This window comes from Peribacillus sp. FSL K6-1552 (assembly GCF_038005205.1).
In the GTDB taxonomy this organism is placed as follows: domain Bacteria; phylum Bacillota; class Bacilli; order Bacillales; family DSM-1321; genus Peribacillus; species Peribacillus butanolivorans.
Genome location: NZ_JBBOST010000001.1, coordinates 288,358 through 346,028, shown reverse-complemented (window position 1 = coordinate 346,028; position 57,671 = coordinate 288,358). Strand labels below are relative to the sequence as shown.

Annotated in this window: 45 protein-coding genes, 12 tRNA genes, 3 rRNA genes and 1 pseudogene; 7 read left to right on the top strand and 54 right to left on the bottom strand. The window is 39.7% G+C overall.

Annotation, left to right across the window (positions count from 1 at the left end):
* Positions 1–1,017: 1,017 nt before the first annotated feature.
* The 5 genes from NST21_RS01745 to NST21_RS01725 form a co-directional block, all read right to left on the bottom strand.
* Positions 1,018–1,269, bottom strand: a complete 252-nt coding sequence (locus NST21_RS01745) for a hypothetical protein (RefSeq protein ID WP_340887417.1) — start codon at positions 1,267–1,269, stop codon at positions 1,018–1,020.
* Positions 1,270–1,931: 662 nt separating this feature from the next.
* Complete coding sequence (locus NST21_RS01740; RefSeq protein WP_340887415.1) at positions 1,932–2,642, bottom strand: hypothetical protein; 711 nt, start codon at positions 2,640–2,642, stop codon at positions 1,932–1,934.
* Positions 2,643–3,132: 490 nt separating this feature from the next.
* Positions 3,133–7,275 carry a S8 family serine peptidase gene (locus NST21_RS01735; protein ID WP_340887414.1) on the bottom strand — a complete coding sequence of 1,381 codons (4,143 nt, stop codon included), beginning with the start codon at positions 7,273–7,275 and terminating at the stop codon, positions 3,133–3,135.
* Positions 7,276–7,547: 272 nt separating this feature from the next.
* Positions 7,548–8,189 carry a response regulator gene (locus NST21_RS01730; protein ID WP_252432470.1) on the bottom strand — a complete coding sequence of 214 codons (642 nt, stop codon included), beginning with the start codon at positions 8,187–8,189 and terminating at the stop codon, positions 7,548–7,550.
* Positions 8,164–10,023: a GAF domain-containing sensor histidine kinase gene (locus tag NST21_RS01725; protein ID WP_340887412.1), complete on the bottom strand. Its 1,860-nt coding sequence runs from the start codon at positions 10,021–10,023 to the stop codon at positions 8,164–8,166. Before NST21_RS01725 ends, NST21_RS01730 begins: the two co-directional genes overlap by 26 nt.
* Before the next feature lie 615 nt (positions 10,024–10,638).
* Here NST21_RS01725 and NST21_RS01720 point away from each other — a divergent pair.
* Positions 10,639–10,770: a hypothetical protein gene (locus NST21_RS01720; protein WP_321175402.1), complete on the top strand. Its 132-nt coding sequence runs from the start codon at positions 10,639–10,641 to the stop codon at positions 10,768–10,770.
* Between the two features lie 317 nt (positions 10,771–11,087).
* On the opposite strand, the gene gnd is transcribed toward NST21_RS01720, so the two are convergent.
* The 9 genes and pseudogenes from gnd to groES all read right to left on the bottom strand — a co-directional run bounded on the left by gnd (position 11,088) and on the right by groES (position 22,875).
* On the bottom strand, positions 11,088–12,491 hold the full coding sequence (gnd, locus tag NST21_RS01715; protein WP_340887410.1) for a decarboxylating NADP(+)-dependent phosphogluconate dehydrogenase: 1,404 nt from the start codon (positions 12,489–12,491) through the stop codon (positions 11,088–11,090).
* 78 nt (positions 12,492–12,569) lie between these two features.
* Entirely contained in the window at positions 12,570–13,916 is a 1,347-nt protein-coding gene (locus NST21_RS01710) for a GntP family permease (RefSeq protein WP_340887409.1), read from the bottom strand.
* Between the two features lie 18 nt (positions 13,917–13,934).
* A complete protein-coding gene (gene gntK / locus NST21_RS01705; RefSeq protein ID WP_340887408.1) occupies positions 13,935–15,479 on the bottom strand; it encodes a gluconokinase in 1,545 nt (514 codons plus the stop codon).
* Entirely contained in the window at positions 15,472–16,203 is a 732-nt protein-coding gene (locus NST21_RS01700; protein ID WP_340887407.1) for a GntR family transcriptional regulator, read from the bottom strand. The genes gntK and NST21_RS01700 overlap by 8 nt, the downstream gene beginning before the upstream one ends.
* A gap of 197 nt (positions 16,204–16,400) precedes the next feature.
* Positions 16,401–16,520: pseudogene (locus NST21_RS01695) on the bottom strand (IS6 family transposase); the annotation flags it as partial.
* 119 nt (positions 16,521–16,639) lie between these two features.
* Positions 16,640–17,407 (bottom strand): ABC transporter ATP-binding protein, encoded by a 768-nt coding sequence (locus NST21_RS01690; protein WP_340887406.1) that lies wholly within the window; start codon positions 17,405–17,407, stop codon positions 16,640–16,642.
* 169 nt (positions 17,408–17,576) lie between these two features.
* A complete protein-coding gene (locus tag NST21_RS01685; RefSeq protein WP_340887404.1) occupies positions 17,577–19,928 on the bottom strand; it encodes an ABC transporter permease in 2,352 nt (783 codons plus the stop codon).
* A gap of 965 nt (positions 19,929–20,893) precedes the next feature.
* Positions 20,894–22,531, bottom strand: a complete 1,638-nt coding sequence (gene groL, locus NST21_RS01680; RefSeq protein WP_053348953.1) for a chaperonin GroEL — start codon at positions 22,529–22,531, stop codon at positions 20,894–20,896.
* Positions 22,532–22,590: 59 nt separating this feature from the next.
* Positions 22,591–22,875, bottom strand: coding sequence for a co-chaperone GroES (groES, locus tag NST21_RS01675; protein ID WP_053348954.1), 285 nt, complete (start codon positions 22,873–22,875; stop codon positions 22,591–22,593).
* Between the two features lie 336 nt (positions 22,876–23,211).
* Here groES and NST21_RS01670 point away from each other — a divergent pair, with 336 nt between their 5' ends.
* Both NST21_RS01670 and NST21_RS01665 read left to right on the top strand, forming a co-directional pair.
* On the top strand, positions 23,212–23,937 hold the full coding sequence (locus tag NST21_RS01670) for a CPBP family intramembrane glutamic endopeptidase (protein WP_340887402.1): 726 nt from the start codon (positions 23,212–23,214) through the stop codon (positions 23,935–23,937).
* On the top strand, positions 23,934–24,149 hold the full coding sequence (locus NST21_RS01665) for a YdiK family protein (RefSeq protein ID WP_056523284.1): 216 nt from the start codon (positions 23,934–23,936) through the stop codon (positions 24,147–24,149). The genes NST21_RS01670 and NST21_RS01665 overlap by 4 nt, the downstream gene beginning before the upstream one ends.
* A 28-nt stretch (positions 24,150–24,177) precedes the next feature.
* Here NST21_RS01665 and NST21_RS01660 read toward each other — a convergent pair whose 3' ends face one another.
* Together NST21_RS01660 and moaC are read right to left on the bottom strand one after the other, a co-directional pair.
* The gene (locus NST21_RS01660) at positions 24,178–24,837 is read right to left on the bottom strand and encodes a redox-sensing transcriptional repressor Rex (RefSeq protein ID WP_053348957.1); all 660 of its coding nucleotides are present in this window, start codon (positions 24,835–24,837) and stop codon (positions 24,178–24,180) included.
* Between the two features lie 34 nt (positions 24,838–24,871).
* Complete coding sequence (gene moaC, locus NST21_RS01655; protein WP_053348958.1) at positions 24,872–25,381, bottom strand: cyclic pyranopterin monophosphate synthase MoaC; 510 nt, start codon at positions 25,379–25,381, stop codon at positions 24,872–24,874.
* A 130-nt stretch (positions 25,382–25,511) separates the two neighbouring features.
* Here moaC and NST21_RS01650 point away from each other — a divergent pair, with 130 nt between their 5' ends.
* Positions 25,512–27,431: an ABC-F family ATP-binding cassette domain-containing protein gene (locus NST21_RS01650; protein WP_340887400.1), complete on the top strand. Its 1,920-nt coding sequence runs from the start codon at positions 25,512–25,514 to the stop codon at positions 27,429–27,431.
* A 280-nt stretch (positions 27,432–27,711) separates the two neighbouring features.
* Here NST21_RS01650 and tsaD read toward each other — a convergent pair whose 3' ends face one another.
* The 20 genes from tsaD to NST21_RS01550 form a co-directional block, all read right to left on the bottom strand.
* Positions 27,712–28,725: a tRNA (adenosine(37)-N6)-threonylcarbamoyltransferase complex transferase subunit TsaD gene (tsaD, locus tag NST21_RS01645; RefSeq protein ID WP_056523290.1), complete on the bottom strand. Its 1,014-nt coding sequence runs from the start codon at positions 28,723–28,725 to the stop codon at positions 27,712–27,714.
* Positions 28,722–29,174: a ribosomal protein S18-alanine N-acetyltransferase gene (rimI, locus tag NST21_RS01640; RefSeq protein ID WP_053348961.1), complete on the bottom strand. Its 453-nt coding sequence runs from the start codon at positions 29,172–29,174 to the stop codon at positions 28,722–28,724. Before rimI ends, tsaD begins: the two co-directional genes overlap by 4 nt.
* Before the next feature lie 25 nt (positions 29,175–29,199).
* Positions 29,200–29,892 (bottom strand): tRNA (adenosine(37)-N6)-threonylcarbamoyltransferase complex dimerization subunit type 1 TsaB, encoded by a 693-nt coding sequence (tsaB, locus tag NST21_RS01635; RefSeq protein ID WP_340887397.1) that lies wholly within the window; start codon positions 29,890–29,892, stop codon positions 29,200–29,202.
* A complete protein-coding gene (gene tsaE, locus NST21_RS01630) occupies positions 29,892–30,344 on the bottom strand; it encodes a tRNA (adenosine(37)-N6)-threonylcarbamoyltransferase complex ATPase subunit type 1 TsaE (protein WP_053348963.1) in 453 nt (150 codons plus the stop codon). The genes tsaB and tsaE overlap by 1 nt, the downstream gene beginning before the upstream one ends.
* 224 nt (positions 30,345–30,568) lie before the next feature.
* Positions 30,569–30,642: transfer RNA gene (locus NST21_RS01625), tRNA-Met, on the bottom strand.
* A gap of 71 nt (positions 30,643–30,713) precedes the next feature.
* Positions 30,714–30,829: ribosomal RNA gene (gene rrf / locus NST21_RS01620) — 5S ribosomal RNA — on the bottom strand.
* Positions 30,830–30,944: 115 nt separating this feature from the next.
* A 23S ribosomal RNA gene (locus NST21_RS01615) occupies positions 30,945–33,877 on the bottom strand.
* Between the two features lie 175 nt (positions 33,878–34,052).
* Positions 34,053–35,603, bottom strand: a 16S ribosomal RNA gene (locus NST21_RS01610).
* The 16S, 23S and 5S rRNA genes sit together here with 12 tRNA genes alongside, the layout of an rRNA operon.
* Positions 35,604–35,698: 95 nt before the next feature.
* A tRNA-Gly gene (locus NST21_RS01605) sits at positions 35,699–35,772 on the bottom strand.
* Positions 35,773–35,804: 32 nt separating this feature from the next.
* Positions 35,805–35,881, bottom strand: a tRNA-Pro gene (locus NST21_RS01600).
* A gap of 7 nt (positions 35,882–35,888) precedes the next feature.
* Positions 35,889–35,965 (bottom strand) — tRNA-Arg (locus NST21_RS01595).
* 18 nt (positions 35,966–35,983) lie between these two features.
* Positions 35,984–36,069, bottom strand: a tRNA-Leu gene (locus tag NST21_RS01590).
* A 59-nt stretch (positions 36,070–36,128) separates the two neighbouring features.
* Positions 36,129–36,210 (bottom strand) — tRNA-Leu (locus NST21_RS01585).
* An 8-nt stretch (positions 36,211–36,218) separates the two neighbouring features.
* Positions 36,219–36,294 (bottom strand) — tRNA-Lys (locus NST21_RS01580).
* A 9-nt stretch (positions 36,295–36,303) separates the two neighbouring features.
* Positions 36,304–36,378: transfer RNA gene (locus NST21_RS01575), tRNA-Gln, on the bottom strand.
* 84 nt (positions 36,379–36,462) lie between these two features.
* Positions 36,463–36,538: transfer RNA gene (locus NST21_RS01570), tRNA-Asp, on the bottom strand.
* Positions 36,539–36,565: 27 nt separating this feature from the next.
* Positions 36,566–36,640, bottom strand: a tRNA-Glu gene (locus NST21_RS01565).
* A gap of 17 nt (positions 36,641–36,657) precedes the next feature.
* Positions 36,658–36,748, bottom strand: a tRNA-Ser gene (locus tag NST21_RS01560).
* Positions 36,749–36,755: 7 nt separating this feature from the next.
* Positions 36,756–36,830, bottom strand: a tRNA-Asn gene (locus NST21_RS01555).
* A gap of 132 nt (positions 36,831–36,962) precedes the next feature.
* A complete protein-coding gene (locus NST21_RS01550) occupies positions 36,963–37,442 on the bottom strand; it encodes a SprT family protein (RefSeq protein ID WP_340887396.1) in 480 nt (159 codons plus the stop codon).
* A gap of 85 nt (positions 37,443–37,527) precedes the next feature.
* Between NST21_RS01550 and cmpA the strand changes: the two genes are divergently transcribed.
* Positions 37,528–37,647 (top strand): cortex morphogenetic protein CmpA, encoded by a 120-nt coding sequence (cmpA, locus tag NST21_RS01545; protein ID WP_089364909.1) that lies wholly within the window; start codon positions 37,528–37,530, stop codon positions 37,645–37,647.
* Positions 37,648–37,743: 96 nt separating this feature from the next.
* Here the strand turns inward: cmpA and NST21_RS01540 are convergent, their stop codons facing one another.
* The 14 genes from NST21_RS01540 to acpS all read right to left on the bottom strand — a co-directional run bounded on the left by NST21_RS01540 (position 37,744) and on the right by acpS (position 49,156).
* On the bottom strand, positions 37,744–39,927 hold the full coding sequence (locus NST21_RS01540) for a Tex family protein (protein WP_445670466.1): 2,184 nt from the start codon (positions 39,925–39,927) through the stop codon (positions 37,744–37,746).
* Between the two features lie 93 nt (positions 39,928–40,020).
* Positions 40,021–40,632: a PP2C family serine/threonine-protein phosphatase gene (locus NST21_RS01535; protein ID WP_340887395.1), complete on the bottom strand. Its 612-nt coding sequence runs from the start codon at positions 40,630–40,632 to the stop codon at positions 40,021–40,023.
* A complete protein-coding gene (gene sigB / locus NST21_RS01530) occupies positions 40,632–41,417 on the bottom strand; it encodes an RNA polymerase sigma factor SigB (protein WP_056526373.1) in 786 nt (261 codons plus the stop codon). Before sigB ends, NST21_RS01535 begins: the two co-directional genes overlap by 1 nt.
* The gene (gene rsbW, locus NST21_RS01525) at positions 41,395–41,868 is read right to left on the bottom strand and encodes an anti-sigma B factor RsbW (RefSeq protein ID WP_053348277.1); all 474 of its coding nucleotides are present in this window, start codon (positions 41,866–41,868) and stop codon (positions 41,395–41,397) included. Before rsbW ends, sigB begins: the two co-directional genes overlap by 23 nt.
* Positions 41,865–42,197: an anti-sigma factor antagonist gene (locus tag NST21_RS01520; protein WP_340887393.1), complete on the bottom strand. Its 333-nt coding sequence runs from the start codon at positions 42,195–42,197 to the stop codon at positions 41,865–41,867. Before NST21_RS01520 ends, rsbW begins: the two co-directional genes overlap by 4 nt.
* Before the next feature lie 59 nt (positions 42,198–42,256).
* Entirely contained in the window at positions 42,257–43,267 is a 1,011-nt protein-coding gene (locus NST21_RS01515; RefSeq protein WP_056526368.1) for a PP2C family protein-serine/threonine phosphatase, read from the bottom strand.
* 8 nt (positions 43,268–43,275) lie between these two features.
* Positions 43,276–43,677: an anti-sigma regulatory factor gene (locus tag NST21_RS01510; protein WP_053348280.1), complete on the bottom strand. Its 402-nt coding sequence runs from the start codon at positions 43,675–43,677 to the stop codon at positions 43,276–43,278.
* A 3-nt stretch (positions 43,678–43,680) separates the two neighbouring features.
* Positions 43,681–44,037, bottom strand: coding sequence for an STAS domain-containing protein (locus NST21_RS01505; RefSeq protein ID WP_034306376.1), 357 nt, complete (start codon positions 44,035–44,037; stop codon positions 43,681–43,683).
* Between the two features lie 2 nt (positions 44,038–44,039).
* A complete protein-coding gene (locus NST21_RS01500) occupies positions 44,040–44,867 on the bottom strand; it encodes an RsbT co-antagonist protein RsbRA (protein WP_340887391.1) in 828 nt (275 codons plus the stop codon).
* Between the two features lie 485 nt (positions 44,868–45,352).
* The gene (locus tag NST21_RS01495; protein ID WP_034306610.1) at positions 45,353–45,703 is read right to left on the bottom strand and encodes a type II toxin-antitoxin system PemK/MazF family toxin; all 351 of its coding nucleotides are present in this window, start codon (positions 45,701–45,703) and stop codon (positions 45,353–45,355) included.
* 7 nt (positions 45,704–45,710) lie between these two features.
* Positions 45,711–45,992, bottom strand: a complete 282-nt coding sequence (locus tag NST21_RS01490) for a CopG family ribbon-helix-helix protein (protein ID WP_034306380.1) — start codon at positions 45,990–45,992, stop codon at positions 45,711–45,713.
* 160 nt (positions 45,993–46,152) lie between these two features.
* Entirely contained in the window at positions 46,153–47,310 is a 1,158-nt protein-coding gene (gene alr, locus NST21_RS01485; RefSeq protein WP_340887390.1) for an alanine racemase, read from the bottom strand.
* A gap of 250 nt (positions 47,311–47,560) precedes the next feature.
* Positions 47,561–48,565: a LolA family protein gene (locus tag NST21_RS01480; protein WP_056526359.1), complete on the bottom strand. Its 1,005-nt coding sequence runs from the start codon at positions 48,563–48,565 to the stop codon at positions 47,561–47,563.
* Positions 48,566–48,799: 234 nt separating this feature from the next.
* Positions 48,800–49,156, bottom strand: a complete 357-nt coding sequence (gene acpS, locus NST21_RS01475) for a holo-ACP synthase (RefSeq protein ID WP_056526356.1) — start codon at positions 49,154–49,156, stop codon at positions 48,800–48,802.
* A 110-nt stretch (positions 49,157–49,266) separates the two neighbouring features.
* Between acpS and NST21_RS01470 the strand changes: the two genes are divergently transcribed.
* Positions 49,267–49,857: a rhomboid family intramembrane serine protease gene (locus tag NST21_RS01470; RefSeq protein ID WP_340887389.1), complete on the top strand. Its 591-nt coding sequence runs from the start codon at positions 49,267–49,269 to the stop codon at positions 49,855–49,857.
* Positions 49,858–49,884: 27 nt separating this feature from the next.
* Here the strand turns inward: NST21_RS01470 and NST21_RS01465 are convergent, their stop codons facing one another.
* The 3 genes from NST21_RS01465 to NST21_RS01455 all read right to left on the bottom strand — a co-directional run bounded on the left by NST21_RS01465 (position 49,885) and on the right by NST21_RS01455 (position 53,539).
* The gene (locus NST21_RS01465; RefSeq protein ID WP_340887388.1) at positions 49,885–51,354 is read right to left on the bottom strand and encodes a PH domain-containing protein; all 1,470 of its coding nucleotides are present in this window, start codon (positions 51,352–51,354) and stop codon (positions 49,885–49,887) included.
* A complete protein-coding gene (locus NST21_RS01460) occupies positions 51,347–51,820 on the bottom strand; it encodes a PH domain-containing protein (RefSeq protein WP_098176647.1) in 474 nt (157 codons plus the stop codon). Before NST21_RS01460 ends, NST21_RS01465 begins: the two co-directional genes overlap by 8 nt.
* Before the next feature lie 219 nt (positions 51,821–52,039).
* Positions 52,040–53,539, bottom strand: a complete 1,500-nt coding sequence (locus tag NST21_RS01455; RefSeq protein ID WP_340887387.1) for a DEAD/DEAH box helicase — start codon at positions 53,537–53,539, stop codon at positions 52,040–52,042.
* Between the two features lie 1,453 nt (positions 53,540–54,992).
* Here NST21_RS01455 and NST21_RS01450 point away from each other — a divergent pair.
* Complete coding sequence (locus tag NST21_RS01450; RefSeq protein WP_340887386.1) at positions 54,993–56,144, top strand: PP2C family protein-serine/threonine phosphatase; 1,152 nt, start codon at positions 54,993–54,995, stop codon at positions 56,142–56,144.
* 55 nt (positions 56,145–56,199) lie between these two features.
* Here the strand turns inward: NST21_RS01450 and NST21_RS01445 are convergent, their stop codons facing one another.
* Positions 56,200–57,582, bottom strand: a complete 1,383-nt coding sequence (locus tag NST21_RS01445) for a UDP-N-acetylmuramoyl-tripeptide--D-alanyl-D-alanine ligase (RefSeq protein WP_340887385.1) — start codon at positions 57,580–57,582, stop codon at positions 56,200–56,202.
* Between the last annotated feature and the right edge of the window lie 89 nt (positions 57,583–57,671).

Sequence of the window (57,671 nt, the reverse complement as noted above, 5' to 3'; positions counted from 1 at the left end):
TCTTATTGCAGTAATGTTTCGTAATGGGTTCTTTGTTGTTCAGTTTTAAGCTATGAGACATATCGTTTGTCAGTTAGATGTTCATTTCACGCGTAGCTGCGAGTTCATTGGTTAAAAATTAAGATCTCTTTTAATTGAATGGGAACATGGGTTAAATAAATTGTCATATATATCGGGTAAAAACTTCTAATTTTGTCGATATCTACTCAGAATTTGTAGATATTTCTCGGGAAATTGTTGAAATTTGAAAATGGTGATTCCAAATAGTTGGAACAAAGGAATTCCTGCTTTTGATTTGGGTGCCTTAGGTTTAAATAGTCATAACGTAAATTAACACCTGAATATCGTAAAGGAGACTAAAGAAAAGGTAATGAAACCTTTTTCTTATTGCAGTAATGTTTCGTAATGGGTTCTTTGTTGTTCAGTTTTAAGCTATGACATATCGTTTGTCAGTTAGATGTTCATTTCACGCGGAGCTGCGAGTTCATTGGTTAATAACATTAAGATCTCTTTTAATTGAATGGGAACATGGGTTAAATAAATTGTCATATGTATCGGGTATCGCTATTTCTGTTTCATTGGTTCCTTCTAATCTTTCTTTTTCTTGATACAAGGGTTCTTCTCTCTATCGTCTAGGGGATTGCCCGTATCGCGTAACGCTATAAGCGTTTCGATATCGGATTGAACGAAGATATGCCAATCGATATCTTTAAACAGCTCCTATCCATATCGCTCTAAGTTTTAAACATACTTTCAAACAGTGGATTTTGTATCTCCACTTCTTCTGACACTTCCTTGGAAGAGGATGCTCATTCATTCGGACGTATATCCTGTCGCATATCGGCTCCCTCTTTCTATTAAAGATGAAGGTTCTGTAGATTTATTTGCATGTTATATCGCCCAGCGATACGAAACACACAAAAGAACAGATCAGCCCCTTTCTTGAGGAACACTATTAAGGACATGGATCTTGCTGGAGCTGGGAAACTGTTGTTTTAAGCTGAGGCATATCGTTTGTCAGTGGACGTTCATTTCACGCGTAGCTGCGAGTTCATTGATTAAAACAATTTTAATCTCTTTTAATTGTTTGGGATTATGGATTGAATTGTCAAATGTATCAGGTATCGCTATCTCTGATCCATTAGTTTCTTCTAATCTATCTTTTTGTTGATACACAAGGTCTTTAGCTGTATCGTCTAGGGGCTTGCCCGTATCGCGTAACGCTATGAGCGCTTCGATGCCGGAGTGAATAAAGATAGCAATCACCATCTTATAAACTCATATCCGTTTCGTTCTAAGTTTTGACCATACTTTTGAACAGTGGGTGTTGCATCCCCACTTCTTCTGCCACTGCCTTAGAAGAGAATACTCGTTCATTCGGATGTATATCATGTTTGTATATCGAACCCAGCTTTTCTATTAAACCTAAAGGTTTTGAATTTATTTGCATGTTATATCGCCCAGCGATACGAAACATACAAAAAGGAGAGGGTCAACCCTTGTCTGGAGCAACTCTATTAAGGAGGACTCTTGTTTTTGAATGCAAGTTTTCAACCTCCTCAACTCCCTTTTTATCAAGCATGCCTTTTTTGCTTGCTTGTGTATTTTGTTTTAGATGCATATCGCTTAAACAAATCTCCAATGAATTTCAATTGAGCCTTCGTTTGCCTTTAGAACGTCAATACATTGGTATCGCCGAGCTCTTACATAGCAGGTACCAAATCCTGTAAAGTTGAAATACTCTTTCTTAATTCTGTGTTTCAGCTACGCGAATCATATAGCTTTATGATTTTATTAAAGTTTTGTGGATTGGTATCTCAATACTTTTATCCATCATTATATATTAAAAAAAGATTTATCAAATGTTTCTACATCAATAATTTGCTTCCAAGAATCATTACACAGTTGGGCAAAAAAACTTAACGGCCACCTTATTTTCTGAATATGGAGAAAAGCCCCCACCATTTTTCTGAACGATTTTGTATCGCTTCTTCTAAACGTTTATTAAACTCATTTTGGGAAGTCCATTCTTTTTTCTGTTCGACCCGCATATTTTGTATTTCTTTTTGTAAGAGTTCACTTTTTTGTTTTTCTTGTTGTAGCAATGTTTCGTAATGGTTATTTTGTTGTTCAGTTAATTGTTCAATTTTAGCATTAGTTCTTTGCGCTGAATTTCCAATACTAGAACTTATAACATGATGATCTTGCTGGAGCCGGGAAACCTTTGTTTTAAGCTCTGACATATCGTTTGTCAGTTGGACATTCATTTCACGTGTGGCTGCGAGTTCATTGACTAAAAACATTAAGACCTCTTTTAATTGATTGGGGTCCTGGGGTAAATTTTCTTCATATGTATCGGGTATCGCTACCTCTGTTTCATAGGATCCTTCTAATCTTTCTTTTTGTTGATATACAAGGTCTTTAGCTGTATCGTCTAGGGGCTTGTCCGTATCGCGTAGCGCTATAAGCGCTCCGATGTCAGATTGAACAAAGATACGTCGATCTCCATCTTTCAAAAACTCATATCCATTCCGCTCTAAGATTTGACCATACTTTCGAACAGTGGGAGTTGCAATCCCCACTTCTTCTGCCACTTCCTTGGAAGAGAAAGCTCGTTCGTTTTGTTGAATATCACGTCGCATATCGGACCTCTTTTCTATAACTAGTTGTATCTGTAGTCTACCTGACCTTAAATTTTCTGTCTAGATAAGTGTAGACTATCCAGAAATTGTTAGGGATACCGATAAGATTTCCTTTTCCTTTCTTCTACTTCCATATACGTTTAGATCATCTATTCGCTTACCTTCCTTCTCTTGTATAGCCTCTATCTAGCCTTATCCATTGTGGGTGTTACATCTGGTTGGGCCTAGCGCCTGGCCCTTGCCTTTAGCAAACTGTCCAGCCTTTATACTCAAGATTTCCCCCTTTTAATTGAAGCAGGTGTAGGAGTAAAGGAGATTCAGCAGCGTTAACCTGATGGGCCGGTGCCTTTTGTTGAAGAAATCTAGTATTCCGTACATATCTTCTAAAAAAGAGGACTTATCAACTTTTCTTAACTCTGCTCTTCTTATTTTATAAAATAGAAGGGGAGGAATGCTCTGCATTCCTCCCCTTCTATTCTTGCTATTGCTATTACTTTGGCTCCAATCCGATCAGGCGCAGGAAGTATTCCAGACCTTTTTTGCCAATTTTTTCTTTTGGCTGTTTATCGGCAGGCGCATCCGGTCCCTTCGTTAAGAAATTTTTCTCAACGAAGCGAATGTCTGTCTCGTTCACCTCTCCGTCTTGATTGATATCTTGCGGCACGATGGATGAATCCTTCGTACCATATGCATCAACGACACTCTGGATATCGAGGATATCAATCATTTTGTCGCCATTCACATCCCCTGCAAGACTTCTCTGACCAATTCTTAAAAATTGCCCACGTAGCTCACCTTTTGCATGATATCCAGGAATGAACTTCTTCATCACTTTCAGATGCCCCGGAATTTCGAAAACTGCTGTATATACTTGATCGGAAGCCGGAATACCATTGATCGTGAAAGATGCATTTTTATTAATTGTTCCTTTATACTTTTTACCGCTTCTGGAAAGAGCGTATACTTGTGCTCCTATTTTTGAATAATCCGCTTTTTTCAAATATTCCGTCCCCGAACCATATATATAAAATGCTTCCGGATTGATGGATCCTATCAACTGTGTATGTGTAGGAATTACTTTAAGATCTTCAGTGTTGTAAAAAGGAATAGCAGTGTCTGCTGTTTGTCCGGATTTCTTATAAGACCCCTTCTTTACCTCAAATCCAGGAATTTCATCGTAAACTTCATCATTCGATACTTTAAACGTTACATCGAGGAACGGCATGTCTCCATCCAGTCCTCTGAATGCATTTCCAGTAATGGAAGCACCGATTTTCAAACTATTATTGAATGTACCTTCCGTCACAACAGGTTTATCTAGTGATACCTGTAAGCCTTTTTCCTTTGCATATTGTTTGACTGCCTTGTTCAGCTTCACGTTCGAAAACTTGAAGAAGTCTTTGTAGTACTCTACATTAAATTCTCCCGAGACAAGCTGTTTCACATTATTAAGGCTGAGTGTCATCGTAAAGCTATCGTCGACTTTTAACTCTTTCTTGTTATAACTGGAAGTCGTATATTCCGTTCCTTCTTTCATGAAGTAATACTTTTGGTAACCAACTGCCGTTGCAGTATCCCACGTTCTCAACCACAATCTCATAGGTTGTTTTGCAATATCACTTTCCTCAATTCCGAGTTTTACATCTCCATTCGCTTGAATCGGGAAGAACCCAGCCATATATCCAGAGGCACCTGTATAGTAAGCCATAGTGTTGGACGATTGATCGATGTCCAACCCTTTAGATTGTAATAGATCCACTGTCTCATCCTTAGCTGTTCCATGCAGCCACACCGCTTTTTGGCCATCTTCTACTGTAAACATAGAATCATTGATTTCGATTACACCCGATTTTATATCCATGTTGACTTCTGGTGCTGTATTGTCCACGATAAGTGGATTGTCCACCACATATGTTTTCCCTTCCTCATCGTGTGCAATCAGTTCCAGTATATAGTCGCCTGCTGGAAGCTTTATAGGAATATCACTGATTGGCTGGGACGGATCATTTGTAAATGGTAAGACCGTACCGCTGAACGCACCCGTAAGATACACTTCTCTATCTATTGGAAAGTTAGTGTTCGCTGTCCCTATGAACCCTACAGATTTTCCTGTTTTACTGTCTTTTACAAGCACATCCATGGTTGTCATTGGGCTGTTCAACTTCATGATGAAATGGATCTGTTTGTCATTAAGTTCCCAGAAAGGTGTTGTATTTGTCACGGATGGTCTAGTCGCTTTGACATAATCAAATCCTTTTTCCGTCGCCATAACAGCGAATGGGATTTGATAGGATTCGGCTGGATTTTTCGCATTGGTCACATGAATATACCCTTCATATCTTCCTGCCGCAGCGCTGGTTGGAATCGTTATTTTGGGCTGGAGCTCCTGTACTTTCCCGCCTCCCACTTTAATCGATGAAGGTACTGCCACTTGCACACCGTTCTTCACGGCATCTTGAATGCCTTTACGCTCGCCATGATACTCCACTTCTAGTTTAAAAGATTTTTTTTCCTGGCTGTTGTTTTGAACCGTCACCTTTTTGCTTGCTTCAATGGGTTGATCACCTTTTTTATAATATCTACCGAATACAATGGAGCCTGTTTGTTCGTCAATTTCTACGAGGTTTCCATTTTCGATATTTTTTGTCTTATCCCATACTTTGATGGATGTGTCTGTATGAACCGCTTGATAGGCATCGATTCGTCCTGCACCCACTTCGTATACAGAATTATTCCCTTTTAAATCATCCGATGTATTCATGAGTGCCGCTTTTACATCGAAAGGAGTGTATTCCGGATGCTCCTGCAAAATCAATGCGGCTGCACCTGCCACGTGTGGCGAGGCCATCGATGTCCCCGACATACGTACATAGGCATTCCCGTAATTAATGCCATCCTGCGGATCGTTGATGAATTCCGGTGTCGTAGAGAATATCGACACACCTGGAGCGACTACATCCGGCTTAATATCATAATTTCCATTTACCGGTCCTCGTGAACTGAAATCTGCTAAATGATCGCCTTCCGTTTTTGTGTTATTTAACGTTTCAAATGTGAAAGAACCTTCGCCCAGCCCCTTTAATCGCTCACCATCCGCTTTTGACAGGCGGAAAGAAGGGATTAACCCAACGGCCTCACCCAAGTAGGCAGGTATTTGCCCGTCGACATTGTTATACACAATCACTGATTTAGCCCCAGCGTTTTTGGCGTTTTTAATTTTTTCATCAAACGCAATTTCCCCGCGCTGAATCAACGCAATTTTCCCGCTGACCTCTTTCCCGGCAAAATCAGTTGCTTTACCAAGTCCCGTAAATACAATTGGTAAGGATTTTCCTTGCAATTCTTCTAATCTATCGGAAAAATCTTTGCCTAGCAGCTGCATATTTTCAAATTTCTCGGCGGAAGCGCTTCCATTAAATGCAGGAATGGACATAGAGGCATCGCTTGCACCTACTGATATGCCAAGAGCCGCTGTTCCCGGAGAACCAAGAGTTTTCTCGTTAGGTCCGGCGTTACCTGCAGCAACGACGGTCACCAATCCTGAAAGCATGGCGTTATTTACTGCGACAGAAGTGGCGTATAAAGGATCGTTAGTCTGCGCGCCAAGCGACATATTGATGACGTCCATGCCATCTTCAATCGCTTTATCGATTCCAGCAAGGATTCCTTGTGTATTTCCCCCTCCCCAAGGTCCCAATACTCTATACGCATATAAATCTACTTCAGGTGCTACCCCTTTCACAGCATAATCCACATTGTTTTTCTTTTGGGCTGCAATCGTCCCTGCGACATGTGACCCATGGTTTGTGTAATACACATAGCCTGGTTCTTCCGGCTTGCCAGCATTAATCCAATCCTCGTAGGTCGTTTCCATTGGATCTGCATCATTATCTACAAAATCATATCCGCCTTTATAAGCTTCTTTTAAGTCAGGATGATTGTAGTCAATACCTGTATCAAGAACGCCGACTTTTATTCCCTTACCGGTAATGTTCTCGGCATGTAGCTTGTCCACGCCAATTTGCGGAATACTGTCTGCCATTTTCGGCTCAATGGCTTCTTTCGTTTTTACCGGCGGTTCCACTTTTACCTCGTAATCTTTAAAAATACGTTTAACTACTCCAGATTGCAGCAAATTCTTAACTGCCACACCAGGAAGTGTCATCGCTACGCCGTTGATGGCGTTTTTATACTCTCTTGTGATTTTTACATCTTCCACTTTGTAATTAGTCACGTTTTTCTGTGATTTCAATGATTGCACATGCTGTTTAAAATCTTTATGAGCTTTTTCCACTTTCTCATTCGCATCTGCAGAAGATAGTTTCTTTCCTTTCTCCGCTTGTTTCATCACTTCTATTTTGGCTGGCGCCTGTTCAAATTCGACGATGACTTTGACTAATTCCGGACTATTTGCATTAATATCCGGAGAAATCGTAAAGTTTGGATTGGCATCCAATTGCTCTAACGCCTTTCTTTGTTCTGCAGACAGGCTCGCTAAGATCTCTTCCGCATTTTCAACTGGATTCAACTCAAACGGGCTTTTCGCCAATACGTTATATGGAGCACCTTGAGATAATAACATGCCAACAGCTAGCGTTCCTGTAAGAATCTTACTGATTTTTTTCCTCTTCATACCGCATCCCCTTATCCTATATAATTGCTATTTTCTCTCTAAACATTTGTTCTTCATAAACAATTCATTTAAAGATGAATTCATGAATCTAGTAAACTAAGATTTAATATATCATCCCATATTTCTACTTTTCTGAAAATTAATCATAAGAAGTAATTTTTCATCTATTGGTTCTAGATCAATATATAACTAAAGAACTATTCCAGATCTGTTATTAAAGAAAGGTAAAAAAGGTACTGAACAGTTCTTTTAACCTTTTAAGTGATTATGATTTATGAAAATGGAACAAGTTGATTTCGAACGGCATAAATGACTGCCTGTGAACGGCTTTTCACATTCAGCTTTTTGAAAATTTTATTGATGTGAATTTTGACGGTCTTATCACTGATAAATAAGGCTTCAGCGATTTCTTTGTTACTAAGACCTTTGGCCAGCTCAAACAGTATTTCTTTTTCACGCTTAGTCAGAATATTTTCGTTTGGCTCTGATTTCGTTTGCTGGTGATGATACGTTATCAGCTTTTTGGTCATGCGAGGATGAATAACCGAATCCCCTTGTGACACCATTCGAATCGCTGCTACCACTTGTTCGGATGACGAATCCTTCAATAAATAGCCATCTGCACCAGCCCGAAGTGCTTCCATTAAGTATTCATTATCTTCATACATCGTCAATACAAGAACGCGGCAATTCGGATACTGACTTTTCACGAGGGACGTGACCTCAATGCCATTTTTTCCAGGGAGATTGATGTCCATCAAAATACAATCAGGTCGATACTCCTCTACTTTCTTCAACACCTCATCCCCGGACACTGCTTCCCCCACGACTCGGATGTCTGATTCGAGATCCAATATACTCCGAATTCCATCACGTAAGACCGTATGATCATCTACTAATAATATTTGAATCATGATACTCCTCCCTTGTTTCTGAATCTGGAATGAACAATGTAATTTCTGTACCTTTTCCTGTGGAACTATCAATCTGAAGGGTAGCACCCAGCTGTTCAGCTTGTTCATTCATATGTAAAATGCCATAATGGGGCTCATGCTTTGTTTTAATCATGGATTCAAAAAGGGAAAAGCCAACCCCGTTGTCCTTCACTTTTAAAAGCACATGTTCACGTTGATAGCTTAGAAGAATGTCAACTTCGTCCGCTTTTGCATGTTTTACAATATTCTGCAAGCTTTCCTGTAAAGTATCGAAGATGGCTCGTTCTATTGTAAAACTGAGTGTTCGAGAACGGCCCCTTTCATGATATTTAATCGCTAGGTTATTTTCTTGTTTTATCGATTGAATTTTATTTGCAATCGCTTGTTTTAACCCCAGCCTTTGGGTAGGATATGGCTTTAAAGCATAGATAGAATAGCGAACTTCCCCTAAACTCTTCCGTAATTTTTTTATACTTTTGTCTACCACTTGCTCTATGTTTCCTGATTGATCTGCGGACTGCCTCAGAGCTGATTCCAGCTGAAATATGACCCCGGCTAATACTTGTGCAATTCCATCATGAATTTCCCGAGCAAGCCGATTTCTTTCTTCCAGAATCATTCGTTTTTCTTGTTCAGCGACGAGGGACCGTGTTTTCAGCAAGCTGCCCAATTGATTGGCAAACGTAGATAAGGACTGTATATCTTCGGTAATAAAACTCGCCCTCCTGCTTTTACCTGCAACAAACATCCCTACCAATTCATGATTTACTATAAGAGGTAGGTAGACAAGGGAACGTATGACATCTTCAAATACTTCATCTCCCGGGGCCATACCTGTTTTCCAATCAGTAACAACAAAGGTTTCAGATATTTCTTCAAAATTCGGATGGATCTCAGAAGAACTTGAAATATTGGAATGTACTTTTCCATCCTTTAATAGAAGCTGCCAATCCCCCTCATCTTTTGCCCATAAAGCATATGCTTGTATTCCCAAGAATCCTTTAAGTGATTGTTTCATTTGATCTAAGTTTCCGGCAGACAGCCCGTGACTTAACTCCGTCGTAATGGTAAAAAGGTTATATAATCGTTCTTTTTCAATCCGTATTTGCCTCATGAAGGAGCTGATGGTGCAGATTGCTACAAGTGGGAAAAAGAAGAACAGAACGGTAATTCCATCCAACTCTCCTCGATATCGATGTTCTAAGATATAAATAAGGGAGGCGTAACATAAACAAAAACTTGCGCTCAAAAATAAAAATATATTTTTCTTGTGCCACTGTTCTAGTGGATATTGCTGAGGCAGAATCACCATTAAAAGATCATATATAAGGGTGTTGAAAAGGCAAAAAAATACGGTAAATAAAAACAAGCTTATTAACTCTTCATATAAAACTGGCAGGTTCATCTCCGTAATAAAAAAAGAAATACATTCGTTGGAGAACCATTCTGCCAAAGTGATACTAAAAGCAAATTGGGTGCAATTAAATAGTGTCCTTTGTATTGGTAAGCGGCGAATGGTATGTGTAAACACCATCACACATACACAAGCAACAACCGTTATATGTATACCAAACTCCCAATTCATTGGATAAATAAGCGTAAGACTGAGTGTAATACCTCCTCTTCCAATACGGATAGGAAAATACTCAATAATCCCCATAAACACAGCTAACAACAAAACGATTATGAATTCAGAAGGCATTTCACTTTTAAATATGGAATTGATAACAGTAATCATACCAAGAAAAGAAATAGAATAAAGATAAAAACTCGCTATTTGTTCCCTCCTAGTGATAGAATCTATCTTTTTCAAAACGGCACCTTCCTTTATTTGCAAGAATCATTATCTATCATTATCCAACAAAAAACCGGCACTGGCAAAATGGCAAAATACCCACTAGCCAATCACCGGCTGTACCATTACCCTAAATGGGAAGGCACAATATTAGTATACTATTAGATTCTTTATTTGCCTGCTCATCCAATGTTGTAAATGTCATGGTCTTTTGTTTTAGACTATATAGTACAAAAAGTGTAAGTAAACTAAACTTCATCCCCATGACCCAAAGTTTAAATCTCTTTATTTGACGGAGGATTCTTTTAGATGCAATCTCAAAGTATATCAAAGCATTTTCCCAGGTTTTACAACATCTTATAAAAACAAAAGCTAAAATTATCTTTAACCGAGTTGCGATGGTATCAGGTTTATCTTAGGCGTTTCTCTATACCAATCTAGAAAATACGAAACCGAATTGAAGAGGCATATGTATCAGTCCCATTTCAATGAATTGTCCAAGAAGTTTAGCCATAACTACCTTGATAGCAATCTATGAATTTGAATCTCCCAGCAAAACTGTGAAAGGTGCAATATTATTATAATAAAACTGAGAGGAGATTTATAAATGAACTTTCAAAGGGTTCTTAATGGGTGTCTTATTTTATTACTGGGTTGAATGTTTCAGCTTGTGGGTTTGATCATGTTATAGGGAATGGAGAAGTTACTGATCTTGATTTGAAGGAAGTAAAGTCATTTATAGCCGATAAAAAAACAGGCTTTTAAATTGTCTTAACGTATATTATCCGCGTTTTGTCGGCAGAACCCCTTTGTGTTAAGGGCCAGATTGTTGAAAAAAGATTGGATTGTGTCTTTATTGATAAGTATATTATTAAGCTCGGTTAACCGTATCATAAGTAAATCAGGTTTTTATGATGTAAAGAAAAGCTGAAATATACAAAGTCATTGAATTGGCAATGTATATTTCTGCTTAAATTAATTAAGAAATTATTATATTTACTGATTTTTTAAGAGTTTATCAAATTTCTTCATCTCAAATTGAACGGTTATTGAAAAATGACTGTTTCTTTTGTCACTTTCTATCACTGCCAGTTTGTGTGAAAGACTCCTGCTAAATCACGTCGTTCATAGGTATGTGCACCAAAATAATCACGTTGTGCTTGCAAAAGGTTAGCATTTGAGATACCTGTTCGATAACTATCGTAATAAGTAAGTGAAGCGCTTAAACATGGAAACGAAATACCAGAATTTATTCCCTCACAGACAACCTTTCGCAATCCTACCTGATAATCTGTAACCTTTTCAGCAAAATATGGTGAAATTAATAAATTAGCCAGATTCGGCTGCTCTTGATAGGCTTCGCTAATGACGTTTAAAAATTCTGCACGAATGATACAACCTCCGCGGAAAATTAGCGCAATATCCTTTAAAGGCAAATCCCAAACGTAAAGTTCAGAAGTCATTTTATATTGAGTAAAACCTTGCGCGTATGCACAAACTTTTCCCATATATAATGCTTGTCTCATATAGTCAATCCACTCATTTTTATCTAATTTTTGCTGAACGTTCTCAGGGCCTGTTAGAATATTTTCTGCATTGACCCGTTCCTCTTTTAAAGCGGAAATGTAACGAGCAAACAAAGACTCTGTAATAATCGATGCTGGTATTCCGTTATCAATAGCTTGCATGCTGGTCCATTTACCTGTGCCTTTTTGTCCTGCTTTATCAAGAATCACATCGATCAAGGGTAAGCCCGTTACTTCATCTTTTTTTCTTAAAATTTCGGCTGTGATTTCGATTAAATAACTTTTCAGTTCGCCTTGATTCCACGTTTCAAAGATGTCAGCAATTTCATTAACTTCCAAATGCAACTTTTCTCTTAAAAACGTATAGGCTTCGGCGATTAATTGCATATCTGCATATTCAATCCCGTTATGTACCATTTTTACAAAATGACCTGCTCCTTTTGGACCGATATAGGTACAGCAAGGGTTATCATTTACTTTGGCTGCGATTTTTGTCAGAATCGGAGCTACTTTTTCATAGGCTTCTTTATCTCCACCTGGCATGATTGAAGGTCCTTTTAACGCCCCGACTTCTCCACCAGAAATACCAATTCCTATATAACTGATTCCTTTAGATTTCAATTCATCATATCTGCGTTCAGTATCTTCGTAATGGGAGTTACCGCCGTCCATGATAATATCGCCTGATTCAAGATGAGGAAGTAATGAATTGATCACCGAGTCGATCGGTTTACCCGCAGTCACCATTAGAAAAATCTTTCTTGGAGTTTCCAGTGACTTAACAAAGTCTTGGATTTCGTAATACGGATGGAGCGACTGACTGTCCAATTTAGCAACAAGCTGATCCGTTAAATCCCTTGTGTAGTTATAGACAGCTACTTTTTTCCCTTTACTAGCCATATTTAAAGCTATATTACTGCCCATTACCCCTAAACCAATAACACCAATTGTATTAAACATTTATTTATGCTCCTTTTATGTAAGAATAATAGGCAGTAAATCCCTACCATAAGTGGGGGATTTACTGCCGGGAAAGGCCTATACAAATAAGCTTAGTAATAGAATAAATCCTAATCCAGCTACTGAAATAATCGTCTCAAGCAAGGTCCACGTTGCAAATGTTTCTTTCATGCTTAAACCAAAATACTCTTTAAACATCCAGAAACCAGCATCGTTAACGTGTGAAGCGATTAAACTTCCCGCTCCTGTAGCAAGTACTACTAGAGCAAGGTTAACGTCCGTCTGACCTAACATCGGAATTACTAAACCAGCTGTCGTTAAGGCAGCAACGGTAGCAGATCCTAAGGAAATACGTAGGATTGCCGCGATGATCCAGGCAAGCAGGATTGGTGATAATGATGTTCCTTTGAATAATTCAGCTACATAGTCACCTACACCGCCGTCGATCAATACTTGCTTGAAGGCTCCGCCGCCCCCTATGATTAAGAGCATCATTCCGATATGCAAGATTGCTGAGGTACACGATTCCATAATATCTTTCATTGGAATCTTTCTTGCTAATCCCATTGAATAAACCGCAAATAATAAGGAAAGCAACATGGAAGTACCGGCTTCGCCAATAAAACGGACAGCTGCTAGTAAACCATTGTCTTCAAAGCCCATTGTTTTTTGCATCAAAGTAATAATTGTAGCAATTGACATTAATATAACCGGAAGTAAAGCGGTAAATACACTGATTCCAAATCCAGGTGTGTCTTCAAGTTTAAATGATTTTTGTTCTCCTAAAGAGGCAATGCTGCCTGTTTTCGTAAATGATGCAGGTACTAATCTTTTAGCTATCTTCGTAAATACTGGTCCAGCTAAAATAACGGTTGGAACCGCAATAATGAAGCCGTAAAGTAAAACCTGACCAATGTCTGCACCATATTCACCAGCGATAACGGTTGGTCCTGGGTGCGGCGGTAAGAATCCGTGTGTTACGGATAATGCTGCTACCATTGGTATACCAAGATACAATATTGAAACTTTTATTTCTCTTGAAATTGCAAATACGATTGGAATTAATAATACTAATCCCACTTCAAAAAATAATGCGATACCGATAATAAATGACGCTGCCACGACTGCCCATTGAATATTCTTTTCACCGAATTTTTTAACAAGGGTCATGGCAATGCGTTGCGCGCCGCCTGAATCTGCGATTAACTTACCCAACATCGCTCCAAGTCCAAAGATTAACGCTAAGTGACCAAGTGTTCCGCCTAATCCGGCTTCAATGGTTTTGACAATTCCATCAAGTGGCATCCCAAGTGCTAATGCTACTCCAAACGATACAATGATTAAGGAAATAAAGGTGTTTAATTTTAAGCCCATTATTAAAATTAATAAAGCGACAATTCCTAAAGCGACAATAACTAATGGCATTGTACTTCCTCCATGTGTTTACTTTGTAGCATTTATTAAGTTTCTTTGATAATTCGCAATCTGTGTATATTCGTTTTCCAATATCCTAGATAGGTTAATAAAAATTGGCAGTAGTTGCCTATATTCTTTTACAGAATCATCTTTCGGTGTGTGCTTGTGGGTATTGCCTATCATTTCAGAAACTACTTCGAAGGAATCAATTTCCCCGTTGGCATATAATCCTAATATACAAGCACCCAGGCACGAACTTTCGTAGCTTTCTGGAACCACGACTTCCGATTCGAAGATATCGGACATCATTTGCCGCCAAACAGACGACCTTGCGAAGCCTCCCGTAGCTTGAATTCGGGTCACAGGACCGTCCATACATTCGGTTAAGGCTAAAAATACGGTGTATAAATTGTAAATGACTCCTTCTAGAGCTGCTCGAATCATATGTTCTTTCCTATGCGACAGTGTTAATCCGAAAAATGAACCCCGTACGTCTGGATTCCATAATGGTGCACGTTCACCTGCAAGATATGGATGGAATAACAATCCATCAGCGCCTGGTCTTACACGTTCGGCAATCTTGGTTAAGACTTCATAAGCGTCGATTCCAAGTCTTTTAGCTGTTTCTACCTCGGAAGAAGCAAATTCATCGCGAATCCAGCGAAGGACCATCCCACCATTATTTACCGGCCCGCCAATCACCCAATGTTTTTCCGTTAAGGCATAGCAAAAGATTCTTCCTTTTTCGTCTGTTTTCGGCTCGTCAATAATCGTCCGAATCGCACCGCTTGTCCCAATCGTGACAGCGATTTCACCTTTTCGGATAGCGTTTACACCTAGATTTGAAAGGACACCATCACTTGCCCCAATGACAAAAGAGGTTTGTGGATCAATCCCAATCTGTTTGGCTAAATCCGGGTCACAGTTGTTAAAGATCTTTGTTGTTGGTACGAGTTCAGATAATTGACCACGTGTTATTCCAGCAATTCTTAAGGCTTCCTCATCCCAATCCAAGTTTTTTAGATTCATCATGCCCATGGATGAAGCAAGGGAATAATCGACAACATATTGATTAAAGAACTTTTTAAAGATGTATTCTTTAATCCCGATATACTTTTTAACATTGGTTGCGATCTCTGGGCACTCATTCACAATCCAGGCGATTTTGGATAATGGTGACATCGGGTGAATCGGTGTTCCGGTTCGTTTGTAAACTTCATGCCCACCTAATTCATCTTTTATTTTATGTGCCCAAGCTTCACTGCGATTATCTGCCCAAGTGATACAAGGGGTTAACGGCTGGTCATTTTCATCCATAGCTATAACACTATGCATCGCACTGCTAAATGAAATAAATGATATTTTTTTATCTGAATGCTGTTTCGTTATATTTGAAAAGGCTTTCAGAACAGCCTGAAAAATCTCCTCAGGGTCTTGTTCCGCTGTTGTCATATCCGGTGTGTAAAGAGGATAACCAATATTCTCTTGCTGAATGACATCGCCTTTTTTTGTAAATAATACAGCTTTTGTACTTGTTGTACCTATGTCTACACCTAACATATAGCTAGTCATTTTCTTGTTCGACTCCTTTTGAAAGCATCTGTTGGGCCATCCATAAGTCTTCAACTTTCTCTTGAACATCATCAAAATTTTTATGTAACGACTTAATCATGAGGTCTCGATCTTTTGTTTTGATCGCATCAATATAAAGTTGATGATTATTTATGATCCGTGTAAAGTCTTCATACTTTTCTTTAAAACGACTGCGCATGGATAGAAGAATCAAACTTTCCATCACAGATTTTAAATTATCCCAGATCATCAGGATGTAGGAATGATTGATGGACCGAATAATTGTTTCGTGGAATAGGACATCCTGATTGGAAAACTCATCAGCATCTCGGTATTTTATGGAAATTTTCATCATTTCTAGTATTTTACTAAGTTCCATTACTAATTCATTCGTGTCCATCCTTACTAGCCGTTCAAATACAAACGTCTCGATGAGTAAACGTACATCATAAATTTCTGCATATTCTTTTTCTGTTAAACCAATGACAACCGCACCCATTCTTTCTAATCGGATGATATTTTCAGATGCCAGTATTTTTAACGCTTCACGAATGGGTGAGCGGCTAACACCGAAATCAGCAGCTAATTTATTTTCGGATAGGATGGTACCGCTTTCAATCATCCCCGAAATAATACGCATTCTAAGCTCGGATGTTACACGATCACCAGCTGAAGCTTTTGAAAGCCATTTTACAGGATAAAGAAATTCCTTTGATTCAGCCATAAATTCACCTTCTTGTAGAGTTCAAGTACACTTGTATACAAGTATTATAATAAAAAAAAAAAATGAATAATGCAAGCATTTTGAATGTAACTAGATTCTCATCAATATAAGTTAAAGTTTGTTGGGAGTTTATAAGGTGCTGGTGCAAAAATAATGAAATAGAAACATAGAATGGTAATATCCTGTTAACTTTGGGATTAAGCAGCTACTCCGAACAACTTATGAATGAATTCAACCTCATTTTGGGCAGACTTTGCCTGTTGATGAGGTTGATTTTTTTTAACCATATGCATAGGTTCGATACCACTCAAAATATTCCGCTTGATTGCGTTAACAAATTGTTAGCGTGTCTTTCCTTACAAACATTCTTCATTTTTCCTTTCGAACTTACCAAATAAAGTTTCCATATGAACTTTATGCGAATGCCAATGAAAAATTAGAATCCATTTTCTACTAACCATTTCATAATGTTTTCTTCTCTTTTCTTAATATCGTCATGCTGGTTATCGTATTTACTCATTTTCTTCTGTGCAACAAGATTTCCATCTACCATAAACAATATTCTTTCGGTTTTTGCTGCCACCTTTGCATCATGCGTCACGAGCATGATGGTTGTCCCTTCATTATTAATCTCTGCCAGAATAGACATAATGTCTGCTGACGATTTGGAATCTAATGCTCCGGTCGGTTCGTCTCCAAAAATGATATCCGGATCATTTATCAATGCTCTGCAGATGGCGACTCTCTGCAGCTGGCCGCCAGAGCCTTGAGTGATCGTATTATCTGCAAGCTTTTCAATTCCTGTCATTTCCATCAGTTTTTTTGCTTTTTGATACACCGCATTTTTATCCGCATCTTTTGATACAAGAGCAGGAAACATAACATTGTCAATCAATGACAGATTTTTTAATAGATTAATATCCTGAAATATAAATCCCATGTGATTCAGTCGAATCTTCGCCAGTTCTTCTTCTTTTAGTGTGCCAATTTCACAGTCTTTAAATTTCACACTGCCGGAAGTAATTCTATCCATACCGCTTACATTATACAGAAGTGTTGATTTCCCGCTTCCGGATGGCCCCATGACCGATACGAATTCACCTTCTTCTATATCCAGGTTTACATCCTTTAAGATATGAAGCTCATTATCTTTTCCTAATTCTACTTTTTTGTTCATACTTATTGCTTCTAATATATTGCTCATCTATATTCCTCCAATGCCAAATATTAAAATCAAAGTCTATTTCCACAGAGGCGCCCCGGAATGCTTTTTTTCAGGAATCTGCATTCTTATCTGCATAGGGGTCTTCACACAGGAGACTTCTTCTGCCTTAGCAGATACACTTCCTGCCCGAACCTTTTTTTCAGTACTTCTAACTTCTTAAAACGACAGATAAATCATCTTTTACGGCTACCTTACAGGACACAAATATCGTAAAGCCGACTACTACAATCAGCACTAACGGACATAACAGCCAAGTCTGCCATACAACATGAACAAATTCAATTTTTGCAGCTCCCATAGTGGACATTGCCATACTTACAAGTAACTCCCCTAAATAATTAGAAGCCAGCACTCCAACTATGATTCCCAATATCAGTACCATCATAGTTCCTGCCATATATTGATGTTTAATATTTTTAGAAGTTAATCCCATACTTCGCATGATTGCAATCTGAGACATATCCTTTGATAATAGCATCCGAAGGAATAGTGCCGTGATCAATACAGCTATGATTACTGCAATGGCGAATGCGCCTATCACAACTGTGCTCATCTGATCAATGATATTTCCAAGAGTCTGCCGTGTATATTCTTTGATATCATTGACCTGCGCAGAATCATAGGCATTCTGGTAGTAGTCCATTTTCTCACGAATATCAACGCCTTGAGCCACATCCATGTACACAATATACCAAAGAACGGCCTCATCATTTACTCCAAGACTGGTATGGGCCTTTGCTGTTTTCCCGCCATTTGTAATATCTTGATAAATACCAGTTACTTTCAAATTCTTTTCTTCCCCGCCAACCTTTACTGCTACTTCATCTCCTATGTTCTTGTTTAATCCGTCTTTTGACGCATTGGCAAAGGAAAGTGATATTTCTCCTTCCCCCTCCGGTGCTCTTCCTTCCAGATAATTTAATGGAAATACGGAAAAATCTCCGGTTTCAATATTCATATAGTCCCAGGATTCCGCATTTTTGATCTGGTAGGAACTTGTGATGTAGGCCGCATACTTTTCAATATCCGAATCATTTTTCAGCTCTTCCTGCAGCTTTTTAAAATCTTCTGTAATACTATCGGACCTTCGAAGATCGATTCTCATATCGGACTTTCCTATTCCCATGTATGTAGAAAATTCCGGTGAATTCATGGTGTTATAAATATTTATAGGAAGTATTACAATAAACGTACATACGATAAAAATAAAGAACAGTAGCCTGTATAATTTGAACCGTTTACATACATCCCTAAGTCCCATATAAATATTGGTGCTGAAGAATTTGTTCTTAAGCAGTGGAAAACTGTATTTTTGGTTCTTTCCACGCTCCATAGAATCTTTCCGTAAGGCTTCTACCGAAGAAATCTTATCGATTCTTTTCAGTACTTTCTTGCAATACATCACAATCATGAAATATACCAATAATGGAGCTATAAGAGATAGTACATATTTTAAGTTTCCTGATAAATCCGAAGATATGTAAAGTCTCATATTACCGTTAAACAGATTTACCACGGCAAAGGAAAGCAGATAGCCTATTATACCGGCTACTACTGACATGACTCTGTATTTGTTAAGATATACCTTCTTTATATCTTTTTTGGATATTCCTATTGCTTTCATCACACCGATTTCTCTTAAATCTTCATCAATGGTTGCCAGAAACGTAAGTCTGATACAGAGCGAAGCTATAATAATCAGCAGAACACTGATAAGTATAATGACCATTGCAACTGCCGCATCTGACATGGCATTAAACATCAGAAATATCTTTCCTCCGACTGTAGGACCGTTTGCTGGAAGACCTCCTTCGATATATGCAGTCTGAAGTCCTTGAGAATCCCCGTTTTCATGCAGTTTGAATTCAATCAGATATTCCAGTTCCCCGGCCTGCTTTAAAAGCATTTCATTATAGTCTGCCTGATTAATAACAAACCGTTTCGAAGAAGTAAGGGAAGAGTTCATCTCATAATCTCTTGCATAATCTGAAATGACAAACTCATTCTCATACTCTCCGCTTTTCACCGTTATCGTATCACCTATTTTTAAGTCATATTGTTGCATGAAATAGATGGGAACCGCTACTTCCCCTTCCGTTACATCCAGCTTTTTATTATCCAGATCCATTATAAAATCGAATTTTTTATTCTGTACAACAAATGAAATATCCTGTACAGTTCCAGCCATCGTTTGATTATTGCCGAAATGAATATTACTTCCATCCAAAGTCAGAAGAACCATCGTCTCCTGCATCGCTATATTCTCACGCTGTTCTTCTGTAAATTTATCGATTTCTGCCTGATCAAATTCTCCGGAATGCATCTGCGTAATGTCAGCTGGTACTGCACGTTCCTGCAGGTCCGACATCGACTGAATCAGATTGGCAATGTTATTTATTGCACTAGCTCCCAAAAGAACTGCCATAGCGATAAATACAAATACTGAAATTGTCACAATTTTCTGTCTGAAAAAATCATTCTTTACCATCTTTAAAAACAAAATTTTTCCTCCTTCTACATAGATAATTTTTTCTATTTTATCCTTGTCTCTATCAATCTTGCTCATTTCTTCAGGAGAATAATTTCTTCAACTTTTGAATTAATAATGCTCTTAATGAATCTTTTTTAATTTCTATAACTTTTTCATTTCCAGAACAAGCACTAAGCATGGATGTTGCAAATCTTAATCAATAACCTTTGAAAAACTATACATGCTGATTTCTTAGTAGACTTGACCTGAATGATTATTGAGAGTACAAAGTAATCATACAAAATGGTATTTATTAGGTAAACCAACTTAAGCCTAATTATTTACTAAGCCCGCAGCCCTATTTTAGTAAGTTGACTATTGGAGTTAATTAGAAGAAATTAATCGAAATGGAGGGAAGGAAGTGGAAGGAGTAACAATTGCTTCAACTGCAACTGACAATCACAAAGAGTTAATTGATGAACTAATGCGTACATATGGTCAAGATTTAGGAATTTAATTCAAACATATGGATATACAATGGGTCTAGTAATCTTTATCTATCTTTCTAGCTCGAATTTGGATGATTTCACTTTCAATAAAAGATCCATTCGGAAAATTACTTATCATTTGAGGCGTATTACTTTTTACTACTCAATATATAGTTTAATAACCTCTTCACCTACCACAACCTTTCGTCTAGATTTTTTCGTTTTGGGCGTGACCAACTGATATTACACTATATTATTATTGGGATTATTCATACCTTCTTTACTTGCAGAAGCTGATGTCTCACTTAAACAAATTATGGACAGGCTTGGTCATACCGATGATCAGATTACAAAGAATATATATCTCCATGTAACTCAAGAAATGAAAAAAGAAGCTTCCCATAAGTTTGGTCAACTTATGAGAAGCTTCCGTTAAAATCCTCAATGTTAGCATAATGTTACCATTTCACTCTCAAACCCTTATATATCAAGGGATTGACGGCTTTATTACATCATGCCGCCCATTCCGCCCATGCCACCCATATCAGGCATGCCCATGCCACCAGCACCAGCAGGTTCTGGTTTGTCAGCAACAACAGCTTCTGTTGTTAAGAACATTGCAGCAACAGAACCAGCGTTTTGTAGAGCTGAACGAGTTACTTTAGTAGGATCCACGATACCAGATGCGATCATGTTAACCCATTCGCCAGTAGCTGCATTGAAGCCAGTTCCAACTGCTTCACCTTTAAGGCGTTCTACGATTACAGAGCCTTCAAGTCCAGCATTGTGAGCGATTTGGCGTACAGGCTCTTCGATAGCACGAAGAACGATTTTCACGCCTGTTGCTACGTCGCCTTCCGCTTGAATTTCTGCCACTTTATTGTATACGTTTAGAAGAGCTGTACCACCACCGGCTACGATACCTTCTTCAACAGCAGCACGAGTAGAGTTCAATGCATCTTCAATACGAAGTTTACGTTCTTTTAATTCTGTTTCAGTAGCTGCACCGACTTTGATTACTGCTACACCACCAGCTAATTTAGCAAGGCGTTCTTGTAATTTTTCACGGTCGAATTCAGAAGTTGTTTCTTCTAATTGAACACGGATTTGGTTTACACGAGCTTGAATTTGAGCTGTATCTCCAGATCCTTCAACGATAGTTGTGTTTTCTTTTGTAACAACCACTTTAGACGCACGTCCTAAAGATTCGATTGTTGCAGATTTAAGGTCAAGTCCGATTTCTTCAGTGATTACTTCGCCGCCTGTAAGAGCTGCGATGTCTTCAAGCATTGCTTTACGACGATCACCGAATCCAGGAGCTTTAACCGCAACTGCATTGAATGTTCCACGAAGTTTGTTCACAACAAGAGTTGCAAGCGCTTCGCCTTCTACATCTTCAGCAATCAATAATAGTGGTTTTCCTTGTTGAACAACTTGCTCAAGTACAGGAAGGATTTCTTGGATATTCGTTACTTTTTTATCCGTGATTAAGATATATGGATTGTCTAAAACAGCTTCCATTTTATCTGAATCTGTAACCATGTAAGGGGAAGCATATCCACGGTCGAACTGCATACCTTCTACAACGTCCAATTCAGTTGTGAAACCTTTAGACTCTTCGATTGTGATGACGCCGTCGTTACCAACACGTTCCATAGCTTCAGCAATCAGTTGGCCTACTTCTTCATCAGCTGAAGAGATAGCAGCAACTTGTGCAATCGATTCTTTGTTTTCAACAGGTTGAGAAATGGCTTTTAATTCTGCAATTGCAGTATTAACCGCTTTTTCGATTCCTTTACGGATACCCATTGGGTTAGCACCAGCTGTTACGTTTTTAAGACCTTCACGGATCATTGCTTGCGCTAGAACCGTTGCAGTAGTTGTACCGTCACCAGCTACGTCGTTTGTTTTGCTTGCTACTTCAGCAACCAATTTCGCACCCATGTTTTCGAATGCATCTTCTAATTCGATTTCTTTAGCGATTGTTACACCGTCATTTGTGATAAGCGGTGAACCGAATTTTTTCTCAAGAACCACGTTACGACCTTTTGGTCCAAGCGTTACTTTAACTGCATCTGCAAGTGCGTCCACACCACGAAGCATTGAGCGGCGTGCTTCTTCACTAAATTTAATTTCTTTAGCCATTTATAAGTACCTCCCTAAAATTTTAAGAAAATTTTCGTTCAGTTAAGTATGATGTATAATTAGCCAATAACAGCTAAAATGTCGCTTTCACGTAAAATTAAGTATTCAGTATCTTCGTATTTCACTTCAGTACCAGCATATTTTGAGAAGATAATTAGATCGCCTTGGGCAACCTCTAAAGCAACACGTTCGCCATTTTCAAGAACACGGCCCGTACCAACTGCTACGACCTTACCTTCTTGTGGCTTTTCTTTTGCAGTATCAGGAAGAACAATACCGCTTGCCGTTTTTTCTTCAGATTGAACTAGTTCAATAATAACGCGATCACCTAATGGTTTTAACAAGTGAAACAACCTCCTCATATTCTCTTGATAATTTGCTTTATGATTATTAGCACTCTTCATCATCGAGTGCTAACACATTTATAATATTAAATAAACCGAGCCTTTTTTGCAAGTATCTTATCGAAAATTTTTTATTAATTTCTGATAAATTCCGGGTATACTACTTTAGGATAATGTTTCTTTTAACAAAGGAGATGAAATGTTCTCTTATGCGTACGTTTAAGTGGAGTTCTGTCTCATTATTTGATACCATTTTGGAGTATACGTTTAGAGATTGTCCCCATGTCAGGACCGTTATAAGAGAAATGGCGGACTAAATAAAAGGAGTTTTCATTTTTGAAAAAAGAATATTGGTTCGTCATCATCACTTACATAGCCATGCAATTATCCAGTATTGTTGGGATGCCTATTTTCATGCTGATTGGATCTTTAAGCGGAATGCCTGCTGATGAACTCAAAGTTAAAGCGGCAGCATATTGGATTGTATTCAGCTTTCTCGCAGCTCTATCACTGATTTTAATTTTGATGAGAAAAGATATGAGGGAAAGGATAGACACACGCAATCAAGCTTCAATCCCTACGTCTATATTGTGGGCGATAGCAGGTGTATTTCTGGCTCTTATTGCTCAAAGCTTAGCTGGAAGCATTGAACAAATGCTCGGGGTGAAGTCTGAATCTGAAAATACGCAGAATCTTATTTCACTCATATACGAAGTCCCAATGGTCATTTTCGTGACTTCAGTAATTGGACCTATTTTGGAAGAAATCCTTTTCCGGAAAATCATTTTCGGATCACTTAATAAACGCTTTAATTTCTTTATTTCAGCTTTAATCAGCTCAGTTATTTTCGGCTTGGCGCATGGTGAACTCGAACATCTTCTTTTATATACAGCAATGGGCTTCACCTTTGCATTTCTTTATGCGCAAACAGGTCGTATCCTTGTGTCGATGGTGGCACATATTGCAATGAATACCCTTGTTATCATCCTTCAAGTGTTATATAGAGAAGATATTGAGAAAATGCTAGATACTGCACAGGCCTTTATCGGAGGTTTATTATGAAACGTCGTCAATCACCACTATTTATCGGTATCATCTATACAGCCTTAGGAGCTCTTTTTACGGCTATCGCAATCCAAAGCGTCAGTTCATCAGGATGGGGAATCTTTGCCTACATACTCGTACTTATTGCGACTCTTGACTTTGGGTCAGGGTTACGCATGATCATGCTGCACTTTAAAATTAAATCCACAAACAATAAGAAGAAAAAATAAAAAACGCTGCGAAGACGCAGCGTTTTTTTTATTCCTCTAATGCAACTTCTTCTACCACAGGATAATGCTTTAAAAAGTAGATGAGAGACTGAAGCTCTACGGCCAGGTCAATATGGTGAACTCTTATAGACGGCGGTACAGTCAGCCGAGCAGGAGTGAAATTCAATATTCCTTTAATATCAGCTTTAACTAAACGATCGGTTATCGTCTGAGCCACTTGGGCAGGTACTGTCAAAATAGCTGCTGTAATATTATTTTCCTGCAAAAGGGTATCTATTTGGTCCATATGATAGATTGGTACATCAGCAATTCGCTTTCCAACCTTATCTTCAGAAACTTCAAATGCCATTTCAATCTTTGTATTATTATTTTTCAAAAAATTGTAATTTAAAAAAGCGGTCCCTAAATTCCCTACTCCAATTAAAGCCACTTTTGTCAATTCATCTTGATCTAGTGTTTTTCTGAAGAAGGATAGTAAATAATTCACATTATAGCCGTAGCCCTTTTTTCCAAGCGCGCCAAAGTAGGAAAAATCACGGCGAATTGTAGCCGAATCAACTTTTACAGCTTCGCTAAGCTCTGCCGAGGATACTCTTTGTTTACCTGAGGAATGTAAGTTCTTTAAAAATCGATAATATAAGGGCAACCTTTTGGCCGTTGCCTGCGGTATCTTTGGGTCATGGTTCATCGTTCTTCCCCGCCTTCACACATGCTTTTCAAACTTATTCTTCTTTATCTGTTTGATTCAACTGTCTTTTGTAATCGCTACTAGACACCCCACCTGTTTTCTCCACTAAAAATGTAGGCCCGATTACCATTCCTTTATCAATAGCCTTACACATATCGTAGACAGTTAAAGCGGTCACAGATGCAGCTGTTAACGCTTCCATTTCAACACCTGTACTCCCTTTTGTCTTGGCTTCTGTTTCTATTTTAAGCCTATAACCTTGTTCTTCTTTTACCCAATCAAAGGCTATATTGACCCCTTGTAGAGAAATAGGGTGACACATCGGGATTATATTGGATGTATTTTTGCTTGCCATGATGCCTGCAACCTGTGCAACTGACAGAACATCACCTTTTTTCATTTTCTGGTTCGTGATTTTTTCATATATTTCATCGTTCAATAAGATACTCGATTGAGCTGTTGCCGTCCGAATGGTTTCAGGCTTCGCACTCACATCAACCATTTTAGCTCTGCCTTGTTCATTAAAATGCGTTAAGTCCCCCATTAATAACCCCTCCTAAATCATACACTATTATTCCACATTATGTAACAGCTTGTTTTTGCTTAAACCTCAGCTGTTGCCGATAATTACTATAATACGTTACACTAACAATAATCAATTGAGGTGAAAATTTATGATTTTATTACAAATCAATCAACTATCCAAATATTACGGAGCTGAACTTATTTTATCAAATATGAAGCTCGAAGTTCAAAATAAAGATCGAATTGCCCTAGTTGGCCGAAACGGCGCTGGAAAATCAACTCTGCTAAAAATCATAGCCGGACAACTTTCCCATGATGGCGGTGAGATCATCAAACCCAAAGGCGTCACTATTGGCTATATGGCACAGGATACAGGTTTAGAATCTGAACTTTCCATTTGGAATGAGATGCTGACTGTATTCAAAGACCTGATAGAGCAAGAGAAAGAACTGCGCAGACTTGAGGCCGAAATGGCCAAGCCTGACACTTTTGAAGACGAAATACTTTACCAAAAGGTGTTAAATGAATATGACACTTTACAGGTAGCCTTTAAAGAAAAGGGGGGCTATCAATATGAAGCAGATATCCGTTCCGTATTACATGGTCTTCAGTTTGGTGACTTTGACTATTCCACTCTCATTTCCACGTTGAGTGGAGGCCAAAAAACACGGCTTGCATTAGGAAAGCTGCTTTTAAAGAAGCCCGATATATTGATTCTCGATGAGCCAACAAACCACCTGGATATCGAAACTCTCTCCTGGCTTGAACAATATTTACAAAGTTACCAAGGTGCTGTACTTATTGTTTCCCATGACCGCTATTTTCTAGATAAAGTTGTAAACCAGGTGTATGAAATTTCAAGAAATAATATGAAAAAGTACTATGGTAATTACAGTTCTTACTTAGAAGGAAAAGCGGAAGATTATGAACGGGACATGAAGCAATTCGAAAAACAACAAGGTGAAATCGAAAAGCTGCGTGACTTTGTTCAACGTAATATCACAAGAGCTTCGACCACGAAAAGAGCGCAAAGCAGGCGCAAGCAGCTCGAAAAGATGGACGTATTGGACAGGCCACAAGGTGACGAAAAATCTGCTAATTTTTCCTTCCAAATTGAAAAGCAAAGCGGAAACGAAGTACTTCATCTTCAAAGCTTAGCTATTGGTTATGAAGGGGAAACAGTATCTAATAATATTAACTCTCGGATGACAAAAGGAGAAAGTATTGCCCTTGTCGGTCCAAATGGCGTTGGTAAATCGACGTTATTGAAAACTATTATATCCAAGCTGCCTGCAATTTCTGGCGATTTCCGTTTTGGAACGAACGTCGAGGTCAGCTACTACGATCAAGAACAGGCCAATTTGATTTCTAATAAACGCGTACTAAATGAACTATGGGATGATTATCCCCTTAAACCGGAAAAAGATATCCGCACAGTACTTGGTAATTTCCTTTTTAGTGGAGATGATGTATTGAAAACCGTTTCGACACTAAGCGGTGGTGAAAAGGCACGGCTTGCTTTAGCCAAAATGATGATGGAAAAAGGGAATTTTTTAATTCTTGATGAACCAACGAACCATTTAGATCTCGACAGCAAATTAGTGCTTGAAAACGCTTTGATAGATTATCCAGGAACCATTCTTTTCGTCTCACATGACCGTTATTTTATTAATCGAATTGCAACAAAGGTCATTGAGCTATCCAAAGACGGCAATGAAGAGTTTCTCGGCGATTATGATTACTATGTAGAGAAGAAACAAGAGCAAGCAGAAATCGAAGCACTCGAACAACAAAATAAATCAAACACTGTAGAACTAATCGTTGAAAAGACAAACTACAAAATTGATAAAGAAGCAAAAAAAGCAGAACGCCAGCGAAAACGCCGTATCGAGGAAATCGAAGCAGCCATGGAGCTACTCGAAACTGAAATAAACGAGTATAATGAGCTCCTTTGTGACCCAAACGTCTTCCAAGACCATGAAAAGGTAATGGAAGTTCAGACGAAGCTTGATAAAGCACAGGAAACTTTAGATCAGCATCTTGAAGAATGGGCTGAATTAGAAGAATAAACAATCGGACCGAGTTATTTAACTCGGTCTTTACATGATGTTTTGAAAAGATCCACTCAAAGTTATCCACATTTTTATACACAAACAAGTTGCTACTCAATAGCTACTCAATCAATTTATCCACAATATCCACAGAAACTTATGCACTTATCCACATAACAATTGGTTATACACAGCGGGTTTGAATAATAAAAAAACGTTATCCACAGAATATTCTATTTTTTTAAAACATGATAAAAAAGACAGGATACCGAAGTTTGGTATCCTGCCTTTTTTATCGTTAGAAAACTTCTAAATCTAATCCGGGGTTTCCGTTCAAATCTAACCCAGAGCGCTTCCCTTTTTCGAACATGACACTTGCAGCTGCACCAATCATAGCTGCATTATCCGTACAAAGGTATAAAGGGGGAATAGAAATATCCATTGGTAAATCCATAAAGGCTTCAGTTAGTGCTTCCCGTAGGCCTTTATTAGCGGCAACACCACCTGCAAGTAACACCTGTTTCACATCATATTCCTTAGCAGCTTTTACAGCTTTTGTCACAAGTACCTCTATGACGCTTGCTTGGAAACTTGCGGCCAAATCTTTAGGATCAATTTTTTCTCCACGTTGTTCTGCATTATGCAAAGTGTTAATTACAGCTGATTTCAACCCACTGAAAGAAAAGTCATAGCTGCCATCCAGCCATGCCCGAGGCAGTTTCAAAGATGGTGAACCCTCTTGTGCAAGCCTATCGATATGAGGACCGCCTGGATAAGGAAGTCCTAAAGTTCGAGCTACTTTATCATATGCCTCTCCTGCTGCATCGTCCCGCGTCTCCCCTATTACTTTAAAGGAACCGGGCTCCTCTAAAAGCACCAATTCCGTATGGCCTCCTGAAACGACTAATGAGAGGGCTGGGTACTGAATTTCTTGAACAAGTCTATTTGCATATATATGGCCCGCGATATGGTGCGTTCCAACAAGCGGGATTCCATGAGCGAATGCCACTGCTTTAGCAGCATTAACACCTATTAACAATGCCCCTACTAGCCCAGGACCTTCTGTAACAGCAATAGCGTCCAAATCTTCGTACGTCACACCAGCCTGAAGCAAAGCCTCTTCAAGCACGATTGTAATTTGCTCTACATGGTGTCGGGACGCTATTTCAGGTACAACACCACCAAACCGCTTATGGCTTTCTATTTGTGAAGCCACGACATTGCTCAATATCTCTGTTCCATTTTTTATGACAGCTGCAGCAGTTTCGTCACAGCTGGTTTCAATTCCTAATATAAGTTGATCTTTTTTCATGAAAAATTCACCCACATAACATAAGCATCTTCTTGATTATCTGTATAATAATTTTTACGAATTCCACCCTTTTGAAAGCCTAGTTTTTCATAAAGTGAAATGGCCACTGCATTACTAACACGAACTTCAAGCGTCATCCTTACAACGCCCATGCTAATTGAGATTTCAATCATCTTTCTAAGCAGAGCTTCACCCAGCTTTTGTCCTCGATATTCAGGTAAAATAGCGATATTGGTAATATGCGATTCATCAATGACAATCCACGCGCCGCAATAACCAGCAATTTTCCCTTCATCTTCAATAACCATGTAAACAGCATATTGATTATGATTTAATTCATTAAAAAAAGCTTCCCGGCTCCAAGGCAAAGTAAAGGATTGTTTTTCTACGTTTAACACTTGGTCGATATCTTCCGTTTTCATCTTTCGAAACGTCAATGTTTTACTCATAATAATCGGTCGCTTTCCTATTATTTTATTTCCCCTGCTGTTCGAGCCACTTAGCTTCCGCTTCAGCCATACGAATATAGTTCGGTACAAACTGGTGTATGTCCACTTCAGTCTTGCTTAGGCCAATAAATGCAAGTTCGCTTGGTCGGGAGTTAAATAACTGTACGGGAGAAAATACTGCTAAATTCCCTAACACTTTCGTAATCGCTTCCCGATGAATTTCTACATCCTGACCAACAAATAAAACAGGACGCTTTAATTCCTTTAATCGAATTGCCCATTCAGAGGATAGAATATTGCAATCTTCCATGACTGTATTTAACACATTATTTTCTATTTCATATAATCCAGTATAAATCTGGCCTCTTCTTGCATCAAACAAGGGCGAAACTAACCCGTTAAAATAACGTCCATTAGCAGCTAAAACTTCTAAACTAGAAACAGCCGATAATGGAATTTTCAACGTCCACGCCAATGTTTTCGCAATTGTCACACCAATCCTAACCCCTGTATAAGATCCAGGGCCTTGAGCGACCACAATTTTAGTCAATTCCTTAGGACTAGTATCACAATCCCTTAATAGTGTCTCAATTGCTGGCATCACTCGAACCGAATGATTTTTCTTTAAATTCGTAGTATACTCGCCAATTACTTGAGTATCATTTATTAGAGCAATCCCTAACGTGAAGTTCGATGTATCTATAGCTAAAACCTTCATCAAATAATCTCCTTACATAACGTAACATACCTTTCGCCTTTGGCTTCTAAGACAAGACGGCGGCTTGTATCACTAAGACGATAAATATAAATAGTTAAGATTTCATTTGGAAGCTGGTCTTTAATTAAATGAGCCCATTCCACAACGGTCACACCTTCACCATCAAAATATTCATCGAAACCTAAATCTTCTTCTGATTCACTTACCCGATATACATCCATATGGTATAAGGGTAATCTCCCAACGTATTCCTTTATTATCGTAAAAGTTGGGCTGTTCACAGTTCTCGATACACCTAAACCTTTAGCAAGACCTTTTGTGAACGCCGTTTTCCCTGCTCCCAAGTCCCCTTCTAAAGCAAGTACATCACCACTTGAAAGCTTTTGTGCTAATTCCTGTGCAAAATGCGCTGTTTCTTCCTCATTCTGAGAAATCCATTCAAATTGTTGCATATATCAATCACCTTTATCATCTATTAGGAAAATGTTCTCTAGTTTTATCTTGGAACCATAAACACAATACTTAAAAAAGCTAACGACCATAATTATATCCCTAATAAAGCATTCTATATGTAGTTTACCTTGTTTCAAAAGAAGAAACAAATAAGTTAAGGACATTATTATCCGAAATTCAGATAAAACAAAAAAACGAAACCAAGGTTTCGTTTTTTTCATGATTGCGGGGACAGGATTTGAACCTGCGACCTTCGGGTTATGAGCCCGACGAGCTACCGGACTGCTCCACCCCGCGACGGTATAAATGTTTCTTTTATAAAATTTAGTATGTCCTTTTTTTTAAAAAAGATACAATTAAAGGTTATAGCTTGGCGGCGTCCTACTCTCACAGGGGGAAACCCCCAACTACCATCGGCGCTGAAGAGCTTAACTGCCGTGTTCGGAATGGGAACGGGTGTGACCTCTTCGCTATCGCCACCAAACATTTAACCTTTTATCAGGACATTCATTATTATAACATGCATCCTAATAAAATGCAAGAAGAAATTTTCATTCCTTCAAAACTAGATAATAAGAAGGTATTTCATTTTTTAAAGCGTGGTTAAGTCCTCGATCTATTAGTATCAGTCAGCTCCACATGTCGCCACGCTTCCACCTCTGACCTATCAACCTGATCATCTTTCAGGGATCTTACTAGCTTGCGCTATGGGAAATCTCATCTCGAGGGGGGCTTCATGCTTAGATGCTTTCAGCACTTATCCCGTCCGCACGTAGCTACCCAGCTATGCCTTTGGCAAGACAACTGGTACACCAGCGGTGCGTCCATCCCGGTCCTCTCGTACTAAGGACAGCTCCTCTCAAATTTCCTGCGCCCGCGACGGATAGGGACCGAACTGTCTCACGACGTTCTGAACCCAGCTCGCGTACCGCTTTAATGGGCGAACAGCCCAACCCTTGGGACCGACTACAGCCCCAGGATGCGATGAGCCGACATCGAGGTGCCAAACCTCCCCGTCGATGTGGACTCTTGGGGGAGATAAGCCTGTTATCCCCGGGGTAGCTTTTATCCGTTGAGCGATGGCCCTTCCATGCGGAACCACCGGATCACTAAGCCCGACTTTCGTCCCTGCTCGACTTGTAGGTCTCGCAGTCAAGCTCCCTTGTGCCTTTACACTCTACGAATGATTTCCAACCATTCTGAGGGAACCTTTGGGCGCCTCCGTTACTCTTTAGGAGGCGACCGCCCCAGTCAAACTGCCCACCTGACACTGTCTCCCACCCCGATAAGGGGCGCGGGTTAGAATTTCAATACAGCCAGGGTAGTATCCCACCAACGCCTCCACCGAAGCTAGCGCTCCGGCTTCTCAGGCTCCTACCTATCCTGTACAAGCTGTACCAAAATTCAATATCAGGCTGCAGTAAAGCTCCACGGGGTCTTTCCGTCCTGTCGCGGGTAACCTGCATCTTCACAGGTACTATAATTTCACCGAGTCTCTCGTTGAGACAGTGCCCAGATCGTTACACCTTTCGTGCGGGTCGGAACTTACCCGACAAGGAATTTCGCTACCTTAGGACCGTTATAGTTACGGCCGCCGTTTACTGGGGCTTCGGTTCAAAGCTTCGCTTGCGCTAACCTCTCCCCTTAACCTTCCAGCACCGGGCAGGTGTCAGCCCCTATACTTCGCCTTGCGGCTTCGCAGAGACCTGTGTTTTTGCTAAACAGTCGCCTGGGCCTATTCACTGCGGCTTTTCTGGGCTATTCACCCTAAAAAGCACCCCTTCTCCCGAAGTTACGGGGTCATTTTGCCGAGTTCCTTAACGAGAGTTCTCTCGCACACCTTAGGATTCTCTCCTCGCCTACCTGTGTCGGTTTGCGGTACGGGCACCTTACATCTCACTAGAGGCTTTTCTTGGCAGCGTGGAATCAGGAACTTCGGTACTATATTTCCCTCGCCATCACAGCTCCGCCTTAATGGAAACGGGATTTGCCTCGTTTCCGGCCTAACTGCTTGGACGCGCATATCCAACAGCGCGCTTACCCTATCCTTCTGCGTCCCCCCATCGTTCAAACGATGTATAGGTGGTACAGGAATATCAACCTGTTGTCCATCGCCTACGCCTTTCGGCCTCGGCTTAGGTCCCGACTAACCCTGAGCGGACGAGCCTTCCTCAGGAAACCTTAGGCATTCGGTGGAAGGGATTCTCACCCTTCTTTCGCTACTCATACCGGCATTCTCACTTCTAAGCGCTCCACCAGTCCTTCCGGTCTGACTTCAACGCCCTTAGAACGCTCTCCTACCATCGACACCATACGGTGTCAATCCACAGCTTCGGTGATACGTTTAGCCCCGGTACATTTTCGGCGCGGAGTCACTCGACCAGTGAGCTATTACGCACTCTTTAAATGATGGCTGCTTCTGAGCCAACATCCTGGTTGTCTAAGCAACTCCACATCCTTTTCCACTTAACGTATACTTTGGGACCTTAGCTGGTGGTCTGGGCTGTTTCCCTTTCGACTACGGATCTTATCACTCGCAGTCTGACTCCCAAGAATAAGTATTTGGCATTCGGAGTTTGACTGAATTCGGTAACCCGTTGGGGGCCCCTAGTCCAATCAGTGCTCTACCTCCAATACTCTCATCTTGAGGCTAGCCCTAAAGCTATTTCGGAGAGAACCAGCTATCTCCAGGTTCGATTGGAATTTCTCCGCTACCCACACCTCATCCCCGCACTTTTCAACGTGCGTGGGTTCGGGCCTCCATTCAGTGTTACCTGAACTTCACCCTGGACATGGGTAGATCACCTGGTTTCGGGTCTACGACCTCATACTCATTCGCCCTATTCAGACTCGCTTTCGCTGCGGCTCCGTCTTATCAACTTAACCTCGCATGAAATCGTAACTCGCCGGTTCATTCTACAAAAGGCACGCCATTACCCATTAACGGGCTTTGACTACTTGTAGGCACACGGTTTCAGGATCTATTTCACTCCCCTTCCGGGGTGCTTTTCACCTTTCCCTCACGGTACTGGTTCACTATCGGTCACTAGGTAGTATTTAGCCTTGGGAGATGGTCCTCCCTGCTTCCGACGGGATTTCTCGTGTCCCGCCGTACTCAGGATCCACTCAGGAGGGAACGAAGTTTCAACTACAGGGTTTTTACCTTCTTTGACGGACCTTTCCAGATCACTTCATTTACCCCGTTCCTTTGTAACTCCATGTTGAGTGTCCTACAACCCCAAGAGGCAAGCCTCTTGGTTTGGGCTAATTCCGTTTCGCTCGCCGCTACTCAGGAAATCGCATTTGCTTTCTCTTCCTCCGGGTACTTAGATGTTTCAGTTCCCCGGGTCTGCCTTCAGTACCCTATGTATTCAGGTAAAGATACTGTTCCATTACGAACAGTGGGTTTCCCCATTCGGAAATCTCCGGATCAAAGCTTACTTACAGCTCCCCGAAGCATATCGGTGTTAGTCCCGTCCTTCATCGGCTCCTAGTGCCAAGGCATCCACCGTGCGCCCTTTCTAACTTAACCGTTAAAAAAGATCTTACTGATGCTTTGAAAAAATTAATTGCCTTCTATCTATTATCTAGTTTTCAAGGAACAAAGAAGAAAGAATTCCATCACTACGTGATGAGATCTTTCGAATCTGAATGAATTACTCATTCAAAACTGAACAAAACAAAAGCGCTCTCGTATTTATCCTTAGAAAGGAGGTGATCCAGCCGCACCTTCCGATACGGCTACCTTGTTACGACTTCACCCCAATCATCTGTCCCACCTTAGGCGGCTGGCTCCATAAAGGTTACCTCACCGACTTCGGGTGTTACAAACTCTCGTGGTGTGACGGGCGGTGTGTACAAGGCCCGGGAACGTATTCACCGCGGCATGCTGATCCGCGATTACTAGCGATTCCGGCTTCATGTAGGCGAGTTGCAGCCTACAATCCGAACTGAGAATGGCTTTATGGGATTCGCTTACCTTCGCAGGTTTGCAGCCCTTTGTACCATCCATTGTAGCACGTGTGTAGCCCAGGTCATAAGGGGCATGATGATTTGACGTCATCCCCACCTTCCTCCGGTTTGTCACCGGCAGTCACCTTAGAGTGCCCAACTGAATGCTGGCAACTAAGATCAAGGGTTGCGCTCGTTGCGGGACTTAACCCAACATCTCACGACACGAGCTGACGACAACCATGCACCACCTGTCACTCTGTCCCCCGAAGGGGAACGCCCTATCTCTAGGGTTGTCAGAGGATGTCAAGACCTGGTAAGGTTCTTCGCGTTGCTTCGAATTAAACCACATGCTCCACCGCTTGTGCGGGCCCCCGTCAATTCCTTTGAGTTTCAGCCTTGCGGCCGTACTCCCCAGGCGGAGTGCTTAATGCGTTAGCTGCAGCACTAAAGGGCGGAAACCCTCTAACACTTAGCACTCATCGTTTACGGCGTGGACTACCAGGGTATCTAATCCTGTTTGCTCCCCACGCTTTCGCGCCTCAGTGTCAGTTACAGACCAGAAAGTCGCCTTCGCCACTGGTGTTCCTCCAAATCTCTACGCATTTCACCGCTACACTTGGAATTCCACTTTCCTCTTCTGCACTCAAGTTCCCCAGTTTCCAATGACCCTCCACGGTTGAGCCGTGGGCTTTCACATCAGACTTAAGGAACCACCTGCGCGCGCTTTACGCCCAATAATTCCGGACAACGCTTGCCACCTACGTATTACCGCGGCTGCTGGCACGTAGTTAGCCGTGGCTTTCTGGTTAGGTACCGTCAAGGTACCAGCAGTTACTCTGGTACTTGTTCTTCCCTAACAACAGAACTTTACGACCCGAAGGCCTTCTTCGTTCACGCGGCGTTGCTCCGTCAGACTTTCGTCCATTGCGGAAGATTCCCTACTGCTGCCTCCCGTAGGAGTCTGGGCCGTGTCTCAGTCCCAGTGTGGCCGATCACCCTCTCAGGTCGGCTACGCATCGTCGCCTTGGTGAGCCATTACCTCACCAACTAGCTAATGCGCCGCGGGCCCATCTATAAGTGACAGCCGAAACCGTCTTTCCATCTTCTCTCATGCGAGAAAAGAACGTATCCGGTATTAGCTCCGGTTTCCCGAAGTTATCCCAGTCTTATAGGCAGGTTGCCCACGTGTTACTCACCCGTCCGCCGCTAATCTCAGGGAGCAAGCTCCCATCGATTCGCTCGACTTGCATGTATTAGGCACGCCGCCAGCGTTCGTCCTGAGCCAGGATCAAACTCTCCGAAGAAATGTTTGACTTGCTCATTTTGCTTTTTGATAGTGTGTGCTCACTTAAAATTTAACGTTGGCGCTTTGTTTTGTTCAGTTTTCAAAGAGCAATAATGGAGCGGGTGAAGAGAATCGAACTCTCATCATCAGCTTGGAAGGCTGAGGTTTTACCACTAAACTACACCCGCATTTTATTTTTCAAATTATTTCTAAGAAAGAATGGTCGGGAAGACAGGATTCGAACCTGCGACCCCTTGGTCCCAAACCAAGTGCTCTACCAAGCTGAGCTACTTCCCGTAAAATATGGTGCGCCCGGCGGGAGTCGAACCTACAACCTTCTGATTCGTAGTCAGATGCTCTATCCAATTGAGCTACGGGCGCTAATTTCTATGATGTTTTTGGTGCGGCCGAGAGGATTTGAACCTCCACGGGGTTTCCCCCACTAGGCCCTCAACCTAGCGCGTCTGCCATTCCGCCACGACCGCGAAAGCGACTTTGTAAGTATAACACCTTTTCAACTTGTTGTCAAGAAGAAAATTATCAGTGCGGGTGAAGGGACTTGAACCCCCACGCCTTGCGGCGCCAGATCCTAAGTCTGGTGCGTCTGCCAATTCCGCCACACCCGCGAAACAAATGGTGAGCCATGAAGGATTCGAACCTTCGACCCTCTGATTAAAAGTCAGATGCTCTACCAACTGAGCTAATGGCTCTAAATAAAATGGCTGGGCTAGAAGGGATCGAACCTTCGCATGACGGAATCAAAATCCGTTGCCTTACCGCTTGGCTATAGCCCAATAATCAATTACTAATTAACAGCCAGATTAATATTATATCACAATAATTTAATTCTAGCAAGTGTTTTTTTAAAAAGAAATAAATGGCGGTCCCGACGGGAATCGAACCCGCGATCTCCTGCGTGACAGGCAGGCATGTTAACCGCTACACCACGGGACCAGTAATTTAATTTAAATATACAAAAGATGGTGACCCATACGGGATTCGAACCCGTGTTACCGCCGTGAAAGGGCGGTGTCTTAACCGCTTGACCAATGGGCCGTGATAAAATGTGTAGCTGGCGGAGAAGGAGGGATTTGAACCCTCGCGCCGCTTACGCGACCTACACCCTTAGCAGGGGCGCCTCTTCAGCCTCTTGAGTACTTCCCCAAAAAAATGGCTCCGCAGGTAGGACTCGAACCTACGACCGTTCGGTTAACAGCCGAATGCTCTACCACTGAGCTACTGCGGAATAATGAAAATTGGGTTCCTTTTTTACGCTCAAGGACCTTAGTGGTTGTCGTGAAGAACAAGTTGTTATCTTGTCGACTCTTATGATTATAAGGAGGTTGCAACATAAAGTCAAGGGTTCTTTTGTTTTTTTTTATTTATTTGCTTCTTTTTCTTTAAAACCTTGGTAGATCAGTGTTCCACGACACTTACCACAGACAAAACGAGTGGTATCGATACGCTTCTTTCTTAAATATAACTCCTGACAGTTTTCACATCTATATTGAATAGTATTCATTTTTCTCTTTAACTGGTTTGACGGTAGTGGCGTGCAAAATCTTGGGGCTCCAACTTTTTCGAGTAAACGCTTAAAGTCAGTATCACGATGCTGGTATCCTTTCTTCTCAAGGTGGAGGTGATAATGGCACAATTCATGCTTTATGATTCCTATCAATTCTTCCACTCCACGTTCATCAAGATATTTCTTATTAATTTCTATATTATGTGAACGTAGCAAGTACCTTCCTCCAGTCGTTCGAAGGCGCGGATTAAAACAAGCTAGGTGTCTAAAGGGCTTTTGAAAGTCTTTCCTCGAAATATCTTCAACTAATTTTTGCAATTGCTGATTATCCATCTTCCCCCTCCCTTTCCTTGGTAACATGACAACCCATTATAACATAGACTAATAAAACAATAGAAAACTACTGGAGGTAAGCGCTATGCCTAATTGGTTCCAAAATCAAATTCGTAAAGCCTTTTATGAAAAGGATTATTATCAAGTGAAGATGTTGAATCAATGCTGGTTTTTTTATCAAAAAAAAGAAAGTCTTCGATTATAGACCTCCATTTGAACCAAGCACTAATAAATTCTAAAGAAGCATTACTATTCTTACCGTAATAAAAAACCCCTTCTATATAGAAGGAGTTTATAATAGCTAATCTTGATCTTTAGGCTGCAGCATCGTTAAAGATACCCTTTGCTTTTGAGAGTCCACCTTCTCGACCCAAACTGTTACAACATCCCCAACAGCAACTACATCCAATGGATGCTTTACAAATCGGTTGCTTAATTTAGAAATATGCACCAGCCCGTCCTGTTTGACACCGATGTCCACAAATGCACCGAAGTCTACAACATTCCTTACTGTACCTTGTAATTCCATTCCGGTTTTTAAATCCTCCATTTTTAGCACATCTTGCTTAAGCAGAGGTTTTGATAGTTCATCTCTAGGGTCTCTTCCCGGCTTCATTAGATCATCAATAATGTCCTTAATCGTGATTTCTCCTATTTCTAATTCATCCACTAATTCTGTTGGATTTAATTTGACTAACTCTTTATTCAAAACATCACTGCCTAAGTCTTCAGATGTGAATCCTATTTTCTTTAACAGTTTATTCACGGCCCCGTAGTTCTCCGGATGGATCGCGGTTTGGTCCAAAGGTTCATTGCCATTAATAATACGCAAAAAACCTATGCACTGTTCGTACGTTTTAGCACCAAGCCGAGGAATTTTCTTTAATTCCTTCCTGCTTGAAAACTTCCCTTCTTCTTCCCTTTTCTTCACTATATTTTGAGCAACAGATTTTGATAACCCAGCTACATATTGTAATAGAGATGACGAAGCTGTATTGACGTTCACCCCAACTTGGTTAACAGCCGTTTCAACAACAAAAGTAAGGGATTCTGATAACTTTTTCTGAGAAACATCGTGCTGATACTGACCTACTCCTACGGATTGGGGATCGATTTTAACAAGTTCCGCAAGTGGATCTTGCAGTCTTCTCCCAATTGATACTGCACTTCTCTGCTCAACTTGAAGATCCGGAAACTCTTCACGAGCAATATCAGATGCTGAATACACACTGGCACCTGCTTCATTAACAATTATATAAGAAATATTCCCTTTCACTTCTTTTAAAATATCTGCAATAAATTGCTCCGATTCACGAGATGCCGTTCCATTACCTATTGCCACAATCTCCACTGCGAATCGCTGAAGAATTTCAATTGTTTTTTCACGAGCAGCTTCAAACTTCGCAGCAGGAGGGTGGGGGTAGATTACACTGATATCGAGTACTTTGCCTGTCTCATCAATAACAGCCAACTTACAACCCGTCCGATATGCTGGATCTAGAGCAAGGACCACTTTCCCTTTAAGAGGAGGCTGTAATAGTAAATTGCGAAGGTTTTCCGAGAATATATGGATAGCTTGATCTTCTGCTTTTTCCGTTAGCTCTTTTCTTATTTCCCGTTCTACAGAAGGCATGATTAGACGCTTAAGTCCGTCTTCAATCGCTTCCTTAATCAACCCTGCCGCTTCGGATTGATTATTTTTAATGATTTTCCGTTCCAAATAACTAATAATAATTTCTGTCCGAGGCTGGATGGATATTCGTAGAACCTCTTCCTTTTCACCTCTATTAAGTGCCAAGACTCGATGTGGGACGATTTTTTGGACAGGCTCTTCATATTCATAGTACATTTCGAAGATTTTTTTTTCGTCCTTTTCTTCATTTTTCACAGTGGAGAACAATTTTCCTGCTTTAAAAATCTCAGCCCTTATCCATTTCCTCAATTCAGCATCATCAGAAATAAGTTCAGCAATTATATCCTGCGCACCCGCAATTGCCTCTTCAATAGAAGGAACTTCTTTTTCTTCAGATATGAATTCGGCTGCTTTTTCACTAACTGAAGCCTGAGCTTGACATTCAAGAAGCCAAATTGCAAGTGGTTCAAGGCCTTTCTCCTTAGCCACAGTTGCTTTCGTTCTCCTTTTTTGTTTAAAAGGTCGGTATAAATCTTCCACTTCCTGCAGCTTTGTTGCCTTTTCAATTTGTAACTTTAATTCTTCTGTCAATTTACCCTGTTCACTAATCGAGCGTGTAACTTCCACTTTTCTCTGCCCAAGGTTTTCTAGATAGTTCCATCTTTCCATAATAGAACGAATCTGCACTTCATCTAGTGAACCCGTCATTTCTTTTCGATAACGAGCAATAAAAGGAACGGTATTACCATCTTGAAGCATCTGTATGACATTTTGCACTTGATGATTTTTCAAAGTTAACTCATTAGATATTTGTTTAATTAATTCTTTTAAAGAATCTTCTACTACTATCAAATTTATTACCTCCAACCTTTTTATTCTGATATATATAGTCTAGCAAATGAGAGATGAAGTTGCGAATCCAATACAAAAAAGCTCACTTCCGAATTACGACGAAAGTAAGCTTCCTAAAATGAAAGTTGTATCATCCGCAGTAGCTGGGCTGCTTTCTAAAATACAACGAGCGTTTTTATCGATAGGGACCAGCCTCTTTAAGTACGATTTAGCTCCCTTAAGGTCCAACCCATCTGAATGAATAATGAATTTGGCATTTGGTTCATATTTGAAGCTCTGCGTTCTATACTTTTGCTTCCTACCGGATAAATATCCGGTTACAGGTAGGGGGTAAACCAGCTTGTCGACGCTTGGATTGTACAAGAAGAAGCGAACGTTGCCTACTGAACTGTATACGAACTCATTCTTTTCATAATAGATTTTCAAGATAGAAACGGCCGCTCCCCGTTTATCGATTAAAACTCGATTACAGACCTCCATTAGCAACTCAACATCTAACTCATGGTTACGTTTTACTACCTCTATTACGGCATGGGAGGATTCATAAGCGGATTTTCCGCTACCTAGGCCATCCGCTAATACACAAACAAAGTATTCCTTCGTATGAAGAAAAAAGTAATCATCACCACAATATATCATTCCGTTTTTAGAAGATTGAGAGACAAGGACTTCTATTTTCTCTTCCCGCATAATGTCTTTAATCACTAAATTAACTCCGAGTTTTCAGCATTAATAGCTTCTTGAAGTTTTTTGATTGCGCGGCGCTGGAGTCTCGATACATGCATTTGTGAAATACCAAGTTTGTCCCCCGCTTCTTTTTGGCTTAAATTTTCTATATAAGTGTGTTGAATAATCATCTTTTCACGGTCACTTAGTACATGCAGCACCTTTTCAAGTACTAGGCGCTGATTGACTTTTTCAAAACCTTCATCTACATTGCCGAATATATCCAGCAACGTAACCGTACCACCATCAGAATCTGCCTCTATAGAATGATCAACAGATAAAGCCTGATAGCTTTTCCCCATTTCCATTGCTTCTAAGATTTCTTCTTCTGTTACTCCTATACAATCAGCTATTTCATCTATTCTTGGTGAACGATGCAGAGTCGTCGTCAATTCCTCGACTGTCACTCTGATTTTTGGTCCAAGTTCTTTTATTCTTCTTGGCACATGGACGCTCCATGTTTTATCACGCAAAAACCTTTTGATTTCCCCGATAATAGTAGGAACAGCAAATGCCTCAAAGCTTTTACCAAAAGATTCATCATATCGTCGAATGGCACCTAATAAACCAATCATACCGACCTGAGCGATATCTTCCTGAAACGATCTCCCTTTTGCATATTTACGAGAGATTGTTTCAACCAAACTTTTATAATGAATTACCAGATTACTCTGCGCTTCATCATCTTGATTCTGCTGATAGGCTCTGATCCATTCATTAACTTGTTCTCTTTGTGCTTGATTAGGTTGAGACTGTTTTTGCATCCATCTCCACCTGCTCTCCTTCTAAAAACTTAGTCATAAAAACTGTAACCCCGTCATGCTGATGAATTTTCACATCATCCATCAAAGTTTCAATGAGGTAAAGACCCAAGCCTCCTTCTCTCAAGAGTTCAACTTTTTGCCCATGCTCATATGGACCGAGTCCTTGACGAACCTCTTCGAAATTACAGCTCTTTCCACTATCAGAAACCATGACCTCTAGGCGGTCAGGGTAAAGCCCAAAACTTACTTTCACTTCGCCTTTTTCAAGATCTTTATAGGCATGCTGTACCGCATTTGTACACGCTTCACTGGTAGCGATTTTCAAATCCTCAATTTCATCATACGCAAATCCCATCCGGCTACCTATCCCAGAAAGTGTTAAACGGATGACACCGATGAATTCCGGTTTTGCAGGTATTTTCATTTCAATGTAATCATATACTTGACTCATTCTAACCCACCCTCTGTAACACTTTTAATATCAATAATATCTGCAAGACCCGTAATATCAAATAATCGTCGTAACCTTTCTGATAAGCCAATCAAGGTAAATTCGCCATTATGTGCTCTTACGCTTTTAAACGCACCAACAAATACCCCCAACCCGGTACTGTCCATATAGGAAACTTCAGTTAAATCAATAATAATCGAAACATTGTCCTGCTCTGAAATTGGAAATAGTGATTCTCTTAATTTTGGTGCAGTATAGGCATCAATTTCACCTTTTAGTTTCACAATAAATTCCGTATTTAGTTCATTAACATCTACCGTTATATTCATCCTTGACCCACCTCTTTATATCCTCTTCATTCTTATATCTATACCCCGAAGAAAATATACTAAACATTTGATTTTAAAATTATTAATGTAAAATCATCCCTTAGTTGAAAGTTCTGCATTTTCTCCAATTGTTTATATATGTTATTTACTATTTCCTGTGCTTGTAAATGCATATTCTTTTGGATAAAACCAATGAGTGTTTCCCGTTCTATAAAACCATCATTTGTTCGGCACTCTGTTACTCCATCCGACAACAAAATGATCATATCTCCCGGATTAACTGTTTTTTCATATTGTCGATACCTTGTTTTTTTATCTACCCCCAGCAGTAAACCTTTTGCATCTAAATCGCTAAAATTCCCTGTAGCGGCATCATAGTAAAACCCCGGCTCATGGCCAGCTGAAGCATAGGAAAATTGCTTGTCATGAGGGTCATATAATCCATAGAACATCGTAATAAACATACTTGGATCAACATTGTGCTCAACAACACGATTTAAACTCTCTAACACACTATTCGGTTCATGCCTATGTTCAGGAAGACTATCCATCGCATATTTAATCATTGACATGCACAAGGCCGCAGGGATCCCTTTCCCAATTACATCCGCAATTCCTACTCCGATGCGCTCATATTCATCCTGAACAAAGTGATAATAATCTCCATTCATTTGCCTAGCAGGGACACTAATCGCCCCAATTTCCAGGCCTTTGATATCCGGTATCTTCGTTTCTAAAAGCGTATGTTGGACATTTGCTGCAATCTCTATCTCCGTTTTTAGTTCCTGCTGTTGATGTCTAAGACTCTGATGTTCACGATATGCAATACCGTAGCCCATCATGACTTCAAGCAGAAAATCGAAAGAATCCGTTACTTTCTCTGGTAAATCCGGGTATAATTCGATTAAGTTATTTTTATGCATACTGATAATTTCTTCTGGAGATATATTGTATTTAATATTTAGGCGGCTGATTTTTTGACCTTGATAAAGCGCCTGCTCATTTTGGTCTTTAAGATAGGTAGAAAGCGCCTCATAATACTTTTTCTCCATATTCTCTTTAATATCCATAGTCCCCCCTAACGGAGCCATTTGGTTGCGACGATCTTAGTCCCTTCACCTGGTATCGATTCAATATCGAAATCATCCATTAAACGTTTGGCTCCAGGAAGGCCTGCTCCCAGTCCCCCTGAAGTGGTATATCCATCTTCCATGACCCTGCGGATATCCTCTATTCCCGGCCCCTGGTCCTCTGCAATGATTTTCAATCCTGACTTTCCATTTATATTTAGCTTTTCTATGCTTACACTGCCTTGTCCAGCATATAGATATATATTTCGGGCCAATTCGCTTATAGCTGTTGTGATTCTAGCCTGGTCTATTGTACCGAATCCCAGCTCTTTAGCAACATTTCTTCCGAGCTGCCTTGCAGCTACAATGTCCCATTCATTTATGATTTTTACGCAGGATTGGAACTCCATTCTTTAATCCCCCAGTTCCTGTTGTAATTTCTCCAGGCCTTTCTCTAAATCTAATGCTGTCAGAACATCATCGAGACTTATTCCCAGTTCAATTAATGTTATTGCAACAGCCGGCTGGATTCCTGTAATTACAACCTTGGCTCCCATAAGCTTTGACATACTAAAAACATCACCTAATACCTTTGCGATAAAGGAATCTATAAAATCAATTGATGTAATATCAATGACAACTCCATTCGCGCTTGTTTCGTGTATCTTATGCAGTAAATCCTCTTGAAATTGAAGGGCTGTCATATCATCCAATTCCCACTGTATAGAGACTAACAAGCAGTCATAAAGCTTTAATATCGGAATCCTCATACCTATCCCTCCACCTTTACGATCTTACGGCTCGTTAATTCTAAAGCAACTTCAATTCCTTTTTTCAATGTATTCTTTGTAATCACTTCATTTAAATTAATTCCAAGGTTCACAATAGTTTGGGCGATTTCAGGGCGAATGCCGCAAAGTATGCATTTCGCGCCTACTAATCGGACTGCTTCTGCTGCCTGAATAATATGATGGGCAACCATTGTATCCACAACCGGAACTCCTGTTATATCAATTAGAACGACTTCAGACCTATGCTTAACCACACCAGTCAACAGATTTTCCATTATCTGCTTCGCACGCTCTGTATCAATTGTTCCAATTAGCGGCATAACCGTAATACCTTCCAATACAGGAATAAGTGGCGCCGAGAGTTCTTGCAAGGCTATTTTTTGCAATGAGACAGTTCTTTCCCAAGTTTGGGTATATATATTGACTATTTCATTATTTATTGGAGTGGACCACTTATCTAAATGGTTAACAAGTTCCACTTGATTGCCAGGAGTTACAATGCCTTTTTCAACCATTCCATTAATGACAATTAGCGTGAATTTATGAAGTCCTTCATTCACAAAGGTAAGCGGCCATCCTAATTGGACTACTTTCTCAGCAAAATCAGAAAGCTTCAAGGTAAATTCCCTGTTTTTACTCTCAACATGCGTGATAATCATATCTATAAATTCACTACTCGTTTGTGTAAACATCCGATCAGAGACAACTTTAATTAATCTTTCGTCCGTACTTTCCTTCATGATATCCATCCACTCAGTTAGGATGTAATCTTGATTTTGCTTAATAAAATCGTAAACCAATTGATTCATAATATCCTCCCATTCTAACACAATTACTATGTTTTCCCGTCCTCGTCACAAGGATGTTATCGAACTGTAATGTAACTCCACCAAGGGTTGTTACCGTTCTTCCCCAATATTTTTGTTTGTTTTATTTAATATTTACAACATACCTTTTTACCCGAAAATGGAATTTGAAAACATTATTCAAAGAAAAATTAGGAGGATACTATTTAATAAATTGTATAAACATTCTATTATTTCGTTAAAATCTTTATTTTTCCTACTGAAAGTTCCATCCATCATTAAACAATAAAATAAGAGGGACTACCTTAACTGCATTAATTCTTCTTCTTCAAATCCTATTAGATATAAAAAGATCACAGGAGAATAATACACTGAATCCACAAATGCAAAAAAACACGATTCCCACTAATGCAGGAATCGTGTCATCTAAAATATAGAAAGAATAATTTGTATTATAATAACGCCCGTAATAACGGGAAAACTTTTCTCTAAAACTCAATGAGCCCTAAGCTAATTTGCAAAGCTTCATTGACTTTTTGCATCATAGGTTCGTCAAGATGCGTAATTTTATCAGTTAAACGCTGCTTATCAATTGTCCGGATCTGTTCTAATAAAATAACGGAATCTCGTTCGAATCCGTACTTTTTCGCATTAATCTCAACATGTGTAGGCAATTTCGCTTTTTGAATTTGAGCTGTAATGGCTGCCACAATCACAGTCGGACTAAAGCGATTACCAATATCGTTTTGTAGAATGAGTACCGGACGTGTTCCACCCTGCTCTGAACCGACTACCGGGGAAAGGTCTGCGAAGTATACGTCACCACGCTTAACAACAATCAATGGCTCAGCCTCCGCTAACTAATCGTTCAACGCAATGCCCAGCCTCGAATTCAGCCTGAAAGGCTTCAGAAGCAATCGTTAAATTAATGGCCGCCATTTCAATATAACCGCGTTTCATCGATTCACGAAACTCTTTCTTTTTACGTTCGCGAAGATACATTTTTGTGGCACGATAAATAAATTCACTGCGATTAACATTTTCTTCACTCGCATACCCATCTAACTCAGTTAAAAAATTTTGAGGTAATCGAATTAATATCTCTCTTGTTGCGCTGGATTCAGACACAAACATACACCTCCACCATCACTACACACCTTTATTATATATCCTTTTCAATATTACCATTAAAATGCCTATCTGCAAAGAGTATATTCTATTCTCAATCCTATTATCAGCATAATGAAGGAAATCTTATTCACAATCTTAGGATTTTTTTACAATCCAATTATTCTAAGATAAAGTTGCGTACATGATCTAAAAGATTGTCTTTTATATATATGCGGGGGACCCTCGCACCTATCATACAAGTTACTTCATAATTAATTGTTTCTAGCTTCGCTGCTATCTCATCAACAGAAACCGCTTCATTTCCATTATCTCCAATAAGCGTAACCTCTGTTCCTACAGGGAAAGACTCGGGTAGTTTAATCATGCATTGATCCATGCAAATCCTTCCGACTATTGGCACTCTTCGCCCCTCTACAATAACTTCCTGTCCTTGAAGCTTTCGTATCCAGCCATCGGCATACCCTATTGGCAATGTGGCAATCCATTCATTTCCCTGAGCAGTATAAGTCGCTCCGTAGCTAACACTTTCACCCTTAACTAGTTGCTTTACTGCGACCATCTTCGTTTTCAACGATATGGCTTGTTTTAACGGGAACGGTAATATCGGAAGCATTTCCATTGAGGGACTTAGACCATACATGGAAATCCCCATTCTTACTGCATTCCATTCAGGATCAGTAAACCTTAAAGATGCTGCGCTATTAGCGGCATGAATATATCCAGGTCGTCTAATTAAGGTTGAAAGCATTCCTTTAAATACCTCAAGTTGTTTTTCATAATAGTCGGTCTCTAGTTCATCTGCTGTAGCAAAATGAGTGAATATCCCTTGAAAGTTGAAACACGCTTCTTGATTAAGTAAGCTCTCCACCTTCGTGAGCTGGTCTTTATCACGAATCCCAATTCTCCCCATACCACTATCCACTTTCACATGAACTTGTAGAATTTGACCTGGTTTAAGATTATCCCTTGCTCTTTCCAACCAGGCTACATCAAAAACTGTCAACGAAATACCCTGTTCAGCAGCAAGTCCTGCACTTTCAGGCCTTGAGGCCCCAAGTACTAGAATCGGCGCTGAAATCCCCTTTTTCCGTAAAGCCAGAGCCTCATCTACAAATGCAACACTTAAAAAGTCAGCCCCTGCTTCAAGCGCAGTTTGAGCCACTTCAAAATCTCCGTGTCCATACGCATTTGCTTTTACAACAGCGAAAAGACTAATGCCGGATGGCAGCCTTTTTTTCATAGAAGTGATATTTTCATAAATGTTATCTAAATTTACTTCTGCCCATGTATCTCGGTGAAATATTTTCGTTTCCAAACCAAGTTCCTTCTTTCTTACACTCGCAATAAGATTTCTTCTCAGTATCGAAGTTTGCCTTTTATTATAGACCATTCTATAACCAACGGATAGAAAGTTAAAGTGCTTTTTTACCATGACGCTAATTTTCCATAAATAATAAACCGCTCCAACCGAAAATAATTTAACAGTATAACAAGCCGCTTTCCCACCTATCCTTCATAGGAGAACCCTTAAAAGGCGACGGGAAACATCAGCTCGTTATGTACTGCTATTTAACAGGGTCTCCCCCAACTGAACGGGCTACTTCTATCATCTCTTCCTGGGTTAAGTCCTTTGATGCAAGCATGTAATCTACACCTTCAAAAGTCCATGCAATCGTATTTCCCGTCATAGCTCCAACTGTATATCCTAAATCAACCGGTTCTCCATTCACATTAGTTGAAACTGACGTCTGTACTACCTCAGCTTTTTCCTGAACCAATGTAAAACTTTTTGTGCCCTCATATGTCAAAATGATACGTTCTCCCTTTTCGGTTGCAATTTCTTTTTCTTCTGTTAAATTCATCCCATTAATAGCTTCAGGATATTTAACCGCAAACCCTTCATCTTGGACTTCTGCCATGACAGGGGCTTCAAGTTGTGCACTTGTCATGTTCTTTTTCATATCAAATGCATCTTTATCAAAATTCGTATTGAATTTCACTTTTGAAAATTCCACAAGGACTAACGCAGTCTTATCAGGGTCCATGACTTTAACACTCACTGGAGATAGGTCTTTTTTATTTATAGTAATCTCTTGAAAAGGTAGCATTTTATTGTTTTGATAGCGTGTTTTTGTCTCAAAAACATAGTGTTTGTCTGTTTCTTTATAAGTCGCACTCTTATCTTCCGTAATGTCTTTCACTAACGACTCAAACAAATAGGCTTGGCTGCTGTTCTCCGGCCACTCGCTTTGAAATTTAAAGCTTTTATTCAAAGCAGGTGTCAATACATACACACCATCATCATTTTTCAAGATCATCTGACTTTGATCCTTCTCTTCATTTTTTAGGTTTACGCGATAAAAAGAAGGATCTTTATGCCAGATTTCTACATTATACACTTGAGGCTCCGTCCCCATCTTCAGTGTCATTTTCGCATTGGCTTTATATCCCTTCATTTCTCCAAGCTTGTCATTCAGTTCACTCACTACATCACCTTGTGATTTTTGGCCGCAAGCAGAAAGAGCAAGCAAGAGCATGATCCCTGCAAAAAGCATTAACATCTTCTTCATCTTTTCAACCCCTTTTTGTCATTTGAACGTAAAAGGGAGAGGAAAAGGCAGGATCCGGACATTGGCTCGACTGATGTCTTACATTCCTCAGCATTTTAGCATGGACCCTTTTGATCCCGCTAAAATCTTTTCGAGAGCACCTACTCTGCCATGTACCTTTTACCGGGCCTTGTCTCCCTATAGCACTAAATGTATATGAGACAACCTTAAGGATTATGACCCGATAAGACAAACTCAGTTCATCCTTTCAATTACAACTTGAGCTACTGCATAGTCACGGCTATGGCTGATTGAGAGGTGAACTCCCTCCGAAAAAGGCTTTGAAATCAACGGTTTACCTTTTTCATCCGTGATGACTTCTATATCCAGAAAAGACAAGTGTTTACCAATTCCAGTACCGTACGCTTTTGAAAAAGCCTCCTTTGCAGCAAAACGACCAGCAAAATACTCAATCCTTCTTCTTCCATTTAATTTTTCGAATATCAAAATTTCTCTGTCAGTTAATATGCGGTTCTTAAAACGGGGTTGCCGCTTGATCAATGTTTCCATTCTGTCCAACTCGGTAATGTCCACGCCTATTCCTTTAATCACTTTGACACCTCTTCTATTAATTAATATCTTGCATAGGTATTAGGAGGACCCTTTTACCAAAAAATGATAATATTATATGTAATTAAAATCTTTATGATAAGGAGGAATTTATGTTTACAAGAACAGAAAGTTTTCGTGAATACGCTACTTCCTACCGGGCCGTGACTGCGCTCATTCTTATTATGATGATTGTTTTTGTTCTCATCCTTTTCCCCATATTTCCCGGCAATGTACTTTTTTATTATGGTACAGGTGTGAATTTATACATTGCTGATGGACAATGGTGGCGCTTGATTACACCAATTTTTCTACATAGCACCTTTTCACATTTACTTTTTAATGGATTCTCACTTGCCATCTTTGGTCCATCACTTGAGAAATTTCTCGGCTCCTTTAAATTCACGATCTTTTTTTTAGCGACCGGTATCCTTGCGAACATTGCAACCTTCTTAGTTAAGCCACTAACTTATAGCCACATTGGCTCAAGCGGTGCAATTTTTGGCTTACTCGGTTTCTTCCTCTACCTTGTGATGTTTAATAAAAGTAATTTTTCGAACAACGAAAAAAATACGATTTATACCCTAACTGGCATTGCAATTATTATGACATTTATTCAACCGCAAATAAACGTTGTCGGACACTTAGCAGGTCTAGTAACTGGCGTTTTAACAGCTCCTTTATATTGGAGAAAAAAATGGTAGGACAAACAGCCGACTCTTCCTATTTTATCATTGGGAGTCGACTGCTTTTTTTGGTAAAAACCAAGATTTAATTATTTGACAATCTTTTTCTTCTACATCCACTACCATACCGACTTGAGAGCCGACTCCTGATTTAATCGAAGCTGAAATAGTTGCTAGTTCTTTACGTTTTTGAAACCAACTCTTTTTATATGTGATTGATTGAATCCTGTTTCTCTGCATAATCAAAGTCTCTTTAGAAAGAAAACGACTGCATAAAAGCAATAAATTCCCCTCAATACTCCACCCAGCATCTCTATATTGGAGATAAGCCCAAACCAATGCAAACGGAATAAGCAACAGTGAGAGAAACCCCCATGGTCTGAAAAACCATACCATGGCACCGATAATTGGGATGATGTAGATACCTTTACGAAATACGTATCGGGAATAAGCACGCTTAGGTAGAGGTGTCATTTCCATGGCTGTTTGATAAACCGGTAAAATTTCTTGGATTTTGCCATGTAAATGTTTCCTTTTGATCAAAGGGAACAGCATGATGGATAAACTTTCTTTATCTTCCACACTGCCACCTGCATACTCCAGGTAAACTGTCGCCAATCCCAATGGCTTTCGAACCAGGTTTTCCATGATTCGAATACCTTGTACTTTATGAATGGGGATAGTCAGCCTCCTTTTCTCAAGCAGCCCCCTAGAAATAACAATTTCCTCATCCGTTTTTACCACGGTAAAAAAAGCATACCTAATAACCATACTTAAGGTAGCTAGCACATAAACGACCAATAAACCCAATATAGCTAGCACAGTAAGAATAATAGTGCCCATTCCAATAAACTCTTCATAATCCTTAAATATTCGCTCAAAAGGGATCATCTCATCAAACTGTGAAATAAAAGCGATTCCGCCAGATAAGAATACACCGATTGCTCCCGAAGTAGCTGCCATAATGAATAGCTGTGGCAATGTCTGCTTAAAAACGGAAGTGGCTTTTTCTACTTCTCCATTCCCTTTTATTCCCGCTTCAGAAAAATCCCCTTCAAAAGAGTTATTTGTTTTCTTTTCCTCTATTATTAAAGCGTTAAGTTGTACGGCTTCACTTTTCCTTATGGCTGATAAAACAGCATCCGCCTGAGTACCGCCTGCAGTTTCAATATTCACCTTCACCAGACGGAATATCCGCTGGATAATGCCCTCTGAAATATCTATACTATGTATCCGATCGAACTTAATATACCGTTTCTTCCTTACGATTACTCCGGACTCAATTCTAAATTCGCCGTCCTCGATGCGATATGTAAATCGTAACCATTGTATAAATGCGTTAACAATTAGTAAAAGTACTATAATGCCAATGACCAGAGGTTGAATCCAACCTGGTATTCCATCATTCTTCCCTGGAAGAACGACCACTAGTAGAAAAGGAAAAACTAACTCTTTTATCGATTTAATAATGTTGAGCAATACAGCTATGGGGTGAAGCCGTTTAGGTTCAGACATCTTCTTCCTCCACACTGGCCATTTTAGAAATATAGTGCCGTAATTCATCTGCCTCTGTAAGATCCAGAGCAGGTATGACATGCATTGTCGCTGCCGTAGAAATTTCAACAGACGCTAATTCATATTTTCTTAATAAAGGTCCTTGCTTCGTTTCAACATGCTGAACCCTAATCATCGGTATGAGCGTTCTTTTAATGACAAAAATACCACTTTGGATGTCAATCTCTGTATTTCTCACTTCGTAACGCCATCTCTTCCATTTTACCGAAGGAATCAGAAAAATGGTCAGGTAGGATTGGATTATTGAGATAATAATCATTGCCCCAAAAACCCAATAAGTCCAATCAAAAATGATGGTCAACACTAAAATAGCGATGCTCAAAATCCATGTTATTGAACAGCCTAAAAGTCCACTGATTTTCCAAACAGTCAACGCCTTATTCGAAATACGATTTTGAGGCTCCATAAGGTTCTCCTCTTCTGCACAGGCTATATTTGAATGAATCTACGTCATCCATCCTTCGCTTTCATCCATTATACTATATTTGGATGATGGGATTTAAACACTTTCCAAACAATGTTAATAACCAACCTATTCAATACTGAATTCAACTTAGGAATCCTAAGGAATTAGGGGGATTGGACAAAAAAAATGCCGCTCTAATGAGCGGCATTTTGAATTCAATTAAATTTTATTCGATTTTTCTCTTTTTTGGCTCGTGCTACGATTACCGTAACCATTTGATTTGCGGTTTGTGCTAGGACGTTTACTTGCCCCGCTACCGTAATCTTTTCTGCCAGAAGAACTACGTCCATTACGTTGTCTGTTATTAGAAGAACTGCTTCCACCGCGGTTACGACGCATTGGGGATGGAGACTCTTCCGTTAACTTGATTGGCGTTTGATCCGGTTCTTTTGTCATTGATTTAAGCATAGCTGCAACTAAATCTGCTGCGCCGTGTTTTTGTAATAACTCTTCAGCTTGACCAAGGTATAATGATAAATCATCATTCTCAATTGCTGAAAGAATTTTTTCTGTTACTGCTTTTTGTTGGCCTTCCAACGCTTCAGTTAATGTAGGAGTTTTAAGTTTCTCCATACGTTTTTTCGTTGTATGTTCAACCGCATGCAGTTGGCCTCTTTCTCTTGGTGTTACAAACGTAATCGCAATACCATGTTTGCCCGCACGTCCTGTACGTCCAATACGGTGAACGTAGCTTTCTGGATCTTGAGGGATATCAAAGTTGTATACATGAGTTACGCCGGAAATATCAAGTCCACGTGCAGCCACATCTGTCGCTACAAGTACATCAATACTACCTTCTTTAAATTTTTTCAATACTGACAGACGTTTCGCTTGGCTAAGATCACCATGAATACCTTCAGCCATATAGCCACGGATATTCAATGCAGAAGCCAATTCATCTACACGGCGTTTTGTACGTCCGAAGACAATAGCAAGATCCGGTGTTTGAATATCAAAAAGACGTGCTAGTGTATCGAATTTTTCACTTTCTTTTAGCTCCAAGTAATACTGTTCGATACGATCTACAGTCATTTCTTTTGCTTTTACACGCACAAGAACTGGTTCTTGCATGAATCTTTCAGCAATTTTACGGATTGGGTCAGGCATAGTAGCTGAGAAGAGCAATGTTTGTCTTTCGTCCGGAACCGTTGAAAGGATTAATTCGATATCCTCAATGAATCCCATGTTAAGCATTTCATCTGCTTCATCAAGAACTACAGTGTGAACTCCGCCTAATTTAATATTTTTACGTTTGATATGGTCCAAAAGACGACCTGGTGTACCAACGATAATATGTGGTTTTTTCTTTAAAGCACGGATTTGACGGTCGATATCTTGTCCACCGTAAACCGCTAATACACGAGCGCGTTTTCCATAACCAAGTTTGAAAAGTTCTTCAGAAACTTGAATCGCAAGCTCACGTGTAGGTGCAATAACAATTCCTTGCACATTTTCATTGGCAATATCGATATTTTCCATCAATGGAATACCGAATGCTGCTGTTTTACCTGTTCCTGTTTGCGCTTGACCAATAATGTCTTTACCTTCAAGTGCTAGTGGAATCGTTTGGGCTTGAATCGGGCTTGCTTCTTCAAATCCCATTTTTTCTATTGATTTCATAGACGTTCTATCTAATCCTAATTCGCTAAACAATGTCAATGTTTTCGTACTCCTTTTTATATCGTAAATTTACACGTGCATTCATAGATCATGCACAGATGTTTAGTTCAAATCCTCATCATCATGACGGATGTTCTACTTTATCTCTTATGAAAAAGTTTATCATTATCACCTAAAAGTATGTCTGCCTTTTAGTTCAAATGAACTCAATATGATTTTTTAAAAAGGAAATATACCAGCACGAACATTTCACTGGCATTCTTAGCATCGCGCACGTGTAGACTTATTTTTAACATACGCCCATCTTTTTAAAAGTACATGTAACCAAAATTAAATTCAATATGGAAAATTAAAAGTAGCATAAACGGCTGTTTCACCGTTTTATTCAGGTGAGGGCTGCTGCACCTATTATCCCACAGACTTAAAAGACTGTATGAATAAAACTTGACGAGCGCCAAGATTCTTATACAAAACAGGCCCGGTGCGTTGAGGATTTGCAGAAGTGGAAAAGCGCTAAACGCGGCTTGATTCCCTATTAGCTACTAAAGCCGCCAAGAAATGCAGCTTTTATATATGACCAGACGCGCGGCCTATTTAATCTAAAATAATCTCAAAAATGAACCTCATGAAACATGTAAGAACAAACAATTTTGTTGCCTCAACCTGATTTAATTTAATTAATCATCAATGATAAGACATTTAAACTCATACTTTATATTACCATTTTCAAACTGTTATTGCAATAAAGGATATCGCTGCATCCATGGTTACTCAAAAGTTTCGAGTATTCAAGAAAAGCTAAAATGAAAATCCCCATAGAAAAATGTGCGGCCAAGATACGTTTATTAACTAATATATTGTATTCATACAACATTGAAACTGTTTAATGTTTGGTTTCAAAAAAATCCTGTCACACTTGTCCATTATATTTGTCTAAAACTCTCCTCAAATTAGGGGAACTTAGACGTATCTACATTTAGGCTAGAAAACTGCTTCCTTTACAATTGACCAAACTTACACTAGATAAATCAAATTAATGGTATTTTATATTTTTTTGGAACTTGGAATCTTGCCTATAACACCTCACAGTATGTTTAATTCTCAAAATAAACGTTATATCTCCATATAATGTTTTGGATCAATATAGTTCCAACATTCTTTTTCAATACTGCTTAACATAAGTAAAAGGGCAAAATATAAAGGCGCACGAGTCAAAATACATTCAGAGAATTGCTGAATTCTTTCTCTTTTTTCAGTAAATTCTTCCTTGAATATAAAATACCCATTTAATTAGAAAACCACTCACCATTATTCCATTCTTCCTTTTCTCGCAACAAGACTTTATACCCGTAATTCTTTATAGTTTAACCTGTTTATAAATAAGCGGAAGTCGGATAATTCGAAAAAAATAATTAATTTTCACTTAAAATAGATATTAAACTTGTCGAAATGCAGTATGATTGACCTATTAAAAAGATACTAGGGGGGTTACATGAACATATACACATTAGATATTCCTTTGTGCAAGGACTTTAGTCTTATGTTAAAGACATTTAGTAAAAAAGTCATTTTTTTAGAAGATCCGCTTAATCAAAGGCATCTATTCCATGCCTCAACGGACTTATTGCAATCATTATTTATATTACCTTTACACATTTCAAAAGATTGTTGGCAGCAAACTTCCATGTTTGCCTTAGCAGAATCCCTTGAGATTCCTATTTTATTTATTTACAAACGATCCAAAAGAATGGAAGATCCTCAGGTGTTACCGAAAAAGACCCTTTATGAAATCATAGCAGTTCCAGCCAATTCAGTGGAAATTAAGATAAAATTCAAGTCCCTCCAAAACATCAGCATGCAGTTGTACTCAGCAAAAATGAATGAACAGGAACTTGAAAAAATTAACAAGAAATCAAAAAAGAGTCTGCATATCGCAAGGAACTTTCAACAATTAGGTTTACCACTGTCGATCCAGAAGAAAGATATAGAGATCCATGGGCTTTTCCAACCTTCGAGTGAGCTGTCCGGTGATTTATTTTACTGGATGGAGGTTGACGACGGAAAGTACGGATTCATAATCATCGATGTTTGCGGAAAAGGCATTCACACCGCACTTATAAGCATGTCCATCCGCACTTTAATGCCAGACCTTATTAAACGTGTAAAAGACCCTATTTTCATTACAAAGGAACTGAATAAACATATGGGGCAGCTATTTCAAGATATGCAGAAGGTAAGTGTGAATAACTCTTACTTTACAGCCTTCATTGGTTACGTGAATACAAGGACACGACTCATCGAATATGTGAACTGTGGACACCCTCCAGCCTTTATGTATTCCCCATGCACCAATGAAATCCACAATTTAAGTGAAGGGTCGATACCTATAGGCCTTATTCCTGATATGCCTATTAAAAAAGTGGTATTTCAATATGATGCTGGGAGCCGTTTCATCACCTATACAGATGGACTTTCTGAGTCATTCAATCGCCCTGCCGTTAACCGGTTTGAAAATATTGAGAGGGAGTTTATTGATAACGTCCATCTTGATACGCATGACCTTCTGCAGAAGTTACTGGTTTCAAGGATGAAGCATTCGGAAATAAATGATGACATCTGTATTATTGCTGGTACGCTTTTTTGAATGTGATAGAAAAAAGCCGATTTCAAAAAAAAATCGGCTTTTTTTACTCTAGATTTTACTTTTGTAAAGCTTGAACAACTTCCTCTAACTTCATACCTCTCGATGCTTTAACAAGAATTATATCATTGGCCTGGGTAGACTTCTTAAGCTCTTCAATTAGCTGCTGCTTATCTTGAAAAGATCGAACCTTCTCAGCTGAAAAGGTTTTGCTCGCTCCTTTGGCAATGAAGTTGGCTAGCGGACCATACGTAAAGATTCTATCAATACGATCACCAGAAATTAGTTCACCGATTTTCAAGTGAAAGTCTTTTTCCTGTCCCCCTAGCTCCAACATATCTCCCAGTACTAGGATTTTATTTTCAAAACCAGATAAGCCTTCAATCAACTCGACCGCAGCTTTAACAGAAGTTGGACTGGCATTATACGCATCATTGATGATTTTCTGTCCCTTCGCACCCTCAACCATTTCCATTCTCATATTAGTTAACCGGATAGTTGACAGACCTTTTTGAATCGATGAAACATCTACTTGCAATTCCTTCGCAGCCAGTATAGCTGCCAATGCATTAAGAACATTATGATGCCCTAGAACTGGAATCTCATAGTTAATTTCCTGTTTATCATTTGTGATTGTAAACGAGGTGTTGTCTGTCCCTTGCGTAATCGTTTTTGGAAATAAATCATTTTGTTCAGTACGCCCAAAAGATACTACCCTTAATTCAGGAAATTCAGTTTTAATCCGGTTACGCAGCAAAGGTTCATCACCATGGTAAATCAGTGTTCCGTCTTCTGCCAATCCTTCAACAATTTCTAGCTTTGCATTGGCAATCTCTTCACGTGAACCTAAATCCAATAAGTGTGATTCACCGATGTTGGTAATAACGGCTACATCAGGTCTTGCCATTTTGGATAAAAACTCGATTTCACCACGGCTACTCATCCCCATTTCCAAAACAGCCACTTCCGTATCCTCATCCATAGAAAGCACCGTCAGCGGCAGACCAAGATGATTATTGAAGTTACCATTGGTTTTATGAACTTTATAGGTGGTAGCTAGCAGGGCAGCCGTCATATCTTTTGTAGTTGTTTTACCATTGCTTCCCGTTATCCCAATGACTTTAATATTCAATTGCTGACGATAAGAGCGCGCTAATTGCTGGAGTGCTATTTCGGTATCTTCGACAATGATAATCGGTAAATCTTTGGGAGGATTCGGAATATCTCGTTGCCAAAAAGAAGCCGCCGCTCCTTGCGCTAATGCCTGCTTGACATATTGATGGCCATCAACCTGCTCACCCTTTAACGGAATGAACAAACATCCTTCCTTAACTGTTCTTGAATCAATAGTTACTCCATGAATTCCTTTGGACTGAAATGGAATAATATCATTCAATCCACCTACCATTTCATATACTTGTTTTAACGTTCTCTTTATCATTTCGTTCCTCCTACATTCATCGAACCGTTAACTGCTCTCTCTTTTTCCATTAAACAAACTAAGCAGAAACCGGTATGATACCCCGACTC

Excerpts from the sequence above, each read along its gene's own strand:
- NST21_RS01460 (WP_098176647.1), bottom strand. The coding sequence starts at position 51,820 with ATGGAGCCTCAAAATCGTATTTCGAATAAGGCGTTGACTGTTTGGAAA.
- NST21_RS01550 (WP_340887396.1), bottom strand. The coding sequence starts at position 37,442 with ATGGATAATCAGCAATTGCAAAAATTAGTTGAAGATATTTCGAGGAAA.
- NST21_RS01480 (WP_056526359.1), bottom strand. The coding sequence starts at position 48,565 with ATGAAGAAGATGTTAATGCTTTTTGCAGGGATCATGCTCTTGCTTGCT.
- NST21_RS01665 (WP_056523284.1), top strand. The coding sequence starts at position 23,934 with ATGAAACGTCGTCAATCACCACTATTTATCGGTATCATCTATACAGCC.
- NST21_RS01520 (WP_340887393.1), bottom strand. The coding sequence starts at position 42,197 with ATGAATATAACGGTAGATGTTAATGAACTAAATACGGAATTTATTGTG.
- rimI (WP_053348961.1), bottom strand. The coding sequence starts at position 29,174 with ATGAGTAAAACATTGACGTTTCGAAAGATGAAAACGGAAGATATCGAC.
- sigB (WP_056526373.1), bottom strand. The coding sequence starts at position 41,417 with ATGCAAAAACAGTCTCAACCTAATCAAGCACAAAGAGAACAAGTTAAT.
- NST21_RS01730 (WP_252432470.1), bottom strand. The coding sequence starts at position 8,189 with ATGATTCAAATATTATTAGTAGATGATCATACGGTCTTACGTGATGGA.
- NST21_RS01660 (WP_053348957.1), bottom strand. The coding sequence starts at position 24,837 with ATGAACCATGACCCAAAGATACCGCAGGCAACGGCCAAAAGGTTGCCC.
- gnd (WP_340887410.1), bottom strand. The coding sequence starts at position 12,491 with ATGTTTAATACAATTGGTGTTATTGGTTTAGGGGTAATGGGCAGTAAT.
- NST21_RS01700 (WP_340887407.1), bottom strand. The coding sequence starts at position 16,203 with ATGGCTGAATCAAAGGAATTTCTTTATCCTGTAAAATGGCTTTCAAAA.
- NST21_RS01710 (WP_340887409.1), bottom strand. The coding sequence starts at position 13,916 with ATGCCATTAGTTATTGTCGCTTTAGGAATTGTCGCTTTATTAATTTTA.
- NST21_RS01650 (WP_340887400.1), top strand. The coding sequence starts at position 25,512 with ATGATTTTATTACAAATCAATCAACTATCCAAATATTACGGAGCTGAA.
- NST21_RS01510 (WP_053348280.1), bottom strand. The coding sequence starts at position 43,677 with ATGGAGTTCCAATCCTGCGTAAAAATCATAAATGAATGGGACATTGTA.
- moaC (WP_053348958.1), bottom strand. The coding sequence starts at position 25,381 with ATGGGGGACTTAACGCATTTTAATGAACAAGGCAGAGCTAAAATGGTT.
- NST21_RS01735 (WP_340887414.1), bottom strand. The coding sequence starts at position 7,275 with ATGAAGAGGAAAAAAATCAGTAAGATTCTTACAGGAACGCTAGCTGTT.
- NST21_RS01465 (WP_340887388.1), bottom strand. The coding sequence starts at position 51,354 with ATGTCTGAACCTAAACGGCTTCACCCCATAGCTGTATTGCTCAACATT.
- NST21_RS01505 (WP_034306376.1), bottom strand. The coding sequence starts at position 44,037 with ATGAGGATTCCGATATTAAAGCTTTATGACTGCTTGTTAGTCTCTATA.
- NST21_RS01445 (WP_340887385.1), bottom strand. The coding sequence starts at position 57,582 with ATGATAAAGAGAACGTTAAAACAAGTATATGAAATGGTAGGTGGATTG.
- tsaB (WP_340887397.1), bottom strand. The coding sequence starts at position 29,892 with ATGAAGGTTTTAGCTATAGATACATCGAACTTCACGTTAGGGATTGCT.
- cmpA (WP_089364909.1), top strand. The coding sequence starts at position 37,528 with ATGCCTAATTGGTTCCAAAATCAAATTCGTAAAGCCTTTTATGAAAAG.
- rsbW (WP_053348277.1), bottom strand. The coding sequence starts at position 41,868 with ATGAGTCAAGTATATGATTACATTGAAATGAAAATACCTGCAAAACCG.
- NST21_RS01450 (WP_340887386.1), top strand. The coding sequence starts at position 54,993 with ATGAACATATACACATTAGATATTCCTTTGTGCAAGGACTTTAGTCTT.
- NST21_RS01690 (WP_340887406.1), bottom strand. The coding sequence starts at position 17,407 with ATGAGCAATATATTAGAAGCAATAAGTATGAACAAAAAAGTAGAATTA.
- NST21_RS01500 (WP_340887391.1), bottom strand. The coding sequence starts at position 44,867 with ATGAATCAATTGGTTTACGATTTTATTAAGCAAAATCAAGATTACATC.
- NST21_RS01745 (WP_340887417.1), bottom strand. The coding sequence starts at position 1,269 with ATGGTGATTGCTATCTTTATTCACTCCGGCATCGAAGCGCTCATAGCG.
- NST21_RS01515 (WP_056526368.1), bottom strand. The coding sequence starts at position 43,267 with ATGGATATTAAAGAGAATATGGAGAAAAAGTATTATGAGGCGCTTTCT.
- NST21_RS01470 (WP_340887389.1), top strand. The coding sequence starts at position 49,267 with ATGTTTACAAGAACAGAAAGTTTTCGTGAATACGCTACTTCCTACCGG.
- NST21_RS01740 (WP_340887415.1), bottom strand. The coding sequence starts at position 2,642 with ATGCGACGTGATATTCAACAAAACGAACGAGCTTTCTCTTCCAAGGAA.
- tsaD (WP_056523290.1), bottom strand. The coding sequence starts at position 28,725 with ATGAAAAAAGATCAACTTATATTAGGAATTGAAACCAGCTGTGACGAA.
- groL (WP_053348953.1), bottom strand. The coding sequence starts at position 22,531 with ATGGCTAAAGAAATTAAATTTAGTGAAGAAGCACGCCGCTCAATGCTT.
- gntK (WP_340887408.1), bottom strand. The coding sequence starts at position 15,479 with ATGACTAGCTATATGTTAGGTGTAGACATAGGTACAACAAGTACAAAA.
- tsaE (WP_053348963.1), bottom strand. The coding sequence starts at position 30,344 with ATGCAACAATTTGAATGGATTTCTCAGAATGAGGAAGAAACAGCGCAT.